Annotated in this window: 49 protein-coding genes (1 of these 49 cut by a window edge); 35 read left to right on the forward strand and 14 right to left on the reverse strand. The window is 67.6% G+C overall.

Features of this window, described 5'->3' with window-relative positions; all coding sequences use genetic code 11:
- The first annotated feature begins 322 nt into the window (after positions 1-322).
- The 15 genes from KBW95_RS11820 (at position 323) to KBW95_RS11890 (ending at position 15,844) form a co-directional block, all read left to right on the forward strand.
- Positions 323-637 carry an FmdB family zinc ribbon protein gene (locus KBW95_RS11820; RefSeq protein WP_211528334.1) on the forward strand — a complete coding sequence of 105 codons (315 nt, stop codon included), beginning with the start codon at positions 323-325 and terminating at the stop codon, positions 635-637.
- A 48-nt stretch (positions 638-685) separates the two neighbouring features.
- Positions 686-1,273 (forward strand): DUF502 domain-containing protein, encoded by a 588-nt coding sequence (locus KBW95_RS11825; protein ID WP_211526603.1) that lies wholly within the window; start codon positions 686-688, stop codon positions 1,271-1,273.
- A 79-nt stretch (positions 1,274-1,352) separates the two neighbouring features.
- Entirely contained in the window at positions 1,353-3,146 is a 1,794-nt protein-coding gene (gene aspS, locus KBW95_RS11830; RefSeq protein WP_211526602.1) for an aspartate--tRNA ligase, read from the forward strand.
- A 103-nt stretch (positions 3,147-3,249) separates the two neighbouring features.
- Positions 3,250-3,705 (forward strand): dihydroneopterin triphosphate diphosphatase, encoded by a 456-nt coding sequence (nudB, locus tag KBW95_RS11835; protein WP_211526601.1) that lies wholly within the window; start codon positions 3,250-3,252, stop codon positions 3,703-3,705.
- Positions 3,706-4,070: 365 nt separating this feature from the next.
- On the forward strand, positions 4,071-4,280 hold the full coding sequence (locus KBW95_RS11840; RefSeq protein WP_211526600.1) for a hypothetical protein: 210 nt from the start codon (positions 4,071-4,073) through the stop codon (positions 4,278-4,280).
- Between the two features lie 107 nt (positions 4,281-4,387).
- A complete protein-coding gene (locus tag KBW95_RS11845) occupies positions 4,388-5,200 on the forward strand; it encodes an endonuclease/exonuclease/phosphatase family protein (RefSeq protein ID WP_211526599.1) in 813 nt (270 codons plus the stop codon).
- A gap of 11 nt (positions 5,201-5,211) precedes the next feature.
- The gene (gene clsB, locus KBW95_RS11850; protein WP_211526598.1) at positions 5,212-6,372 is read left to right on the forward strand and encodes a cardiolipin synthase ClsB; all 1,161 of its coding nucleotides are present in this window, start codon (positions 5,212-5,214) and stop codon (positions 6,370-6,372) included.
- Positions 6,373-6,383: 11 nt separating this feature from the next.
- A complete protein-coding gene (locus tag KBW95_RS11855) occupies positions 6,384-6,764 on the forward strand; it encodes an RNA-binding S4 domain-containing protein (RefSeq protein WP_211526605.1) in 381 nt (126 codons plus the stop codon).
- Positions 6,765-7,221: 457 nt separating this feature from the next.
- Positions 7,222-7,839 (forward strand): TetR/AcrR family transcriptional regulator, encoded by a 618-nt coding sequence (locus KBW95_RS11860; protein ID WP_211526597.1) that lies wholly within the window; start codon positions 7,222-7,224, stop codon positions 7,837-7,839.
- Between the two features lie 42 nt (positions 7,840-7,881).
- Positions 7,882-9,672: an acyl-CoA dehydrogenase C-terminal domain-containing protein gene (locus KBW95_RS11865; protein WP_211526596.1), complete on the forward strand. Its 1,791-nt coding sequence runs from the start codon at positions 7,882-7,884 to the stop codon at positions 9,670-9,672.
- A gap of 127 nt (positions 9,673-9,799) precedes the next feature.
- On the forward strand, positions 9,800-12,196 hold the full coding sequence (locus tag KBW95_RS11870; RefSeq protein WP_211526595.1) for a 3-hydroxyacyl-CoA dehydrogenase/enoyl-CoA hydratase family protein: 2,397 nt from the start codon (positions 9,800-9,802) through the stop codon (positions 12,194-12,196).
- Positions 12,197-12,223: 27 nt separating this feature from the next.
- Positions 12,224-13,420 (forward strand): acetyl-CoA C-acyltransferase, encoded by a 1,197-nt coding sequence (locus tag KBW95_RS11875; protein WP_211526594.1) that lies wholly within the window; start codon positions 12,224-12,226, stop codon positions 13,418-13,420.
- Positions 13,421-13,614: 194 nt separating this feature from the next.
- Complete coding sequence (locus tag KBW95_RS11880) at positions 13,615-14,394, forward strand: enoyl-CoA hydratase (protein ID WP_211526593.1); 780 nt, start codon at positions 13,615-13,617, stop codon at positions 14,392-14,394.
- Between the two features lie 23 nt (positions 14,395-14,417).
- The gene (locus KBW95_RS11885) at positions 14,418-15,221 is read left to right on the forward strand and encodes a DUF4262 domain-containing protein (protein WP_211526592.1); all 804 of its coding nucleotides are present in this window, start codon (positions 14,418-14,420) and stop codon (positions 15,219-15,221) included.
- A 185-nt stretch (positions 15,222-15,406) separates the two neighbouring features.
- Positions 15,407-15,844, forward strand: a complete 438-nt coding sequence (locus tag KBW95_RS11890; RefSeq protein ID WP_211528335.1) for a hypothetical protein — start codon at positions 15,407-15,409, stop codon at positions 15,842-15,844.
- 33 nt (positions 15,845-15,877) lie between these two features.
- On the opposite strand, the gene KBW95_RS11895 is transcribed toward KBW95_RS11890, so the two are convergent.
- On the reverse strand, positions 15,878-16,387 hold the full coding sequence (locus KBW95_RS11895) for a HEAT repeat domain-containing protein (protein ID WP_211526590.1): 510 nt from the start codon (positions 16,385-16,387) through the stop codon (positions 15,878-15,880).
- Between the two features lie 12 nt (positions 16,388-16,399).
- Complete coding sequence (locus KBW95_RS11900) at positions 16,400-20,242, reverse strand: hypothetical protein (protein WP_211528336.1); 3,843 nt, start codon at positions 20,240-20,242, stop codon at positions 16,400-16,402.
- Positions 20,243-20,526: 284 nt separating this feature from the next.
- On the opposite strand from KBW95_RS11900, the gene KBW95_RS11905 reads away from it, so the two are divergent.
- The 3 genes from KBW95_RS11905 to KBW95_RS11915 are packed head-to-tail and all read left to right on the forward strand — an operon-like array spanning position 20,527 to position 22,548.
- Complete coding sequence (locus KBW95_RS11905; protein ID WP_211526604.1) at positions 20,527-21,681, forward strand: MFS transporter; 1,155 nt, start codon at positions 20,527-20,529, stop codon at positions 21,679-21,681.
- 26 nt (positions 21,682-21,707) lie between these two features.
- A complete protein-coding gene (locus KBW95_RS11910; RefSeq protein ID WP_211526588.1) occupies positions 21,708-22,121 on the forward strand; it encodes a secondary thiamine-phosphate synthase enzyme YjbQ in 414 nt (137 codons plus the stop codon).
- A gap of 31 nt (positions 22,122-22,152) precedes the next feature.
- Positions 22,153-22,548: an OsmC family protein gene (locus tag KBW95_RS11915; protein ID WP_211526587.1), complete on the forward strand. Its 396-nt coding sequence runs from the start codon at positions 22,153-22,155 to the stop codon at positions 22,546-22,548.
- 4 nt (positions 22,549-22,552) lie between these two features.
- On the opposite strand, the gene KBW95_RS11920 is transcribed toward KBW95_RS11915, so the two are convergent.
- Positions 22,553-23,770: an MFS transporter gene (locus KBW95_RS11920; RefSeq protein WP_211526586.1), complete on the reverse strand. Its 1,218-nt coding sequence runs from the start codon at positions 23,768-23,770 to the stop codon at positions 22,553-22,555.
- Between the two features lie 134 nt (positions 23,771-23,904).
- On the opposite strand from KBW95_RS11920, the gene KBW95_RS11925 reads away from it, so the two are divergent.
- Complete coding sequence (locus tag KBW95_RS11925) at positions 23,905-24,246, forward strand: DUF4326 domain-containing protein (protein WP_211526585.1); 342 nt, start codon at positions 23,905-23,907, stop codon at positions 24,244-24,246.
- 1 nt (position 24,247) lies between these two features.
- On the opposite strand, the gene KBW95_RS11930 is transcribed toward KBW95_RS11925, so the two are convergent.
- Entirely contained in the window at positions 24,248-24,871 is a 624-nt protein-coding gene (locus tag KBW95_RS11930; protein ID WP_211526584.1) for a head GIN domain-containing protein, read from the reverse strand.
- Between the two features lie 267 nt (positions 24,872-25,138).
- Here KBW95_RS11930 and KBW95_RS11935 point away from each other — a divergent pair, with 267 nt between their 5' ends.
- From KBW95_RS11935 to KBW95_RS11955, 5 genes are all read left to right on the forward strand, one after another.
- Entirely contained in the window at positions 25,139-25,609 is a 471-nt protein-coding gene (locus KBW95_RS11935) for a GyrI-like domain-containing protein (protein WP_211526583.1), read from the forward strand.
- 226 nt (positions 25,610-25,835) lie between these two features.
- Positions 25,836-27,509: an acid phosphatase gene (locus KBW95_RS11940; RefSeq protein ID WP_211528337.1), complete on the forward strand. Its 1,674-nt coding sequence runs from the start codon at positions 25,836-25,838 to the stop codon at positions 27,507-27,509.
- 294 nt (positions 27,510-27,803) lie between these two features.
- Positions 27,804-28,031, forward strand: coding sequence for a DUF4372 domain-containing protein (locus tag KBW95_RS24870; RefSeq protein WP_373888792.1), 228 nt, complete (start codon positions 27,804-27,806; stop codon positions 28,029-28,031).
- Entirely contained in the window at positions 27,991-28,962 is a 972-nt protein-coding gene (locus KBW95_RS11950) for an IS4 family transposase (RefSeq protein ID WP_211528339.1), read from the forward strand. The genes KBW95_RS24870 and KBW95_RS11950 overlap by 41 nt, the downstream gene beginning before the upstream one ends.
- Positions 28,963-29,177: 215 nt before the next feature.
- Positions 29,178-29,981 (forward strand): DUF4142 domain-containing protein, encoded by an 804-nt coding sequence (locus tag KBW95_RS11955; RefSeq protein ID WP_211526947.1) that lies wholly within the window; start codon positions 29,178-29,180, stop codon positions 29,979-29,981.
- A gap of 42 nt (positions 29,982-30,023) precedes the next feature.
- On the opposite strand, the gene KBW95_RS11960 is transcribed toward KBW95_RS11955, so the two are convergent.
- Together KBW95_RS11960 and KBW95_RS11965 are read right to left on the reverse strand one after the other, a co-directional pair.
- The gene (locus tag KBW95_RS11960) at positions 30,024-30,569 is read right to left on the reverse strand and encodes an FMN-binding negative transcriptional regulator (protein ID WP_211526948.1); all 546 of its coding nucleotides are present in this window, start codon (positions 30,567-30,569) and stop codon (positions 30,024-30,026) included.
- Positions 30,569-31,024, reverse strand: a complete 456-nt coding sequence (locus KBW95_RS11965; protein WP_211528364.1) for an OsmC family protein — start codon at positions 31,022-31,024, stop codon at positions 30,569-30,571. The genes KBW95_RS11960 and KBW95_RS11965 overlap by 1 nt, the downstream gene beginning before the upstream one ends.
- Before the next feature lie 111 nt (positions 31,025-31,135).
- Between KBW95_RS11965 and KBW95_RS11970 the strand changes: the two genes are divergently transcribed.
- The 5 genes from KBW95_RS11970 to KBW95_RS11990 all read left to right on the forward strand — a co-directional run bounded on the left by KBW95_RS11970 (position 31,136) and on the right by KBW95_RS11990 (position 37,414).
- A complete protein-coding gene (locus KBW95_RS11970; protein WP_211528340.1) occupies positions 31,136-32,644 on the forward strand; it encodes a PLP-dependent aminotransferase family protein in 1,509 nt (502 codons plus the stop codon).
- A 14-nt stretch (positions 32,645-32,658) separates the two neighbouring features.
- Positions 32,659-33,231, forward strand: coding sequence for a DNA-3-methyladenine glycosylase I (locus KBW95_RS11975; RefSeq protein WP_211528341.1), 573 nt, complete (start codon positions 32,659-32,661; stop codon positions 33,229-33,231).
- Positions 33,231-34,874, forward strand: a complete 1,644-nt coding sequence (mnmC, locus tag KBW95_RS11980) for an FAD-dependent 5-carboxymethylaminomethyl-2-thiouridine(34) oxidoreductase MnmC (protein ID WP_211528342.1) — start codon at positions 33,231-33,233, stop codon at positions 34,872-34,874. Before KBW95_RS11975 ends, mnmC begins: the two co-directional genes overlap by 1 nt.
- A gap of 102 nt (positions 34,875-34,976) precedes the next feature.
- Positions 34,977-35,681: a sensor histidine kinase KdpD gene (locus KBW95_RS11985; protein WP_211526952.1), complete on the forward strand. Its 705-nt coding sequence runs from the start codon at positions 34,977-34,979 to the stop codon at positions 35,679-35,681.
- Entirely contained in the window at positions 35,678-37,414 is a 1,737-nt protein-coding gene (locus KBW95_RS11990; RefSeq protein ID WP_211526953.1) for a tetratricopeptide repeat-containing response regulator, read from the forward strand. Before KBW95_RS11985 ends, KBW95_RS11990 begins: the two co-directional genes overlap by 4 nt.
- Here the strand turns inward: KBW95_RS11990 and KBW95_RS11995 are convergent.
- Complete coding sequence (locus KBW95_RS11995) at positions 37,411-40,656, reverse strand: patatin-like phospholipase family protein (RefSeq protein WP_211526954.1); 3,246 nt, start codon at positions 40,654-40,656, stop codon at positions 37,411-37,413. The genes KBW95_RS11990 and KBW95_RS11995 overlap by 4 nt on opposite strands.
- Positions 40,657-40,824: 168 nt before the next feature.
- The gene (locus KBW95_RS12000; protein ID WP_211526955.1) at positions 40,825-41,487 is read right to left on the reverse strand and encodes a PhaM family polyhydroxyalkanoate granule multifunctional regulatory protein; all 663 of its coding nucleotides are present in this window, start codon (positions 41,485-41,487) and stop codon (positions 40,825-40,827) included.
- A 125-nt stretch (positions 41,488-41,612) separates the two neighbouring features.
- Between KBW95_RS12000 and KBW95_RS12005 the strand changes: the two genes are divergently transcribed.
- Together KBW95_RS12005 and KBW95_RS12010 are read left to right on the forward strand one after the other, a co-directional pair.
- A complete protein-coding gene (locus KBW95_RS12005; protein WP_211526956.1) occupies positions 41,613-42,701 on the forward strand; it encodes a DUF3108 domain-containing protein in 1,089 nt (362 codons plus the stop codon).
- 7 nt (positions 42,702-42,708) lie between these two features.
- The gene (locus KBW95_RS12010; protein ID WP_229429703.1) at positions 42,709-43,461 is read left to right on the forward strand and encodes a DUF3108 domain-containing protein; all 753 of its coding nucleotides are present in this window, start codon (positions 42,709-42,711) and stop codon (positions 43,459-43,461) included.
- A gap of 2 nt (positions 43,462-43,463) precedes the next feature.
- Here the strand turns inward: KBW95_RS12010 and KBW95_RS12015 are convergent, their stop codons facing one another.
- Genes KBW95_RS12015 through KBW95_RS12030 form a run of 4 tightly spaced genes read right to left on the reverse strand, consistent with a single transcriptional unit; the run spans position 43,464 to position 48,649 of the window.
- Complete coding sequence (locus KBW95_RS12015; protein ID WP_211528343.1) at positions 43,464-45,461, reverse strand: prolyl oligopeptidase family serine peptidase; 1,998 nt, start codon at positions 45,459-45,461, stop codon at positions 43,464-43,466.
- 11 nt (positions 45,462-45,472) lie between these two features.
- Positions 45,473-47,302 carry a hypothetical protein gene (locus KBW95_RS12020; RefSeq protein WP_211528344.1) on the reverse strand — a complete coding sequence of 610 codons (1,830 nt, stop codon included), beginning with the start codon at positions 47,300-47,302 and terminating at the stop codon, positions 45,473-45,475.
- Between the two features lie 9 nt (positions 47,303-47,311).
- The gene (locus KBW95_RS12025; protein WP_211528345.1) at positions 47,312-48,229 is read right to left on the reverse strand and encodes an ABC transporter ATP-binding protein; all 918 of its coding nucleotides are present in this window, start codon (positions 48,227-48,229) and stop codon (positions 47,312-47,314) included.
- Positions 48,230-48,238: 9 nt separating this feature from the next.
- Positions 48,239-48,649, reverse strand: a complete 411-nt coding sequence (locus KBW95_RS12030) for a GntR family transcriptional regulator (RefSeq protein ID WP_211528346.1) — start codon at positions 48,647-48,649, stop codon at positions 48,239-48,241.
- A gap of 244 nt (positions 48,650-48,893) precedes the next feature.
- Here KBW95_RS12030 and KBW95_RS12035 point away from each other — a divergent pair, with 244 nt between their 5' ends.
- From KBW95_RS12035 to KBW95_RS12045, 3 genes are read left to right on the forward strand one after another with little or no spacing between them, the layout of a single operon-like run.
- Complete coding sequence (locus tag KBW95_RS12035; protein WP_211528347.1) at positions 48,894-50,267, forward strand: hypothetical protein; 1,374 nt, start codon at positions 48,894-48,896, stop codon at positions 50,265-50,267.
- A complete protein-coding gene (locus KBW95_RS12040) occupies positions 50,260-50,988 on the forward strand; it encodes a hypothetical protein (RefSeq protein WP_211528348.1) in 729 nt (242 codons plus the stop codon). The genes KBW95_RS12035 and KBW95_RS12040 overlap by 8 nt, the downstream gene beginning before the upstream one ends.
- Positions 50,989-50,996: 8 nt before the next feature.
- On the forward strand, positions 50,997-53,819 hold the full coding sequence (locus KBW95_RS12045) for an ATP-binding protein (RefSeq protein ID WP_211528349.1): 2,823 nt from the start codon (positions 50,997-50,999) through the stop codon (positions 53,817-53,819).
- Positions 53,820-53,920: 101 nt separating this feature from the next.
- Here KBW95_RS12045 and KBW95_RS12050 read toward each other — a convergent pair whose 3' ends face one another.
- On the reverse strand, positions 53,921-54,439 hold the full coding sequence (locus tag KBW95_RS12050; RefSeq protein ID WP_211528350.1) for a hypothetical protein: 519 nt from the start codon (positions 54,437-54,439) through the stop codon (positions 53,921-53,923).
- 112 nt (positions 54,440-54,551) lie between these two features.
- Between KBW95_RS12050 and KBW95_RS12055 the strand changes: the two genes are divergently transcribed.
- A complete protein-coding gene (locus KBW95_RS12055) occupies positions 54,552-54,719 on the forward strand; it encodes a hypothetical protein (RefSeq protein ID WP_211524898.1) in 168 nt (55 codons plus the stop codon).
- Here the strand turns inward: KBW95_RS12055 and KBW95_RS12060 are convergent.
- Positions 54,716-56,746 carry the final stretch of a translocation/assembly module TamB domain-containing protein gene (locus KBW95_RS12060; RefSeq protein WP_211528351.1) on the reverse strand. The gene runs 2,421 nt beyond the window's last position, so only the last 2,031 of its 4,452 coding nucleotides appear in the window; its start codon lies off the right edge, out of view — the gene reads right to left on this strand; the stop codon is at positions 54,716-54,718. The genes KBW95_RS12055 and KBW95_RS12060 overlap by 4 nt on opposite strands.

Below are 56,746 nucleotides of genomic sequence, written 5' to 3' on the forward strand. Positions count from 1 at the left end.
GCTTGCGCGGGCTTTGAAACGAGTGTTCTTCTACGGACAGGCGGCGATGAAACACCGCGCCCGATCTTCTGTTTCTTCTTAACTGGGGAGACAACAGCGCGTGATCTTCCGCCAATCGCTGCCGCCAACATGCTTAAAAGAAAGATGGTATTAAATCACCTCGGCCGTGCTTGAGCAAATGAAAGAGTTGTTGACGATGGTGAAAAACAACACCGTTTGGCTCCCCCGTTGCGCTCCAGGCGGCTCCATGGCAGGCCAACGGGCAAAAGCTGCTGCAAAAGCTTTATAATTCAGGGTTTTGAAGATTTTTGCGGAGTATCACATGCCGATTTACGCCTACCGCTGCGAAGAATGCGGTTTCAACAAAGATGTGCTGCAAAAAGTGTCCGATCCGGTCCTGAGCACCTGTCCTTCGTGCGGCAAGCCGGCCTTCAAGAAGCAAGTCACCGCTGCCGGCTTCCAGCTCAAGGGTACCGGCTGGTACGTGACCGATTTCCGCGGCGGCACCCCGCCGGCGACCGGTACGGCTTCGGGCGCGACGCCGGCAGCCGCGCCGGCCGCGTCGGCCGACAGCGCGCCGGCTGCGGCTCCCGCAGCGGCGCCGGCCGCCGGCGGCGGCGGCAAGAGCGGCACCTGATTCGCTGCGGCCCCCAGGGCCGCGGTCCAACAAGAACAAGAGAACGCGATGCGCAAATACTTCCTTACCGGCCTGCTGGTCCTGGTGCCCCTGGCGATCACCGCCTGGGTGCTGAGCCTGATCATCAGCACCTTGGACCAGTCGCTCCTGATCGTGCCGGAGGCCTGGCAGCCGCGCACCGTGTTCGGGATGGACATCCCCGGCTTCGGCGCGATCCTGACCCTGGCCATCGTGTTCCTGACCGGCCTGCTGACCAATAACCTGGTCGGCGGCTACGTCGTGCGCCTGGGCGACCGCCTGCTCAAGCGCATCCCGGTGGTCAGCTCGCTGTACGGCAGCGTCAAGCAGGTGTCGGACACGCTGTTTTCCTCGTCGGGCAACGCGTTCCGCACCCCGGTCCTGATCCCGTACCCGCACGCGGATTCCTATACGATCGCTTTCCTGACCGGCGTGCCGGGCGGGGACGTGAAGAACCACCTGGTGGGCGACTACGTGAGCGTGTATGTGCCGACCACCCCGAACCCGACCTCGGGCTTCTTCCTGATGATGGAACGCAGCAAGGTCGTTGAATTGAACATGACGGTGGATGCGGCGCTGAAGCACATCGTCTCGATGGGCGTCGTCGCTCCCGAATAAGAAGCTCAGCAGAAAACAGGGCCATTGGCGACAGTGGCGCAACCGAAATAACTAACCTGGAACGAAAACTATGTCCACCATGCGTACTCATTACTGCGGCCTCGTCACCGAGGAACTGCTGGGCCAAACCGTCAGCCTGTGCGGCTGGGTGCACCGCCGCCGTGACCACGGCGGTGTGATCTTCATCGACCTGCGCGACCGAGAAGGCCTGGTGCAGGTGGTCTGCCATCCGGACAACGCCGACGTCTTCAAGGCCGCCGAGCACGTGCGCAACGAGTACTGCCTGCGCATCACCGGCACCGTCGTGAACCGCCTGGAAGGCACCGCCAACGCCAACCTGAAGTCGGGCAAGATCGAGATCAACACCACCGCCCTGGAAGTGCTGAACGCCTCGGTGCCGGTGCCGTTCCAGCTGGACGACGACAACCTGTCGGAAACCACCCGCCTGACCCACCGCGTGCTCGACCTGCGCCGCCAGCAGATGCAGCACAACCTGCGCCTGCGCTACAAGGTGTCGATGGAAGTGCGCAAGTACCTGGACAACCTGGGCTTCATCGACATCGAAACCCCGATGCTGACCAAGTCGACCCCGGAAGGCGCCCGCGACTACCTGGTGCCTTCGCGCGTCAACCCGGGCAACTTCTTCGCGCTGCCGCAGTCGCCGCAGCTGTTCAAGCAGCTGCTGATGGTCGCCAACTTCGACCGCTACTACCAGATCACCAAGTGCTTCCGCGACGAAGACCTGCGCGCCGACCGCCAGCCGGAATTCACCCAGATCGACTGCGAAACCTCGTTCCTGACCGAGCAGGAGATCCGTGACCTGTTCGAAGACATGATGCGCACCGTGTTCAAGAACGCGGCCGGCGTCGACCTGCCGAACCCGTTCCCGGTGATGGACTTCGCCACCGCCATGGGCTCCTACGGCTCGGACAAGCCGGACATGCGCGTCAAGCTGCAGTTCACCGAACTGACCGAGCTGATGAAGTCGGTCGAGTTCAAGGTCTTCAACAGCGCCGCCAACATGGAAGGCGGCCGCGTGGTCGGCCTGCGCGTGCCGCAGGGCGCTTCGATGCCGCGTTCGGAAATCGACGCCTACACCCAGTTCGTCGCCATCTACGGCGCCAAGGGCCTGGCCTACATCAAGGTCAACGAGAAGGCCAAGGGCCGTGACGGCCTGCAGTCGCCGATCGTCAAGAACATCTCGGACGAGGTGCTGGCCCGGATCCTCGAGCTGACCGGCGCCGAAGACGGCGACCTGATCTTCTTCGGTGCGGACAAGGCCAAGGTCGTCAACGACGCCATCGGCGCGCTGCGCGTGAAGATCGGCCACTCGGAATTCGGCAAGAAGGCCGGCCTGTTCGACGACGTCTGGGCCCCGCTGTGGGTGATCGACTTCCCGATGTTCGAGTACGACGAGGACAGCGGCCGCTGGAACGCGACCCACCACCCGTTCACCGCGCCGAAGGACGGCCACGAGGACATGCTCGAGACCAACCCGGGTGCCTGCGTCGCCAAGGCCTACGACATGGTCCTGAACGGCTGGGAACTGGGCGGCGGCTCGATCCGTATCCACCGCGAGGAAGTGCAGAGCAAGGTGTTCCGCGCCCTCAAGATCGATGCGGAAGAAGCCCAGCTCAAGTTCGGCTTTCTGCTCGACGCGCTGCAGTACGGCGCGCCGCCGCACGGTGGCCTGGCCTTCGGCCTGGATCGCCTGATCACCCTGATGACCGGCTCCGAGTCGATCCGCGACGTGATCGCCTTCCCGAAGACCCAGCGCGCCCAGTGCCTGCTGACCAACGCGCCGTCGGAAGTGGACGAGAAGCAGCTGAAAGAGCTGCACATCCGCCTGCGCAACGAGCCGAAGGTCGCGTAATGCGCCACCGGATACGCGGCTGTGTGTCGCCGCGTATCCGTAGGGTCGGCGGTTCTGCCGCCGACGCGTCCAACACGCGCCTGCACGGCCGTATTGTCTGCCCATGAGACCACACAAGATCCCCGAATCGGTCCTGATCGTCATCCACACGTCCGCGCTGGACGTGCTGCTGCTCGAACGCGCCGACCGTCCGGGGTTCTGGCAATCGGTGACGGGCTCGCTGGACGCGCCCGACGAACCGCTGCTCGCCACCGCCACCCGCGAACTGTTCGAGGAAACCGGCATCGTGGCCGACGGCGAGGCCATCCGCCTGCTGGACTGGCGGATGTCCAATATCTACGAGATCTACCCCGTCTGGCGCCACCGCTACGCGCCCGGCGTCACCCACAACACCGAGCACGTGTTCTCGGTCTGCGTGCCGCGCGACATCGCGGTCACCCTGAGCCCGCGCGAACACCTGCGCCACACCTGGCTGCCGCTGCTGGAAGCCGCCGATAAATGTTTCTCTTCCTCTAACGCGGAAGCGATTCTCGAGTTGCCCAGGCACATCGGGAAATAACCATTTGTCACAAAGTTGCCCCCATGCAGTGGGCTAGTTCTAGACAGTCTGTCAACGTATATTGCTGAATTACAGAGCGGCAACAGAAGTTTTCGATAAAAGAACGCTGGTGCTGTAAATATTTTTTTCTGTGCGTTGACGCCCATATAGCGCGTTTTTTACCCCCCAAAAGCCACATTTTTCACTCTTAGCGAGCTCTGCACGGCCGTCTTTTTCGCGATTTGATGACCAAAGGAAATTTGTTGTTTTTGGATCAGCACCGTAGATTCGTTGGTTGACACTCTGAAAGTGCTGGAATATCGTCAACACCTCACCGGCCCGTGACAATTCGTTACAAACTCAAATCGAAAGATTCAGGAGGAACAATGGACAACTTCAAACTCGAATGCGAGGAAAAGGTGAAGGAAATCAGCACCGGCGACGGCTGTATCTATGTCGACCTGCTGTGCGGACTGCGTCTGATGGGTCCGCTTCTGTCCGCAGAAGAGATCACTGCTGCAAAGCGTGCTCCCAAACGCAAGATGATGGTGACCGGCCACGAAGCCATCGTCGAACAAGCGCTCGCATTCGGTTGAGCCCCCCTTGACGCGTCTGCCGGCGCGGTACCCGCGCGCCGGCCGGACCGCTGCACGATTGGGCCCGGTCCCGGAAAACCCGCTTCCGATCCGGGTAGAATGTCCCCATGAAAATTCGTGTGGCCACCTACAATATTCATAAGGGCGTGACGTCGCTACGTGCAACGCCCCGTGTGATCGCTCTCAAGAAGGCGATCGCTGAATTCCACGCCGATATCGTTTTCCTGCAGGAGGTGCAGGGCCGGCACGACCGGTACCAGGCACGCTTCGGCAGGGAGGAGCACGGCCACCACCGCCACTGGCCCGAAACGGCCCAGTACGATTACTTCAAGGGCGAGGCGCATCACAGCGCCTACGGGATGAACGCCGTGTACGACCACGGCCATCACGGCAACGCGCTGCTCTCGGCTTTCCCGATCGAGAATTCGCACAACCACGATGTCTCCGATCACGCCTACGAGCAGCGCGGCATCCTGCACTGCGTGCTGGAGACGCCGGCCGGCAAGGTGCACTGCTATGTGGTGCACCTGGGCCTGTTCGAAGGCAGCCGCGGGCGCCAGACGGCGCAGCTGATCGAGGCCGTCAACGCTTCGTCGAACGGCGAACCGGTGATCATCGCGGGCGACTTCAACGACTGGCGCAACACGCTCAGCGACCGCCTGCGCAACGGGCTCGGCGTGGCCGAGGTGTTCGACGAACTCGGCCCGCGCTCGCCGCTGGGCGACATGGTGCGCAGCTGGGCCGGACGCCAGCCGCGCCTGGCTCCGGCGCGCACCTTCCCGGCCGCGCTGCCCTGGTTCCGGCTCGACCGGATCTATGTGCGCGGCTTCAAGGTGGACAATGCGCAGGTGATGCACGGGCCCTTGTGGGCCAAGCTGTCCGACCACGCGCCGATCGTGGCGGAACTCCAGCTGGAGTAGTGGCCCAGGCCATGCGTTCGGTCACCTACGTAGACAACAACGACGTCACCCTGCTCGAAAGCGGCACCGCGTATTTTCCGGCGCTGATCGAGGCGCTCGACGCGGCGCAGCACGACGTCCTGTTCGAGACCTATATCTTCGCCGAGGACGATACCGGCCGCGCGGTGCGCAACGCCCTGATCCGGGCCGCGCTGCGCGGTGTGAAGGTGAGGGTGCTGGTCGACTGGATCGGCACCGAGCACCGGCCCGCCACGCGCCTGGGCGCGCTGCTGGGCGACGCGGGCGTCCAGTACCGCGTGTTCAATCCCTGGTGCCGGCGCGGCATCGCGCGCTCGCACCGCAAGATCGTGGTGGTGGACCGGGAGATTGCTTTCGTCGGCGGCATCAACGTCAACGACGACTGGATCTGCGACCACCTCAAGGGCAAGCGCCTGCCGGCCCCGCGCTGGGACTTCTCGGTGCGGGTGCGCGGGCCGCTGGTGGCCCAGATCCACCGCGAGGCGCAGGCCCAGTGGATGCGGGTGGGGCACCTGAAGCTCAGGCGCCGCATCGACCTGTTCCGCGAGATGCGCAAGCAGCCGCCGCAATCCTGCGAGCGTCCTGCGCGCGCCGCCTTCGTGGTGCGCGACAACCTGCGCAACCGCGGCACCATCCAGCGCGCATATCTGCAGGCACTGGGCCGGGCGCGCCACAGCGTGCTGCTGGCCACGCCTTACTTTGCGCCGGGGCGCAAGTTCCGCAAGGCGCTGGCGCATGCGGCGCAGCGCGGGGTCGATGTGACGCTCTTGATTGGCGTCGGAGAGTTTCCGATCCAGGATGCGGTGGCGCATTCCTTCTATCCCAAGCTGCTGGACGCCGGGGTGAAAGTGGTCGAGTACCGCAAGACCCAGTTGCACGCCAAGGTGGCGGTGGTGGACGACGACTGGGCCACGGTCGGGTCCAGCAACTGCGACGGCTTGTCGCTCTTCCTCAACCAGGAAGCCAACGTGGTGGTGGACGACGCGGTGTTCGCCGCCACCATGCGCGCGCACATCGAGCGCGGGATCGCGGACGGCACGCCGGTCTGCGCCGAGGAGTTCGCCAACCTGGGCTGGTTCAGGCGCGCGAGCTATGAAATCGCCTATGTGCTGTATAAACTGGCGATGCGGGTCTTCGCGATCGGCTATGCCTAATGGAATGAATGATGGAAGAAAATAACGTACGACTCGACAAATGGCTGTGGGCAGCGCGCTTCTTCAAGACGCGCTCGCTGGCGACGGATGCCATCGACCGTGGCCGCGTGCGAATCGGCGGCGAGCCGGTCAAGCCGGCGCGGATCGTGAAGGTGAACGACAAGATCCTGATCGACAATGGTTCGGACCGATGGGAAGTGATCGTCGCGGCGATCTCGGGCTCGCGCGGACCGGCGCCGGTGGCGCGCACCTTGTACTTCGAGACCGACGAGAGCATCGCGCGGCGCGAGAACGACAAGGAGGCGCGCAGGCTGTATCCGGAGCCGAGCCTTGATATCAAAGGGCGGCCGACCAAGCGGGACCGCCGCGCGCTGTCGAAGGCGGGCGGCTGAGCAGCACCCACGCATCTTTCACCTCGTACGCCAGCACGTCGTCCCGGCGAAGGCCGGGACCCAAGTTCGCGCCGTAGCCACAAACGCATGCGTTAGCTCAACACATACAAACTTGGGTTCCGGCCTTCGCCGGAACGACGGGCGGGGGCCGCGGTCCGCCAACAGGCGCCGCAGATCAATCCGAAGCCCTGCCAACCCGCACACACGTGCTAATTTGCCACCCCAAACCCCCAAAAACGCGGTATCTTTATCCTTAAAATAACAATCTCCTGCCCCTGACCCCGTCCGGCCGGCAGGCCAGCCTCAACGGCGCCCCTCAAAGCGCCGGCTGTTTGTTTTGCATCAATAGAATTTCGCCTCTAAGTTCCCGTTTGACATTCCTCGTCTGATAGATAATAGTACGAGCGTTCGGATTTTTTTCGATTCAGGGGCAGCCATCAATACTTCAACCAAATTCATGCGCAAAGGCGAGCAGACACGGGCAGCGATCCTGGACGTGGCGCTCGAGCTCGCAAGCCGCAATGGCCTCGAAGGCCTGACCATTGGCCTGCTGGCCGACCGCATGAGCATGAGCAAGTCCGGCGTGTTCGCGCACTTCGGCTCGCGCGAAGACCTGCAGCTCGAAGTGGTCAAGCTCTACCACCACCGCTTCGAACAGGAAGTCTTCTTCCCGAGCATCAAGGAGCCGCGCGGCCTGCCGCGCCTGGTCGCCATGTTCTCGCGCTGGATCAAGCGCGTGTCGGTCGAGATCGCCTCGGGCTGCATCTACATCAGCGGCGCCGTGGAGTACGACGACCGTCCGGGCCCGATCCGCGACGAACTGGTGTCGATGGTGATGGCCTGGCAGAACGCGCTGCTGCGCTGCGTGAAGCAATCGATCGAGGTCGGGCACCTGCGCGCCGACACCGATGCCGAGCAGCTGGTGTACGAGATGTACGGCCTGATCCTGGCCCTGCACCACGACGCCCGCTTCCTGCGCGCGCCCGGCGCCGTCGAACGCGCCAAGGCCGGCTTCGATCGCCTGATCGAGAATTACCGCAATCCCAACCAACAATCAGACATCCAGGCGGCGTAACCCGCCGCCCGTCAAACATCTTTACTTCGTCAGGAGAAAACCATGGGTCAGTACGTCGCGCCAATTCGGGATATGCAGTTCGTTCTGCACGAATTCCTCAACGTCACCGACGAATTCAAGAATCTTCCCGCCTACCAGGAGATCGATGCCGACATCATCAACCAGGTGCTGGAAGAAGGCGCGAAATTCACGCAAGAAGTGCTGTTCCCGCTGAACCACTCCGGCGACCGCGAAGGCTGCCACTATGACGCGGCCACCAAGACCGTGACCACCCCGAAGGGCTTCAAGGAGGCGTACAAGCAGTACGTCGAAGGCGGCTGGGCGGCGCTGGCCTGCGATCCGGAATACGGCGGCCAGGGTCTGCCGGTCACCCTGAACAACTCGTTCTACGAGATGCTGAACTCGGCCAACCAGGCCTGGACCATGTACCCGGGCCTGTCGCACGGCGCCTACGAGTGCCTGAAGGAGCACGGCACCGACGAACAGAAGAAGTTCTACCTGCCGAAACTGGTCTCGGGCGAATGGACCGGCACCATGTGCCTGACCGAAGCGCACTGCGGCACCGACCTGGGCCTGCTGCGCACCAAGGCCGAGCCGCAGGGCGACAACACCTACAAGATCACCGGCTCCAAGATCTTCATCTCGGCCGGCGAGCACGACGTGTCGGAAAACATCGTCCACCTGGTGCTGGCGCGCCTGCCGGACGCGCCGGAAGGCTCGAAGGGCATCTCGCTGTTCCTGGTGCCGAAGTTCCTGCCGAACGCCGACGGCTCGCTGGGCGCCCGCAACGGCATCTTCTGCGGCGCCATCGAAGAAAAGATGGGCATCCACGGCAACTCGACCTGCCAGATGAACCTGGACGGCGCGGTCGGCACCCTGATCGGCCAGCCGCACAAGGGTCTGCAGGCGATGTTCGTGTTCATGAACGCCGCCCGCCTGGGCGTCGGCATGCAGTCGCTGGGCCTGACCGAAGTCGCTTACCAGAACGCCCTGGCCTACGCCAAGGACCGCATCCAGATGCGCAGCCTGTCGGGCCCGAAAGCACCGGACAAGCCGGCCGACCCGATCATCGTGCACCCGGACGTGCGCCGCATGCTGCTGACCGCCAAGGCCTACGCCGAAGGGGCGCGCGCCTTCTCGTCCTACATGGCGCTGCAGATCGACCGCGAACTGAACCACCCGGACGAAGAAGTGCGCAAGGAAGCCGCCGACGAAGTCGCGCTGCTGACCCCGGTCATCAAGGCCTTCATCACCGACAACGGCTGGATCGCCACCTCGGAAGCGATGCAGGTGTACGGCGGCCACGGCTACATCAGCGAGTGGGGCATGGAGCAGTATGTCCGCGACGCGCGCATCAACATGATCTACGAAGGCACCAACACCGTGCAGTCGCTGGACCTGCTGGGCCGCAAGATCCTGATGGACAACGGCGCCAAGCTGCGCAAGTTCGGCGAGAAGATCAAGGCCTTCGTGGAAGAGAATGGCCTGGACGAATCGCTGTCCGAGTTCATCACCCCGCTGGGCGAACTGGGCGAGAAGACCACCAAGCTGACCATGGAAATCGGCATGAAGGCCTTCCAGAACCCGGACGAAGTGGGCGCCGCCGCCGTGCCTTACCTGCGCGTCGTGGGCCACCTGGTGTTCAGCTACTTCTTCGCCCAGATGGCGAAGATCGCGCTGGCCAAGAAGGATTCCGGCGACAAGTTCTACGAAGCCAAGCTGCACACCGCACGCTTCTACTTCGCCCGCCTGTATCCGGAAACCGCGATGCTGATCCGCCAGGCACGTTCGGGCTCGGCGAACCTGCTGGCCATGGACGCAGATCTGTTCTAAACCCGTCACGCTAAAACACCGTCGTCCCGGCGAAGGCCGGGACCCAAGTTTCGTGCCGTAGCCACGCACGTAGCACTTGGGTCCCCGCCTGCGCGGGGATGACGGGCTAACTCTTAGGAATACTTACATGTCCAATTTCATCGTCAAGAAAGTCGCCGTGCTGGGCGCCGGCGTGATGGGCGCGCAGATTGCTGCGCACTGCGTGAACGCCAAGGTCCCGGTCGTGCTGTTCGACCTGCCTGCCAAGGAAGGTCCGAAGAACGGCATCGTCCTGCGCGCCATCGACAACCTCAAGAAGCTGTCGCCGGCCCCGCTGGGCAACAAGGATGACGCAGCCCTGATCGAAGTCGCCAACTACGAGGACAACCTCGACGTGCTGGCCGGCTGCGACCTGATCATCGAAGCCATCGCCGAGCGCATGGACTGGAAGCACGACCTGTACAAGAAGGTCGCGCCGCACATCGCCGCCAACGCCATCTTCGCCTCGAACACCTCGGGCCTGTCGATCAACAAGCTGGCCGAAGGCTTCGACGACGAGCTGAAGGCGCGCTTCTGCGGCGTGCACTTCTTCAACCCGCCGCGCTACATGCACCTGGTCGAGCTGATCCCGACCGCGGCCACCCGCCCGGAAATCCTCGACCAGCTCGAGACCTTCCTCACCTCGACCCTGGGCAAGGGCGTGGTGCGTGCGAAAGACACCCCGAACTTCATCGCCAACCGCGTCGGCATCTTCGGCATGCTGGCCACCATCCACGAAGCCGAGAAGTTCGGCCTGAGCGTGGACGTGGTCGACGACCTGACCGGCGCCAAGCTGGGCCGCGCCAAGTCGGGCACCTTCCGCACCGCCGACGTCGTGGGCCTGGACACCATGGGCCACGTGATCAAGACCATGCAGGACAACCTGCAGGACGATCCTTTCTTCAGCGTGTACAAGACCCCTGACGTGCTGGCCAAGCTGATCGAGAAGGGCGCCCTGGGCCAGAAGAGCGGCGGCGGCTTCTACAAGAAGGTCGGCAAGGAGATCCAGCGCCTGGACTTCGCCACCGGCGAATACGTTGCCGGCGGCGCCAAGGCCGCCGACATCGTCGCCCGCATCCTGAAGGAAAAGGACCCGGTCAAGAAATTCAAGGCCATGCGCGAATCCACCAACCCGCAGGCGCAGTTCCTGTGGGCGATCTTCCGCGACGCCTTCCACTACATCGCCATCCACCTCGACAGCATCGCCGACAACGCGCGCGACGTCGACTTCGCGATGCGCTGGGGCTTCGGCTGGAGCGTCGGTCCGTTCGAGACCTGGCAGTCGGCCGGCTGGACCCAGATCGCTCAGTGGGTCAAGGAAGACATCGAGGCAGGCAAGGCCCTGACCTCCGCACCGCTGCCCGCATGGGTCTTCGAAGGCCAGGTGGCCGAGAAGGGCGTGCACACCGCCGAAGGTTCGTACTCGGCTTCGAAGAAGGCCTACGTGCCGGTGTCGGATCTGCCGGTGTACAAGCGCCAGCAGTTCCGCGCCCCGGTCCTGGGCTCGACCACCGTCGATCCGAAAACCTTCGGCACCACCGTGTTCGAGGACGACTCGGTGCGCCTGTGGCACGCGGACGACGAAGTGCTGGTCATCTCGCTCAAGACCAAGATGCACGTCATCGGCGAAGGCGTGGTGAAGGGCCTGCAGCGCGGCATGGCGGAAGCGGAGAAGGGCTACAAGGGCCTGGTGATCTGGAACACCGACGCGGCCGAAGGCGGCGCCTTCTCGGCCGGCGCCGACCTGCAGTCGGCCATGCCGGCCTTCATGATGGGCGGCGCCAAGGCGATGGACCCGATGGTCCGCGACCTGCAGAACGTCTTCATGCAGATGAAGTACTCGAACATCCCGGTGGTCGCCGCCGTGGCGGGCCTGGCGCTGGGCGGCGGCTGCGAGATGATGCTGCACGCATCGAAGCGCGTGGCCTCGATCGAGTCCTACATCGGCCTGGTCGAAGTGGGCGTGGGCCTGGTCCCGGCCGGCGGCGGCCTGAAGGAAGCGGCAGTGCGCGCCTTCACCGAAGCCAAGGGCAACGACATCCTGCAATTCCTGAAGACCGGCTTCACCAACGCGGCCACCGCGCAGGTGTCGAAGTCGGCCCTGGAAGCGAAGGCCATGGGCTACCTGAAGGAGGACGACGTTATCGTCTTCAACCCGTACGAACTGCTGCACGTGGCGAAGGTCACCGCGCGCTCGATGTTCGACGCCGGCTACCGCGCCCCGGCGCGCCGCCCGATCACCGTCACCGGCCGCTACGGCTGGGCGACGATCCGCGGCCAGCTGGTCAACATGCGTGACGGCGGCTTCATCTCGGCCCACGACTTCAAGCTGGGCGACATGATCGCCGAGATCGTGAGCGGCGGCGACGTCGACCAGGGCAGCGTGGTTTCCGAGCAGTGGCTGCTGGACATGGAGCGCAAGGCCTTCATCGAGCTGCTGGGCAACCCGAAGACCCAGGAACGCATCATGGGCATGATGCAGACCGGCAAGCCGGTTCGTAACTAAGCCGCGGACAAACAGGACGACACAATCATGAGCAAACAACTTCAAGACGCATACATCGTCGCAGCGACCCGCACCCCGATCGGCAAGGCGCCCCGCGGCTTCTTCAACAAGACCCGTCCGGACGACCTGCTGGTGCACGCCATCCGCGGCGCCATGGCCGCCGTCCCGAACCTGGACCCGGCCCTGATCGTCGACGCCATCGTCGGCTGCTCGTTCCCGGAAGCGGAGCAGGGCTTCAACGTGGCGCGTAACGCCGTGGTGCTGGCAGGCCTGCCGAACACCGTCGGCGGCGTGACCGTCAACCGCTACTGCGCCTCGGGCATCACCGCCCTGGCCATGGCGGCCGACCGCATCCGCGTGGGCGAAGCCGACGTGATGATCGCCGGCGGCGTCGAGTCGATGTCGATGGTCCCGATGATGGGCCACCACCCCTCCATCAACATGGAGACCTTCAGGGACGAGAACGTGGGCCTGGCCTACGGCATGGGCCTGACCGCCGAGAAGGTGGCCGAGCAGTGGAAGGTGTCGCGCGAAGACCAGGACGCCTTCGGCCTGGAATCGCACCGCCGCGCCATCGCCGCCCAGCAGGCCGGCCTGTTCAAGGACGAGATCACCCCGGTCGAAATCGTGACCCGAACCCCTGACCTGGCCACCGGCGAGATCAAGGTCAAGCGCCGCACCGTGGACCTGGACGAAGGCCCGCGCGCCGACGCCAGCCTTGAGGGCATGGCCAAGCTGAAGCCGGTGTTCGCCGCCAAGGGCTCGGTGACCGCCGCGACCTCGTCGCAGATGTCGGACGGCGCGGGCGCGCTGATCGTCGTCAGCGAAAAGATCCTGAAGGAACACAACCTGACCCCGCTGGCCAAGTTCTCCTCCTTCGCCGTGCGCGGCGTGCCGCCGGAGATCATGGGCATCGGCCCGAAGGTCGCGATTCCCGCAGCGCTGGCGGCAGCCGGCATCACCCAGGACCAGCTGGACTGGATCGAGCTGAACGAAGCCTTCGCCGCCCAGGCGCTGGCCGTGATCCGCGACCTGAACCTGGACACCAGCAAGGTCAACCCGATGGGCGGCGCGATCGCCCTGGGCCACCCGCTGGGCGCGACCGGTGCGATCCGCGCCGCGACCGTGGTGCACGCACTGCGCCGCAACAAGCTGAAGTACGGCATGGTGACGATGTGCGTCGGCGCCGGCATGGGCGCGGCTGGTATCATCGAGCGCGTTTAATTACCCGATAGTGGCCGCACCAGCGTGTGCGATGATGCGGCCGCAAACTATCACCGCGTGGGCGCTCGCTCGAGAGACCACCGGACTCTCTCGCCCCGCCCACCCTACATCGTGGACATGCCGCGACTCGTAGGGTGGGCGGGTCTCCCGCCCACGCGTTCATCCAGCTTAAGAAGAACCGGAGACCCTGAAACATGGACATGCTGATCAACAAGGCCAACGGCCTGCTGACCATCGAATTCAACCGCCTGGAACGCAAGAACGCGATCACCGCCGTGATGTACCAGGCCATGGCCGACGCCCTGGTCGAAGCCGAGAGCGACACCGCCGTACGCGCCATCCTCATCGCCGGCAAGCCGGAAATCTTCACCGCCGGGAACGACCTGGACGACTTCATGAAGAACTCGGCCCCGATTCCTGGCGTGCCTGCGGAAAACCGCCCGGTGTTCCAGTTCATGCGCGCGCTGTCCGGCTCGACCAAGCCGGTGGTGGCGGCCGTCGCCGGCGCCGCGATCGGCATCGGCACCACCCTGCTGATGCATTGCGATATCGTGTACGCGGCCGACAACGCCAAGTTCTCGATGCCGTTCTCGCAGCTGGGCCTGTGCCCGGAATTCGCCTCCTCTCTGCTGCTGCCGCAACTGGCCGGCTATACCCGTGCGGCCGAGAAGCTGCTGCTGGGCGAAGCCTTCGGCGCGCAAGAGGCCCTGGAGATGGGTCTGGTGGCGCGCGTGCTGCCAGCCGCCGAACTGCGCGCCTTCGCCGAACAGCAGGCCGCCAAGCTGGTGGCCCTGCCGGCGGCGTCGATCCGCACCACCAAGTCGCTGATGAAGCGCGCACGCACTCAGCCGATCAACGAGGCAATCGCCGCCGAGAACAAGCTGTTTGCCGCCATGCTGCTGGCGCCGGAAGCGAAAGAGGCCTTTACCGCCTTCTTCGAGAAGCGCAAGCCGGACTTCAGCAAGTTCGACTGAGCCCTCAGTCCAGGGAGACGGTGATGACGGCACATACCCATTCGTTCGCGCATTGGCCGTTCGGCGACGCCGTCGATACCGTCACCTACTGCACCGCCGGTGTCGCCGAGCGGCGGCTGCCGGTATTGCGGGTGTCGCACGATGCCGACGGCGATTGGCAGTTCCTCGATGCGACCACCGAATATCCGGGAGAACCGGTCCTGCTGTGCCTCGGCTGCGTCTTCGAGCACGATCCCTCCCTGGCCGAGATCAGCGACCTGCCGCTCGGCTGGAGCGCCTTTCGTCCGGAAGTCGGCGCGGAGTGGGAACGCTGGGAGAAAGAGGCCGAGGATGAGGAGTGTGGCGGCCACGATTGCAACGGCGAGGAGGCCGAGCGCAGGGCGCTGGCGGACATCGAGCAATATGGCTTGCATATCATCCACGTGGAGGAGGAGGGCGATCAGCCGCCATTTTCCTACTCGATCGGCATCGAACGCACACTTGGCATGCCTGAGCTCATCATGGTTGGCCTCAGGCATGAGGTGGCCCACATGTCGATCCACGAATGCTATGCGCAGATGAAGGCGGGAGCGGATATCCGGCCCGGCGCGCGGGTCCGTGAACTGCTCGGGGGCGGCTTCGAATGCCTGATCGCGGAAGTCAGCCCGGAGAGTATCAAGCAGTACATGGGGTGGGCGCGGTGGCTCCACCAGGGAGACGCGTTCCGCGCCTGGCAGATCGTCTTCCCCAGCACGGCTGGCGTGTTTCCATGGGAAGCGGAAGCTGGCGATTGGTTCCGCCAGTGGCAGCCGCTCCTGGCCGCTGGCCCGATCGAGGAAAGCCGCTGAGGGAGTGCCGGGAAGCGCAGGCTCGTCCTGTTGATGTGGGCTGGGCAACGCTAGCGGAGCAAGCTGGCCTTCCAGTCCATCCGCTAGGCGATGCGTGTGGAAACCCGGTTCGTTCGATCGCCCCGCTCGTCCGATGGCACGGCTCGTCCGATGGTACGGGTCCGTCCGCTATAATCGCCGCACTCATGCGAAACGAGACGACGAAGCGCCGACTGCGCGTATTGCTTGGCTTCCTGGTCGCGCCCGGCCTTCCAGGGCTCCTGGTCACCCTTGTCCTCGGGATCCTGGGGAGCGACTTGACGCTCGTGTCGGGGATGCTGACCTTCCTTGCCTACATCCTTGCCCTGGTCATCGGCGTGCCGGCCTACATGTACGCCAAGGCACGCGGCCTGGCGGCCCTGAAGAAAGCCACCCGGCTGGCGGCCAATATCGGCCTCGCTGCCTATGTGCTGATCGCCGGCTTCGTCACCCTGAGCGGAGCGCTGGCTTCGCCCTTCAATGCAGTCATGACTTTCCTTGCATCCCTCCTTATCGTGGTGGTTCCTGTCTTATACGGCGCGTGCGCTCTCTGGCTGTTCCGGCGGATCGCCCTGCGCGATCCGGCGCCTCGCTTCGGCCCCTGAGCAGCCTGAAAGTCGCTGCCCGCCCATGCCCGCTCACGGGACAGAACCGGGCGGCAGCGATTCGGACAGCACGCTGATCACTGCCCTGCTGCCACGGTGGGGCAGGTCGGCCGGGTTGGCCGCCCGGTAGGCCGCCACGGCAGCTGCCGCTTCCGGGCCGCCGATGGTGAGCAGGGCGCTCACGGCTTCCGCGGCAAGCAGGGGCTCGGTGCCTTTCAGGTTCAGCATCTCGGCAAGCTTGTCGATGCCGGCCTCGTTCTTCTGCCGTCCCGCCGCGCGCATCGCACGGATCGCCACATCGCTGTTCGAATCGTTCAACAGCAGCGGCACGGTTTCCTGCGCCTGCTGGTGGTCCATCCATCCCAGCAGCGCCACCGCGTTGTTGCGCACCTTGGGCCTGAGGCCGGGGTAGGTGCCCAGCGCCGCTTCGCACACGACGGTGACCGCCTCGTTGCCCCAGGACTGGATGGTCTGGCCCGCGGTCGGCGGGATCTCGATGGCGCTCAGGATCTTCAGCACGCGCACTTCGTTTTCGGTAGGCATGGCCGGGTCTCCCTAGTTTTGCAGGTCCGCCGTCAGGCATTGGGCGACGGCGGTGGGTACGGCCGTCTGGAACAGCGAAGCGGTCGGCAGCGATGCGGTCTTGCCGTCTTCGAAATTGGTGGCGCCGGTGCGCGCCGGGTCGACCTGGCCCGCATGGATCGCCATGCCGTTCGAGGTGTCCCAGAAAGGATACATGAGAAAGTCCTCGTCGCCGTCCTGGCATTCACGGTTGAAGAAGGTGCCCGGACCTTCGCCCGCGCCGTCGCACTGGTGGCGCAGGCAGAGGGCGTGGCCGATCTCGTGCGCCACCACTTGCTGCCAGTCCACCGGGCCGAGCGGTCCGCCTTCGTCGCCGATGAAGATCGGCCCGCCGCCGAAATAGGCATAGGCAGTGGAGATGTCGACATCGCGCACGAAGAAGAAGTTGAGGGCGCCGGCCACCCCAGGGGCGCCCGTGAACAGGCCCATGTCGGTCGCCGTGTTGAGGCCGGGCCAGACATTGGCGCTGGTGTCGGACACGGTCAGGGTGCCCACCGGCTGCACCAGCCGGAAGACGATGCGCGCCTGTCCCCAGGGGATGCTGACGGAATTCACCGCGCCCTCGACGAACAGGCCGGCGATGTCCGCCGCCGAGCGCGTGGTGCCGACGCCGGCGCTGGTGCCGACCACGCGGAATGCCGCGCAGCGCACCACGATGGTGTCGCTGATGCGCGCCACGCGTTCGTCGCGGCTGCGGCCGCCATCCGGGTTCTGGATCACGATGCGGCGCACGCCGCGCAGTCCGCCCAGGAAGCCGCCGGGGATCTGGAGATTGATGGAGGTGCGCGTCACGCCGAGGACCGGCAGGTTGAAGGCGGCCGCCGGCGACACCGAGCGGTCTTCGGCGATCACCTGCAGGCCCGGACGGAAGGCCAGGCCGGTCAGGGTCACGTTCTGGTTCTCGACCCAGCGCGTGCCCGGCGCGATGTCGTCGAGCTTGGGCAAGACGCGCAGCATCGCGCGGTTGCTGCGCCTGTCGGTGACGCCGCTGGGACGGATCACCACGGGGTGGTAGCCGCCTTCCGAGTCCAGCGGGACGACGAAGGAAGCGCTGGTGCTGCCGGCGACCGGCCCGAGATTCACGCCGTCGAAATACACGCGGTCGATCGCCGGGTCGAAATGCATGCCGGTGATCTGCACCGTTTGCCCCGGCTCGGCATCGTACAGGTCGAGCGTGAGGATGTGCGGGTTGTTGAAGGCCTGCTGCCATTGTGCGGCGGTGATCGGCAGGAACTGGGAGGCGTCTTCGACGACGCCGGGACCGGGATCGCCCTTGGGACCATCGGCGCCTTCGGCCCCGCCGCCGCCATTCGCGCCGCGCCGCTCGGGCATCTCGTCGCACCAGGTTTCGCAGTCCGCCGTGCCGGCGGGGCCGCCGACGCCGCCCACGCCGGGATTGCCTTTGGGCCCGCCTTCGCCGCCTTCGCCCGGATTCAGGCTGATCGGGGGAGGGGCGGCCGCCATCACGGCAATGCCGGGCGGCGTGGTGAGGACCGTGATCTTGCCTCCTTCGCCGCCGCGCCCGCCCTTGCCGCCGCGTCCGCCGTCGCCGCCCTGGCCGCCCCGGCCGCCGAAGCCCACGTCGCGGCAGCAGCCGCCGAAGAAGGTGCCGTCGGCCCGCAAGCCCTGGGCGCCGTCGCCCCCGCGTCCGCCGTCCTGTCCGCGTCCGCCGTCGCCGCCTTTCTGGCCGTTGAGGTCGATCTGCGGCAGGTTGTTGGTGGCGTCGAGCAGGTACATTGTGACGATCGGGGCGCCGGTCACCGCATCGGCGCCGCCGTTGCGCGAGGGGTGAGGGAAGGCGTCGCCATCCCCGCCATCCTGCCCGTTCTCGCCGGCGGCCGAGCCGTTGGCGCCGCTGGGGGCGGGATTGGGCCAGTAGGCATTGGCCGGCGGCAGCGCCGGCAGCTCCCAGGAGATCTTGCTGGCGCCGTCGTGCAGGATACGGTGCACGATCACGACCAGTTCGCGCACCTCCTTGCCGATCACGACTTGCTGTCCCCGTATATCCCATGACGAAGCCATGATGACGGCGGTGTCGTGCAGCACGTCATTGGGCTGGTAGTACAGGATGGTGTTGGACAGGACTTCGGCAAACGCATAGTGCGTCAGCGGCGGAATGCCGGTGGGCGGCTGCACCACCGGGGCCACGTAGGCGCCGGTGCGCAGGATGCGCATGGGGTCGAGCCGGAAGCGTCCCAGGTCGTTGATGCTGCAGACGCCGGCGGCCGCCATGAAGCTGCGCGCGCGGTCCAGCCACATGCGGATGTTTTCCGGCTCCATGATGGCGTCCGGCACCGTCGTGCCCAGCCCGGGGTTGCGCACCGCCAGCCCGCGCAGGATGCTTTCGATCTGCTCCTTGACGGTGGGGACCAGGTAGCCGAAGCCGTGCACCAGGCGCTCGTCCGGCAGCCGCATGTGGACGATGCCGGTCAGTGCGCCGCCGGACAGGTTGGTCAGGCTGAGCTGGTACTGGCCGCCGGCGGCCAGGTCCTCCGGACGGATCGCGAGGCTCACGCGCGCGGCGCCGCTCACCTTGCGCTTCTCGCTGCCCTGCGGTCCCTGGATCAGCAGCTCGCCCTCGTTGCCGGAGCCAAGGTCGACCATGAATTCCGCCTCGCCGGCCGAACGCACGGCGACATTGCGGGCGTAGGTCGCGCCTTGGGCCAGGCGGACTTCGGCCCGGTCCTCGCCGCCGATGCGCCTGGCGCCGAGCTGGGTGCGCGCGGCGTTGATCGCCTCGCCGAACAGGCGGCTGTGGACGGGCATCGAACGTTTGCCTTTTTGCTCCAGCATGCGGTGGAACAGGGCCTCGGGTTCCGCCGCGGCCAGCTCCTCGAGCGAATGGATGCCGAGTTCGGGCAGCACGCGGGCGATGCCCGCGTAGCGCAGCGGCAGGCCGTCGAAGCGGCGGTCGGGCGGGTCGGGATCGACGACCGGCGCCGGGGCGAGCACCAGCACCGGGATGTCGCCCAGGTCGAACAGGTCGAGGAGGTCGTTGACGTCGGTGTCGTAGCAGGAGCGGGCGTCGTCGTCGAACACGTCCCAGTGGATGGCGCCGTGGGGAATGCGGTCCAGTTCGATGACGCCTTTGCTGAGCTTGGCCTTGCCCTCGAAAACGATTTTTCCGCTGAGCAGGTCGGTGCCGCGCACCTTGAGTTCGCGGGCGCGCGTTCCCCTGACCGCCAGCCGCACGGTGGCGCTGCCGCGCAGAGGCGAACCGTCGAGCCGCACGGCCGCGCGCGTGACGTCGCCTTCGCGCACCTGCAGGCGCATGACATTGCGCCCGGCGCCGGAGGAGGCGGTCCTGAGCTCGTAGTCGCCCGGCGGCAGGCCGCCGCGGCGGAAACGCCGGGTGGCGGGATCGATGGGGATGGCGATGTTGCCGTCCGGTCCGGAGAGGACGGCGGATCCGGTCTTGACCTGCTTCCCGTCCGGATCCTCGAGGCGGATGTCGACCGCGCCCTTGCCGGGACCGAACTCCAGGCGCGGCAAGTCCTTCAAGCCGGCCCGCAGCTGCGCGATCAGGCCTTCCGAGACCTCGCGCGTGGGCACGACGGCATGCACAGGCACCTGTCCCGGCGCGGCGACCGTCACCTCGCTCAGCGGTTCGGGCGCGTCGTAGATGGATGGCCGCAGCGGCGCGCCTGGCGTGGCCAGGGCGCGCACATACCGTTTGCCGGGACCGAGAGGACCGCGTCCCGGCGGCTGCCCGCTTGCGCCGCCCTCGTTGCCGCCGCCTTTGCCGCCATCCCCGCGGCCGCCGCCACCACCCTGGTCGTCGCAGCCGCAACACCGTTTGTCGGGATCATGAGCCATTGTTTCCTCCTGGTGAGCCTGCTGCGCCTGCCGCAAGAACCTGCGGGGTCCTTGCTAATGGAGTCGGGCGCGGGCCCGAAGTTGCGGCGGCCGGTGGCGCCCTTGAGTTGGCGCAAAAGATGGAACCGCGGGCCGGCTGGTCAGGCTGGCGTGACGCGGCGAGCGCCGCTTAGGTCCACTGTAGTACACTGGTCCGGCATTTCAATCAGATTCTCGCCATGTCCACACCGCCTCGCGCACCCGCCGCCGCGCCCGGGTCCTCCCTTGCGCCGCCGGCCACGGTGATGCAGATCCTGTTCTCCGTCGCCTTCGTCCACCTGCTGAACGACTGCGTACAAGCCGTCCTGCCCTCGATCTATCCGCTGCTCAAGCAGGAGTTCGCGCTCAGCTTCACCCAGATCGGCCTGATCACGCTGACCTTCCAGTGCACCGCTTCGCTGCTCCAGCCCTGGATCGGCCTGTATACCGACAAGCGCCCGATTCCCTTCCTGCTGCCGGTCGGCATGTGCGTGACGATGGCCGGCGTCGCCCTGCTGGCCACGGCCGGCAGTTTCGCCATGCTGCTCGTTGCCGCCGGCATGATCGGCGTCGGTTCCTCGACCTTCCACCCCGAAGCCTCGCGCGTGGCGCGCCTGGCCTCGGGCGGCCGCTTCGGCTTCGCCCAGTCGCTGTTCCAGGTGGGCGGCAACCTCGGTTCGGCCTTCGGTCCGCTGCTGGCGGCCGCGATCATCGTCGGCCATGGGCAGGGCCGGATCGCCTGGCTGATGCTGGTCGTGCTGCTGGCGGTGGCGGTGCTGGTGGGCGTGAGCCGCTGGTATGCGGGCCACCTGCGCAACGCGCCGCCCAAGGCGTCCGCGCACGCCGGCCCGGCGCTGTCGCGCGGACGCGTGGTGTGGGCGATGACGGTGCTGGCCCTGCTGGTGTTCTCGAAGTACATCTACATGTCCAGCCTGTCGAGCTACTACACCTTCTACCTGATCGAGAAATTCCATGTGTCGGTCGATACGGCCCAGCTCTACCTGTTCCTGTTCCTCGCGGCCGTCGCGGCGGGCACCTTCGCGGGCGGGCCGATCGGCGACCGCATCGGCCGCAAGCGCGTGATCTGGTTCTCGATCCTGGGCGCGGCCCCGTTCACCCTGGCGCTGCCCTATGCGGACCTGTTCTGGACCGCGGTGCTGTCGGTGGTGATCGGCCTGGTGATGTCGTCCGCCTTCTCGGCCATCGTGGTGTTCGCGCAGGAACTGGTGCCGGGCAAGCCGGGCATGATCGCCGGCCTGTTCTTCGGCCTGATGTTCGGCATCAGCGGCATCGGCGCCGCGGCCATGGGCGCGATCGCGGACACCGCCGGCATCGAGCAGGTGTACCGCTTCGCGTCCTACCTGCCGCTGCTGGGCATCCTGGCGGTGCTGCTGCCGCGCATGGAATCGATGCGGCGCTGATGCCGCTGTCTTGTGGAGAGCGTTTCATGGCACACCAGACCATCCTCGAATTCCCGACACCAGGCCGCGGCACGCGCGACATCACCGGCGAGGTCGCGCGCTTCGTCGCGCAATCGGGAGTACAGACCGGGATCGCGCACGTCTTCGTCCAGCACACCAGCTGTTCGCTGACGATCACCGAGAACGCCGACCCCGACGTGCGGCGCGACCTGGAAACCATCATCGCGCGCCTGGCGCCCGACGGCGACCGCGCTTACCGCCACGACACCGAAGGTCCGGACGATATGGCGGCGCACGGGCGCACCATGCTCACCGATACCGGCTTGAGCGTTCCGATCGGAGCAGGGCGCCTGCTGCTCGGCACCTGGCAGGGTATTTATCTGTGGGAGCACCGCACGGCGCCGCACCGGCGCAAGGTGGTCGTCACCATCCTCGGCTGACGGCGCCGACATACTCCACGAGGAGGCAGGCATGCGCATTACCGCTGTTGTCGACAACGCCGCCGCGGCGCACACGGTTGCCGTGGACACCAACGGCACGCACCAGCCGCTCGCCATCCCGGGCAAGCCGGGCGGCGGCTCCGCCGTCAACGGCGGAGAATTCCTGATGCTGGCGCTGGCCACCTGCTATTGCAACGACCTGTATCGCGAGGCGCGAAGGCTAGGCATCCAGCTCGACGGCGTGCAGGTCGAGGCGAGCGCGGATTTCCCCGGCGTCGGCCTGGCCGCCACCAATATCCGTTATCGAGCCAGCGTGCAATCGCCGGCATCAGCGCAGGACGTGGCCAGGCTGCTGGCGGAGACCGATGCGGTCGCCGAAGTCCACAACACCATCCGCGCCGGATGCACGGTGACGCTGGGGAGCTAAGCTGTCAGGCGCCGGGGCCGTGCGCGCTGGAGGGCAGCGTTACCGCCTGCGCGGCCGGCTGGCGGACCGCCGACAGGTAGAGCAGCAGCGAAGCGACCGCGAAGCCGCACAGCACCAGCGGCAGCACCAGCGGACCGGACGGCCCGGTCAACAGGGTAGCGCCGACCAGCGGCCCGATGGCCTTCGACAACAGCGAGGGCACGGCCATCGCGCCGGTGATGGCGCCGTAGTTGCGGGCGCCGAACAGGGCGCGCGGCAGGGTGCCGCGGATGATCGTCAGCACGCCGTTGCTCATCCCGTACAGCACGCAGAACAGCACCACACCCCAGGCCTGCGTGCCGGCCAGGGCCAGCGCCAGCAGCCCGCCGGGCAGGGTGGAAAACACGAAGCGGCCGATCACCTGCGGCGTGGCGCCGCGCGCCAGGGTGCGTTCGCCGATGCGCCCCGCCACCTGCATCGGACCGACCAGCGCGGCCAGCAGCACGGCGGTGCTGGCGGCATGGCCGAGCGATTGCAGCAGCGGGATCAGGTGCACCGCCAGGGCCGAGAAGATGAAGACGTTGGCGGAGAAGGCCAGCGCCAGCTTCCAGAAAGCCGGATGGCGCACCGCTTCGCCCAGGGTGTGGCTGTCGCGCGGCGCATGGGCGGGCGTGGGCGGATGCGGGGCGTCGCGCCCGAGCCACAGGTGCAGCGGCAGGCAGGCGGCCAGCTGCAGGCCGGCGTAGGCAAGATAGGTGTCGCGCCAGCCCAGGCGCGAGGAGATTGCCAGGGTCAGCGGCCAGAAGATGGTGCTGGCGAAGCCGGCGAACAGGGTCAATGTCGAGATCCCGCGCGGCGCGCCGAGATCGAGCTTGCGGTTGATGGTGGCGAAGGCTGCCTCGTACAGGGTCAGCGACATGGCCAGGCCGATGACGCTCCAGGCGCCCCAGTAGCCGGCGACGCTGGTGCAGCGCGACAGCCAGGCGAGGCCGAGGGCGCTGACGATGGAGCCCGCCGCCATCACGCCGCGCCCTCCGTGGCGGTCGACCAGGGCGCCCACCGGGGTGGCCGCGACGCCGGCCACCAGCAGGCTCCAGGAGAAGGCGGCGAAGGCGGCTTCCTTGCCGATGCCGAGGTCGCGCTGGATCGCCGGCGCCAGGACGGCAAAGGCGTAGTACAAGGCGCCCCACGAGGAAATCTGCGTGAAGGCGAGGATGCCGATGGTCCTGCGTGCTGGCGACAACGTGTTCTCCTGAAGATGGCGCACGCCGGCAGCATGGGCGTACAGCCTTTACTCTACCGCAGGCGGCGCGATGCTGCTGGGCGCCGCCAGCTCAGGTAAAGTAGCGCCGGCAAGAAGCCAACCAAGGAGACGGGATGAAGCCGCATCGGGTGCAGCTGAGCAGGAAGAAGGGATGGCGCATGCCGGAGAATACGATCTCGGTCGCGCGTCCCGGCAAATGGGGCAATCCGTTTTCGGTGATGCCGGACCTGGCGCCGGGTACGCCGGTCGATTCGCGCGGCGGCAAGCGCTATGTGGCCATGCCGAGCGTGGCGGAGGCGGTGGCCGCCTACCGCCGCTGGGTGACCGAGGATCCGGCGGGCCAGGCCCTGCTGGCCGAAGCCAGGACCGCGCTGCGCGGCCACAACCTGGCCTGCTGGTGCCCGCTCGACGGACCCTGTCACGCAGGGGTGTTGCTGGAACTGGTCAACGACTAGTTCACTTGGCTGCGACCACGCTGCCGATGCCTGCCACCACCTTGTTCAGCTGGCGCGGGTTGCCGTAGTAGGTGAGGCTGCCCATGCCCTGCACGCTGGCGTTGAGGCGGTTCTTGGCGTGCACCTCGACCGAGCCGATGCCTTCGAAGCTGACATCGGCGTCCTGGGCCACCAGGTTGCGGGCGTTGACTTCGCCGACGCCCTGGGCCTGCAGGCGCAGGCTGCGCACTTCGCCGCTCATCTGCAGGCTGCCGGCGCCGCGGTAGTTGACGTCGAAGTGCTCGCCCTTGACGTTGTTCAGCTTGATCAGGCCGGCGCCTTCGCCGCGGAAGCTCGCGATCTCGGGCAGGGTCACGATGACGCGGTCGTCGTCGCTGATCTGGATGTTCGACTTTTCCTTGAAGCTCAGGCGCAGCTCGCCGTTGACCACCTCGCTCGTCACGCGGTCCATGTATTTCTGGTCGCCCTGCACCCGCACCGAATAGTTCTTGCCCACTTCGACCACCAGGCTGACGGGGCCGCGCACGTCGATCGCCTTGAACGGCGTGACGCTGCGCGACTGTTCGCCGGCGGCTGCCGACAGGGAGGCGAGGGAAAGAAGGGCGGCGATCACTACGCGTTTCATGGCTGTCTCCGGTTGGTTGATGAGGCCATTGTAGGGAGCCCCTTGCAAGCCGGGGCCGGTTTGCGACGAACTGCAAGAAACGGGGGCTGGACTGCGGACCGATTTGTTCTGCTTCAACAGCTTCATATTCCGCGCGGAAAGAAAATGAGCGCTGTTCGCAAGGGTTTGAATCATTATCGCGACAATTTACGCGCACGATTGCGTCCATGCCAATATTGTCTAAGAGTTAAGGATATAATTCTTGAGTCCTTTTGCATAGCCGATATCATGCACATCTCAACCGTTACACTACCTGAAATGAAGCTCGCCGGCCTGCCGTTCGCAGGTCCGTTCTCGGTCTTGGAAACGGACATGCCGGAGGTCTGGAAGACCTTCCTCGAACGCGAGCGCGAGCTGGGCGAGACCAATGGATTGCGCTACGGCGTGAATCTGCAAGAAAAGGACGGGGTGCATATCGAGTGCATCGCGGCCGAGGTCGCCGATCTGAACAACTTGCCGCCGGGCATGATCGGGATCCGCATCCCGGCGCGGCGCTACGCGATGCTGACCCACCGCGGTCCGATGGCGCGCGTGCAGGCCACCTATGTGACCGGCTTCGCGGCCATCGAGCAGCTGGGCATGGTGCAGGATACGGAGGGCTTCCGCCTGGAGCGCTACGACCGGCGCTATACGCCGACCCTGCACGACGGCGCGCGGCCCGACAACGCCTACGACATCCTGATCCCGCTCTACGCTTGAGGAATCAAGCGTTAAGAATTGGTGCCGGTATATTTCCCGACCGCCGGCGCCGGTAGGGCGGCTTGCGCCGCCGTGCCCCTTCCCTGAGAGCAGGTGCATTGTGCCGTTCAAATGTGACAGGCGTTTGACGGATCAGCTCCTTTCTTCTTGTTTCCTTTTGTAAAGTACGCGGATAATCGCTGCTTTGGCGGCCGCCTTGCTCATGGCCGCAGCAAGAGGAGAAACCATGCACGACCACAAGAAGGAGCAGGGGGCGCAGGACGCCGCTGCCCAGCCGGACAATCCCGCGCGCAGGCGCATCTTCCAGGCTGCGGCCGCCGCCGGGCTGGGTTCGGCCCTGCCTGCCGTGGCCCAGGCCGCGCCCGCGCGCGCCGCCGCGCCGGCCGTCAAGGGTTCGCTCGACGCCAAGCTGAAGGCGCAGGTCAAGAACGTGGTCGTGATCTACCTGGAGAACCGCAGCTTCAACAACCTGTTCGCCGATTTCCCCGGCCTGGCCTCGCCTTTGCCGGCCTTGCCGGCGGAGGCCGCGCTGCAGCGCGACCGTGACGGTTCGGTGCTGCCTTCGCTGCCGAAGATCTGGGGCGGCATGGTGCCGGGCCGCCAGAACATCGGCGGCAAGGACTACCTGATCAAGGAAGAGCAGCTGGCCAATCTGCCGAACGCGCCCTTCAAGCTCAGCGATGGCGAGGGCAATCCCCTGCCCGAGAGCATCGTCACGCGCGACCTGGTGCACCAGTTCTACCAGAACCAGATGCAGATCAACGGCGGCAAGAACGACGGCTTCGCGGCCTGGTCGGACGCCGGCGCGATGGTGATGGGCTATTACGGCGAGACGCAGAAGAACCTGGGCCTGTGGCAGATCGCGCGCGAGTTCACCCTGTGCGACAACTTCTTCATGGCGGCTTTCGGCGGTTCCTACCTGAACCACCAGTTCCTGATCAGCGGCCGCACGCCGGAATACTTCAACGCCGCGTCGACCCCGGCCAAGTCCAAGATCGCCGTGCTGGAAGACGGCCCGGCCGGTTATCGCCTGGCGATCGCGCCGGATGCGCCCAAGTCGGCGCTGGAGGGTAAACCAAAGTACGTGCACGCCGGTCCGATCACGCCGGACGGCTATGCTGTCAACACCATGGCGCCGCCTTACCAGCCGAGCTGGGTGCGCCCGGCGCAGGGCGGCGATCCGCTGCACGCCGACCCACAGGACCCGGCGGTGCTGCCGCCGCAGACCTACAAGACGATCGGCGACCTGCTTTCCGAGCGCGGCGTGAGCTGGACCTGGTATGGCGGCGGGCAGCAGGCCGCGCTGGATGGCCGCGGTGCGGGGCAGAAGCCGAACTTCCAGTATCACCACCAGCCCTTCAACTATTTTCGGCAGTTCGCGCCGGGCACCAAAGCGCGCCAGCAGCACCTGCGCGACGGCGGCCTGGGCGACAGCCCGATCTCGAACAAATTCCTGGCCGACGTGGTGGCGGGCACGCTGCCGGCCGTGGCCTTCTACAAGCCGCAAGGCAACCTGAACCTGCATGCGGGCTACTCGGACGTCGAGTCGGGCGACCAGCACGTGGCCAACGTGATCGAGCACCTGAAGAAATCGCCGCAATGGAAGGACATGGTGGTGGTGATCACCTTCGATGAGAACGGCGGCTGGTGGGACCACGTGGCGCCGCCCAAGGGCGACCGCTGGGGGCCGGGCTCGCGGGTGCCGGCGATCATCGTGTCGCCGCATGCCAAGCGCGGGGCGGTGGATCATAACTTCTACGATACGACCTCGATCTTGCGTTTCATTACGCGCTTGCACGGGCTGCCGCTGCTGGAGGGACTGGCGGCGCGCAATGCGGCGTTCGCGGAGCGTGGGGCGAGACCGCCGGGGGATTTGACGGGGGCGTTGCGGTTTCGCTGAACGCTTGGGGTAATGGTGAAAGCCAGTCCTGTACGGACTGGCTTTTTTACTTTTATGGCTGCTCGGCGAACTTGGGGCCCGGCCTTCGCCGGGACGACGTTGTTTGGGTGTGCAAAGCGCAAACTGCTGAAGACTTCGGACACGTACGTGTAAACGTCATCCCCGCGAAGGCGCACTGCTGTCCGGGATAATTTGTTGATGAGCTACGGGGAGGCGTACGAAGAGGGGTTGCGGGTAAAGGTTTTGGGTTGTAAAACCCGAGTTTCGACGCTCATGAAACCAAAACCCGCAACCATGTCTACGATAACCACTTTCCACGCTGTTTTAAAGGGGTTGCCACGTGCCGTGTTCAATCGGTGCGTTGAGCAACATCATGCCGATAAGTATTGCAAGACCTTTTATGCTTGGGACCAATTGCTGGCAATGGTGTATGCGCAGCTGAGCAGCGCGTCGAGCCTGCGCGCACTGGAACTGGGCTTTAATGCATCACGACCGATTGCAGACCTGCCCTATTCACCGTAGCACCCTTGGCGATGCAAACAGGGATCGCTCCAGTGCCGTGTTCGAGGAAATTGCTGCGTGGTTGATGAGCAAAGTGTCGCGCAAGCTGCGCCACGATGCGAAAGAGCTGATGTGCTTGCTCGATTCGACGTCAATCACGCTCAAGGGGCGCGACTTCGATTCCTGGACACTGAACAATCGCAACCGCAACACGCAAGGCATCAAGCTGCATGCCCTGTTCGGTACCGCATCGCAGGCACCGCTCTGGCACGATTTCAGCGCGCCCAACGTCAACGATGTCACCCAAGCCAAACAAGTGCCGTTGCAACGCGATACCTTGTATGTGTTCGACAAAGGCTACTGCGATTACAACTGGTGGGCGCAGATCGATGCGGCAGGGGCACGCTTCGTGACGCGATTGAAAAGCAATGCCAGCCTGGTGTCGGAAATGGACTTCGCCATTTCCAGTGAGACCGAGGGAATCGTCCTGCGTGACGAGGTCGTCAGTTTCAAGAACAAGTACCCAGGCGGCAAGCGCGTCAACCAGTATGGAAAACCCCTGCGTCGTGTCACGATCATTCGACCTGACAAGTCCACGCCCCTTATCCTGATCACCAACGATTTCGAAAGTAGTGCCCTTGAGATCGGGCAGTATTACAAGGAACGCTGGGAAATCGAGCTGTTTTTCAAGTGGATCAAGCAGCACCTGAAGATCAAAGCATTCCTGGGGCGCACCTACAACGCCGTACGTATCCAGGTCGCGACAGCCCTGATCGCTTACCTGCTGGTTGCCTTGTACAAGCAGACACTTCGGCTTGAACACACGCTCTGGCATTGCCTGGGCCTGATCCGGGCAACCTTGTTCGAGCCTCCCGTCATCGATCTGCCCGTTCGAACGCGCCCGCGGCGAATCCGAACGTTGGCATCAGGACAGCTGGAAACACTTCAATGAAGAGATATCGAATTATCCCGGACACCAGTGCGCGAAGGCGGGGATCCAAGTTGTGCACGCACACCACAAACCCCTTGCACGCAGGCTACCGCGCGCTCCACACACCCACCCGGCGATACACTCACCTGCGGCCCGATCTTGCGTAGTTGACAACCAGAACGAAGCAGCCGGGCCTGCGCACCAGCCCCACTCATTTCAGGAACAGGAGAACAATCATGCAAAAGAAACAGGTCCTCAAAAGCCTGCTGGCGGTATCGGCAGTGGCAGCCATGCTCGGTTCCTTCGGCGTGCAGGCGCAGAACAGCGCCCAGAGCGCCCAGCAGATGAGCCAGCACGGCTCGCAAGGCAATCCGAACCTGACCGGCAAGGCGGCCAATGACGGCACCGTCGGGAACACCAACAGCCAGGGTATGGAAGACCGCAGCGGCCAGGTCGGCAGCTCGAGCACCGCCACCACCCAGTCGGGCGCCACCGCTCCCGCCACCGCTGCCGCCGCAGCCGGCGCCAAGGCGGACGCAGCGGCCAAGCTGACCAAGGCCGACAAGAAGGCCCTGACCGACATGGCCCTGTCCAACATGGCTGAGATCGAAACCGCGAAGCTGGCGCTGAGCAAGAGCCAGAACCAGGAAGTGAAGGCCTTCGCCCAGCAGATGATCGACGACCACACCAAGGCCCAGACGGAAGTCCAGAGCCTGGCCCAGACCAAGGGCGTGACCCTGCCGACCGAACTCGACGCCAAGCACAAGGCCAAGGCGGCCATGCTCGAAAAACTCAGCGGAGACGCCTTCGACCGCGCCTACACCAAGCAGTCGGGCCGGGCCGACCACAAGGCCACCCACGCCAAGCTGAAGAAGAGCATGAGCGCGGTCAAGGATCCGGACGTCAAGGCGCTGGCCACCAAGATGACCCCGGTCGTCGAGCAGCACCTGAAATCGGCCGAGGAAATGATCTCGACGCAGGGCCGCACCGCTACCGGCCATTCCGGCGCCACCGGCAAGACCGACAGCGGCAACAAGTAATTCCTGCGCCGCGCGCCTTTCGGTGCGCGGCGTTTTCCTTGCTCAGCGTGCCGCCGGCGCGCTTCCCTTCCATTTCCCTTCGATCCGCTCGATCGCGATCTCGATGCCGACGATGGCCTTGAGCATGCCGTCGATGAAAGCGCGCGGCGCATCATCGACGCTCCACGGCTGCGGCAGCACGCTTTCCTGGCGGTCGGTCTGGCGTGCGACCTGGGCCAGCAGCCAGGCCGGGTCCTCGATGGCGCGCAGGCGCCCGTGCACGTGCACCACGTGGTAGTTCCAGGTCGGCACCACGCGGCCCTGCGTTTCCACCTTTTCGACCGGGTCCGGCGTGATGTAGCCGGCAGGGCCGCGGAAGGCGACCAGCACCTGCTGGCCGTCGCGGCGCCACACCGGATTGGCGCGCGCCACGTGGGCCCGCAGGACGCCATGCGGGCCGTGCGCGTCGTCGGCGACGAACTCGAAGGGCAGGTGGTCGGCATCCGGCAAGCCCTCGTCCAGGGTGACCAGCATGCCGAGCGAATGGGTGGCCATCAGCTCGTGCATGGCCTCGATGCGGTCCTGCCGGTGGCGGGCGGCGATGTACATCAGCGCGCCTCCACGACCACCTCGCATTTCAGCGAGTTGGCCACATAGCACTGCGCGTGCGCGAGATGGTGGATGTGCGCAAGTTCTTCCGCATCGGGCTGCGGCCCGGCGAAGCCGATGCGCGGGCGCAGGGCGATGCGCACCAGCGCGGCGCGTCCGTCCGCGTCCTTGTCCAGCAGGCCGATTGCCTGGTCTTCGTAGCTGTCGATCACGTGGCCGCGCCTGGCCGCGATCGACAGGAAGAACAGCATGTGACAGCTCGAGGCCGCCGCGACCACGGCTTCCTCCGGATCGACGGCGGCCGGGTCCGACATCGGCAGCGGCACCGACAGCGGCGAGGACGAGGCCGGCACCGTCAGGCCGCCATCGAAGGACCAGGCGTGGGCGCGGCTGTAGCGCTGGTCGAGAAAGGGCTGGCCGGCGCGCTGCCAGGCCACCCGGGCGCTGAATTCCATCGACTTCATCGAACCTCCTGTGTGAAAACAAGCCTATGGTAGGACCTCCACTTGGCTTGCTCAAAGTGCCAATTCCAGCGAAGATGGGCGTACCAATCTTCTGCGCATAGCATGCATATCCACGACCTCATCGCCAGCGCGCCGCTCGACCGTGGCGGCGCGGTTCCGCTGTTTCGCCAGCTGTACAGCCGGCTCAAGGACGCCATCCTGCGCGGCGCCCTGGCGCCGGGCGCCCGCCTGCCGGCCACGCGCGACCTGTGCCGCCTGCTGGGCGTGTCGCGCCAGACCGTGCTGGCCGCCTACGAGCAGCTGACTGCCGAGGGCTACCTGCGCGGAGGCGTGGGGCAGGGGACGTTCGTGGACGCAGCATTGCCGCTCGCGCGCCAGGAGAAGCCGGCGCCGGGCCTGCTGCGGCCGCTGCCCGAACGCGGCGCCGCGATCGCGGCGGCGATGGCGCGGGTGCGCAGCCACGACGGCCCGGTGCGCGCCTTCCGCCCCAGCATGCCGGGGCTGGACCTGTTTCCCTTCGACGTCTGGCGCAAGCTCGAGATGCGCCAGCTGCGCCGCCCCGGCCCGCACCTGGGCTACAGCGAGCCCTCCGGCCACGCTCCCTTGCGCGAGCTGCTGTGCGCCTACCTGCGCGCGTCGCGCGGCGTCGAGTGCACGCCTGGCCAGGTCGTGATCACCTCCGGCTCGCAGCAAGCCCTGTTCCTGCTGGCGCAGCTGCTGCTGGCGCCGGGCGACGGCGTGTGGGTGGAGTCGCCCGGCTACCAGGGCGCGTACGCGCCGCTGGCGGTGGCCGGCGCGCGCCTGTGCACGGTGCCGGTGACCGCGGAAGGCATGGACGTGGCCTACGCGGCGCAGCATTATCCGGACGCGCGCATGGTGTTCGCGACGCCTTCGCACCAGCTGCCCCTCGGCACGACCATGAGCCTGGCGCGCCGCCTCGACCTGCTGCGCTGGGCCACGGATAACAAGGCCTGGATCATCGAGGACGACTACGACAGCGAATACCGCTACACCGGGCCGCCGCTGGCATCGCTCCAGGGCCTGGACCGCGCCGGCTGCGTGGTTTATGTAGGCACCTTCTCGAAGGTGCTGTTCCCCGGCCTGCGCCTCGGCTACGTGGTTGCGCCACCGGCGCTGGCGGAACCGCTGGCGCGCGCCAAGGCGGTGGTGGACCGCCACAGCGCCATCGTGCCGCAGGCGGTGCTGGCCGACTTCATCGCCGAAGGCCATTTCGCGCGCCATATCCGGCGCACGCGCGACGCCTATGGCGAGCGCCGCGAAACCCTGCTCGACGCGCTCGAAGACCGCCTTGGCGACAGGCTGCGCTGCGGGCCGTCCGACGCGGGCCTCGACGTCTGCGCGCACTTCAAGCCCGGCCGCGACGGCCGGCTGCCCGACGAAGCGCGGGTCGCGCAGGCGGCGCTGGCCGCGGGCATCGAACTGCGGCCACTGGATTACTACGCCAACGGCGCCGCAGGGCCGGAATGCGCGGTGACGCCCGGCCTGGTGCTGGGATTTTCCGCGGTCGGGCCGGCCGACATCCGGCGTGGCGTCGATGAGCTGGCGCAGGTGTTCCGGGCCGAGGAAGCGGCCAGCTCCAAAGCCGCCTGATTTATACTTCCGCGATGACCACGATCCGCTGCTCCTGGGCCAATCCGGCCAATCCGCGCTACCTCGCCTACCACGACCGCGAGTGGGGTGTGCCCTGCCACGACGAGACCACGCTGTTCGAGATGCTCAACCTCGAGGGCGCGCAGGCCGGCCTGTCGTGGGAGACCATCCTGAACAAGCGCGACAGCTACCGCGCGGCCTTCGACGGCTGGGACGCGGGCAAGATCGCGGCCTACGGCGAGGACAAGGTGGCCGAGCTGCTGGCCAACCCCGGCATCGTGCGCAACCGCCTCAAGGTGGCGGCGGCGATCAGCAATGCCAGGGCCTACCTGGCGATGCGCGAGCAGGGCCACACGCTCGACAGCTACCTGTGGGGCTTCGTCGGCGGCCAGCCGATCGTCAACGACTTCGCCGACGGCCAGCGTCCCGCACGCACCGAACTGTCGGACCGCATTTCGAAAGACCTGGGCAAGCGCGGCTTCAAGTTCGTCGGCTCGACCATCATCTACGCCTACATGCAGGGCATCGGCATGGTGGACGACCACGATCCGCGCTGCTTCTGCAGGACCAATCGGAACAAGCGCTGATGCACGACCACTGGCGCGGCCGCGAGCGCTATACCGTTTTCGACTCCGACTATGGCGACGGCGCCGCCGTGCGCGCGCTGTTCGATGCATGGCGCGCCGATCCCCAGCGCCCGGCCAGGCTGCACGTGGTGGCGCTGGCCGATGGACTGATGCCGGGCTTTCATCGCATACCGCAGGACGAAGCGGGCCTGAGCCTGGACTTGCTGGCGGCGCCGCTGGATGCGGCCCTGGCCCAGCTGTCGGCGAGCCTGGATGCCATCCGCCTGCACCGCGTCAGCGCGCCCGGCGCCGCCTTCGCGCGTCCGCTGGCGCGCCTCGCCGCGCTCGGCGCGCGCCTTGCGACGTCCGGCCTGGATGAGGAGCAGCGGCGCGCGCTCCAGCAGCAGGGCTTCGTGTTCGACGGCGACCAGGCCGTGTTCGCGAGCCGCAAGCCGCGCCTGCCGGCAACGCCCACGCCCGAGCGCCGCGCGCTGGTGATCGGCGCCGGGCTGGCGGGGTCGAGCGCCGCCTGGCGCCTGTGCGCGCGCGGCTGGCAGGTGACGCTGCTGGAGCGCCATCCGCGCCCGGCGATGGAAGCCTCGGGCAACCTGGCCGGCATCTTCATGCCGCTGCTCTCGCGCGACGACAACATCCCCACGCGCCTGACCCGCGCCGCCTACCTGTACGCGCTGCGCCAGTGGGAACAGCTGGGCGGCGTCGGCCGCGCGATCGAAGGCCAGGCCTGCGGCGTGCTGCAGCTGGCGCGCGATCCCGGGCACGCGGCCGTGTCGCGCGCGCTCGCGGCCGAAGGGACGCTGCCGCCCGCATTCGCGCGCTGGCTGGAACCCGGACCGGCCGAAGCCCTGCTCGGACTGCCGGCGCCGGATGGCGGCTGGCTGTTCCCGCAGGGCGGGTGGGCAAGGCCGGGCAGCGTCTGCGAGACCATGCTGGCCGCCTGCGGCGCGGGTTTGCAACAGCGTTTCGGCGTGGGCAGCGTCAGTCTGGAACGCGCCGGCGAGGAATGGATCGCGCGCAGGAAGGACGGTGCGGAGCTGGGCCGGGCGCCCACGGTGGTGCTGGCCAACGGCGCCGGCGCGCTCCAGCTGCCGCAGGCGGCCGCGCTGCCGATCTCCCTGCTGCGCGGGCAGGTGAGCCACCTCGACGCCGGCCAGGCGCCGGCGCTGCCGCTGGTGCTGTGCCGCGAGGCCTACCTGACGCCCGCCGCGAACGGCATCGTCTGCGCGGGCGCGACCTACGATCTCGACAGCGACCCGCAGCTGCGCGCAGCCAGCCACGAAGAGAACCTGGCGCGCATGCGCGCCCTGGTGTCCGACCCGCAGGCGGCGCTGGATGCGCCGCTCCTGGGCCGCGTCGGCTTCCGCTGCGTGGCGCCGGACCGCCTGCCGCTGGTCGGCCGGCTGCCGGATTTCGCCTCCGCCGGCAGCACCGAGCGCCTGCGCGACGTGCCGCGCCACCCCGGCCTGCATGCGCTGCTGGGCTATGCCTCGCGCGGCCTGATCTGGGCGCCGCTGGCGGCCGAATTGCTCGCCGCCCAGCTGGAAGGCGAGCCGCTGCCGCTCGAGATGAACCTGGTCGACGCGCTCGATCCGGCGCGCTTCGTGCTGCGCGCCCGCCGCAGCAGCCGTGTACCCCTTATCGACTGATCAATATTCTGTTGCTTTGTCGCAATAGAAAACTCCGTCTAGGAAATTGTCAACTTTACGCAGGTATAATTTACTGCTGGTAACTTTTCTCGGGCTGCAGGGATGGAAGAAACACAACATTCAAACGAGCTGTTCATGTTTCTCGCGTCCACCGCGCACGACATGAAGAATTCGATCAGTGTCCTGTCCGGCACGCTCGAACGCCTGCTCGACGCGGCCTCGCCCGATACCGAAAAGGCCTACCCGCAAATGGCGCAGATGCTGTACCAGACGCGCCGCCTGAACGACAACCTGATGCAGCTGCTGGCCTTGTACAAGCGGGTCGGCAAGCCGGAATATCCCTTCGACGTGCAGCCGCTCGAGGTCGGCCAGCTGGTCGAGCAGGTGGTGGCGCTGGAGCGCGTGCTGCTGGAATCGCGCGGCATCGCGCTCGAACTCGACGTCGATCCCGAGCTGATCTGGCACTTCGACGAGGACCTGATCGTCGGCGTGGTCTCGCACGCCATCAACAACGCCGTGCACTACACGCGCGACCGCATCCGCCTGGCGCTGCGCGAGGTCGACGGCATGCTCGAGATCCGCGTCGAGGACAATGGCGCCGGTTTCCCCAAGGCGCTGCTGGACGCCGGCGGCGCGCCCGCCAGCGATGCCAGCGGCGTGAACTTCCTGACCAACAGCGCCGGCCTGGGCCTGTACTTCTCCGGCGAGGTGGCGAAGATGCACCGCCACCGCGAGCGCCACGGCCGCGTCGCCCTCGAGAACGGCGGCCGGCTTGGCGGCGGCTGCTTCATCCTGACCCTGCCATGAGCGCCATTCTCACTTCCTCCGCGGCGGCCCCCGTCATGGACCAGGTCGACTGGGCCGCCAAGAACTACCTCGTGGTCGACGACTTCGTCGGCGTGCGCCAGCTGCTGCGCGAGAGCCTGCGCAGCCTGGGCGCCCGGAACATCGACCAGGCTTCCAGCGGCGGCGAGGCCATGGGCCTGCTGAACAAGCTGCGCTACGACGTGGTGCTGTGCGACTACAACCTGGGCGAGGGCAAGAACGGCCAGCAGGTGCTGGAGGAAGTCCGCATCCGCAACCTGCTGCTGCCCTCGAGCGTGTTCCTGATGGTCTCGGCCGAGAAGAGCGTCGAGTCGGTGATGGGCGCGGCCGAGCACCAGCCGGACGCCTACCTGGTCAAGCCGATCACCGAAGGCGTGCTGCTCACGCGCCTGAACCGCGTGTGGCGCAAGAAGCAGGTGTTCCGCCTGATCGACCAGGCCTATGCCGAGAAGGACTATTTGCGCGCCGCGCGCCTGTGCGACGAGCAGATCGCCGCCAGCCGCGTGCACGAGATCGAACTGCTGCGCATGAAGGCGCGCCTGATGGAAAAGAGCGGCGAGCCGGGCAAGGCGCGCGAAGCCTACGAGCGCGTGCTGGCCCAGCGCGAGTACCAGTGGGCGCGCGCCGGCCTGGCCAAGATCCGCCTGGCGGACGGCGAATTCGAGCAGGCGCGCCAGATGTTCCAGACCGTGATCGCCGAGAACCGCTACTACATCGACGCCTACGACCAGCTGGCCGCCTGCTACAAGGGCCTGGGCATGCACGAGGAAGCGGCCGCGATCCTGGAACGCGCGGCCAAGCTGTCGCCGAATTCAGTGCCGCGCCAGCGCAAGCTGGGCCAGGCCTGCCTGCGCCTGGGGAACGTGCCGCTGGCCGAGAAGGCCTTCCGCAAGTGCATCGCGATCGGGGAGTACTCGATCCTCAAGACCCCGGACGCCTACCTGGGCCTGGCCCGCGTCTGCGGCCTGAAGAACGACCCGAAAGAGGCGCTGCAGCTGCTGCTCGCGGCCCAGCGCGAGTTCGGCGCCGACCAGGAAGACCTGCAGCTGCGCGCCAAGATCACCGAGGGCCTGGTCTACCACGAGAGCGGCGACTACCGCCGCGCGCGCAAGGCCGGCGACGAGCTGGAAGAGCTGTTGCAGAACAATCCGGCCCGGCCCGACACCGCCACCTGCCTGGAGATGGCGACCCTGCTGTTCGCGGTCGGCGTCAAGGACGCGCCGGTCGAGCTGCTGTGCTACGTGGTGCGCAACAACCACGACAACACCACGCTGCTGGACGAAGTGCAGCAGATCTTTGAAAAAGCGCGCATGGGCGAGGAGGGCGAGGCCCTGGTGCGCGGTGCGCGCAAGGAAGCGGTCGACCTGATGAACCAGGGCGTGCTGCTGTGGAAGACCGGCAAGCTGCCGGAAGCGGTGGAATGGATGCGCAATGCGCGCAAGGCGCTGCCGAACAATGTACGCATCCTGTTCAACGCGGTGCAGATCCTGATCTCGCACATGCAGCAGCGCGGCTACGATCCCGACCTCGACGCCGAGGCGCACGACATCCTGGAGCGGGTCGACTACCTGCAGCCGGGACAGCAGCGCTTCGCGCAGCTGATGGAGCAGCTCACGCAGCTGCTGCCCAAGCCGGCGGAACCCGAGGCGCCCGCTGCGCAAGACAGCGCCGCGGCGCCGGCTGCGGAAGAAAGCGCAAGCGAAGCGCCGGCCTAGCGGCAGGACTCGCGCACCCGGCCCGCGTGCACGCCGGCGCCGCGGGCTTCCACACCCGCCCCGTGCCGGCGCAGCAGCTGCGCGCACAAGACCTCGATATCGTGGCTGCCGTCGCCGCGCCGTGCCGCATGCGCCGCGTCGCGCAGCGCGCAATCCGCCACGTGCTCCCCGAGCGCGCGGTAGCTCTCGAACTGGGCGTCGTCGAACCACTGGTCCGCCGTGCTCTGGTGCGGATAGTCCGGATGCAGGCGCCGGTAGTTGAGCAGGTCGGCGTTCTCGTTGCCGACGATGGCGGGCTTGATGTACAGGAGCACGCCATCCACCCCGCCGCAGTCGGCCTGGCCGTAGCGGATCACGCCCGCCGCGCAGCTGGCGCCGCACAAGCCGCTGTCCTTCCTCAGGTCGAGGCGCGAGACGTCGAGGTCGATGCGCACGTGCAGGTCGGTGGCGCAGCGGCGGATCGTGTTGCCCAGGTCCTCGAAGGCCAGCTCGCGGTCGCTCGCCACGTCGACCGCCACCACCAGGCGGCAGCGGCGCCGCACCAGTTCGTAGATGCCGAGGTTGTCGAAGTGGCCGCCGTCGGACAGGTGGACGTAGCGGGCGTTGGTGTTGGTCATCCCGAACAGCTCGGCCAGGAGGCTGAACAGGCCGATCGGCGGCGAAGAGCTGGTCCAGGTGGAGCGGCGCGGGTTCGGGCACCAGCGCCCGAGCCGCACATTGAACATCGTCATCAGGAAGTTCAGCGGCGGCGAGGAATGCGCACCCATGTTGGGACTGGCCGCGGCGCCCGACAGCGCCACCGCCATCCCGAGCCGCACGCCGGCGTCGTCGTCCGTGCCCACGCCGGAACGCGAGGCGTACTGGCTGGTGGGACGGTAGCAGCCGCGCGCGGCTTCGCCATGTTGCGCCTGGGCGCCGTCCGGCAGCGGCGGCAGTTCGAAGCCGCACCAGCGCGGCGTGAATGCGAACGAGGCCGCGCGCCGGGTGCGCCAGGCCAGTTCCTCGCCGCTCACCAGGCTGAGCGAGGTGTTGATGATGGGGTAGGGCCGCTGGGTCCTCAGCTCCGCCAGCAGCAGGTCGTCGCCGGGATCGAAGCCGGTGAAGGGATGCGGGCGGCGCGCGCGGTTGCTGGCGCCGAAGTAGGCGCGCACCACGCGGTTGCGGTACAACATGTAGAGCGAGAACTTGTTGATGTCGACCCGCCAGCCGAGCAGCAGGGCGGCGCCGAGGAAGGCGGCGAAGGCCAGGGCCAGGGTGTCGCCGCCGGTCGCCAGGGTGGCGCGCGCGTGGGCGGCGTATACGCACGCCAGTTGGGCATGCGGGCAATCCACGCTGGGGTAGGCCACCACGGCCTGCACCAGGGCGCTCAGCAGGGCGAAGATCCCGACCGTGAACACATAGGGCGCCAGGCGCGCCGCCAGCTCCAGGCGCGAGGGTCCCAGGGCGCGCATGCCGGTACTGGTTCCAGTCCATGAGCCGCTGCCGGCCTTCAGGCCGAAGGCCGTCATCGCCAGCCAGCCGAGCAGGGTGCCGAAGTTGGACCAGGGCTCGTAGGTCAGCCAGGCCCAGTGCAGCAGCGGGGCGAAGAAGAAGCTGACGCCGAAGGCCGCCAGCCAGGTGAGCGCGAAGATCGTGGTCCAGGCGCCCTGGCGGCTCCACCATTCGCGGCTGGCGTCGCTGTACAGGCGGCCGATCAGGCCGATCATCAGGGTCGTGGTGCCCGCGAACAGGGCCATCATCAGCGGCATGCCGAAGCTGGTCAGGGCGATGGCGTTGTTCAGTACCGGATGGGTGGCCGGTTCGGGCAGCAGGGCGAGGCCGCCGAGCAGCAGCAGGGTGCCGAGGGTGAGGGCGCCCATCGCGCACAGGAAGTGCGACAGGCCTTCGCCCAGCTCGGCGCGGGTGAGGTCGCGCAGCGGCCGCTCGCTGCCCAGGCCCGCGTCCAGCGCCAGCCCGGCCGCCGCCAGCGGCAGCAGGGTCGCCAGGCCCCACAGCGCCTGCACCAGCGGCTCCAGCGCGGCGCCGGAGAACAGCGGCACCCCGGGCGCGAAGCTGCGCCCCGCCTCCAGCAGCAGCAGCGCCACCACGCAGGCGCCCGCCGCGCACAGCGTGTAGCCGGCGCGCCGGTAGGCGCTGGCGCGGTCGTGCGCCAGGTACCAGCCGCAGGCCCAGACGATGAAGTAGACCAGGCCCGGCGCCAGCAGCCATCCCCAGCGCTCGCGCAGGGCCGCGGGCAGCATGCCGTGCCAGGCGTGCAGCTCGCCGCCGTGCGGCCACAGGCCCACGCTGCCGAGGAAGCCGGCCAGCAGCAGCGGCAGGTTGATGCACCACAGGACCGCGCCCTGCGACAGGGGGAAGCGGCGCAGCCCGCGCGAGCTTTCGGGCTTGCTGGAGATCGACAGCGCGATGCAGAACACCGCGCCCAGGAACAGCAGCACCGCGAGGATCCAGGCGACATCGGCCAGGTGCGCCCACGGCCCTTCCGGCGCGACCACGCGGTGCACCGCCCAGACGCAGGCGCGCGGCAGCAGCAGCAGGGCGCACAGCCAGGCCACCAGCATGGCCAGGTTGAGGCCCGTATTGCGCACATAGGTGCCGATCAGGGTCCAGGTGTCGGCGCTGAACATGCCGCCGCGCGGCGACAGGTAATTGCTGTACTGGCGCAGGAAGCGCACCGCCGGCGCCTCGGCGCTGCCGGCGCTGGGGGCCAGCATGGCCTCGACCGCGGCCATGTCGCCCGCATGCGCATGGATGCAGCGCGACAGCCAGCCGCCGATGAAGCCGCCCCCCGAAACCGTGGACAGGTAGTCGACCCGGCGCAGCAGCTGGCGGGCGGCCAGGGCCTGCAGCACCCCCAGGCCGAAAGTGGCGCTGCGCACCCCGCCGCCGGACAGGGCCAGCCCCACCAGCTGGCTCCCGTGGGCGCGGCCCAGCAGCTGGCTGGTATCGGGCGGGCAGGGAGAAGACGAGGCTTGCCGGGCGCCCGGACGGAGCAGATCGAGTTCGTCTTCGAAAACCTGGCCGAACACGGCGCCGGCGCAGCCGTCGAGGCAGCGCAGGGTGGCGGCGTCGAGTCCGTCCCCGGGCAGCAGGCCGTGGCGCCGGCGCAGGCGCGCGATGGCGTCGCCCAGCTCGGCCAGCGACGCCGCCTCGGCGGGAGGACGGCAGCCGGCCGCGTCGAGCTTGCGGCGCAAGTCGGCCACCTGGGCCGGTGTGAGGCTGGAAAAATCAGCGGGTTTCATGCGCGCTCCGGCAAGATCCTGCTGAAAAGCCGGGCTGCGATGGAGGAGGCGCGGCGGGGCGCGGCCGGGCGCAGCAGGGCGGACCGGTCCGCCCGGATAGTTCAGCACGGCTGGCGCGCGGGCGCCACCGTTCAGGTCAAGCGAGGGATCGGGCGCGCATGCGCCGGCTCAAGGCTTGTCGGCCTTATTGCGTGCAGAGCGTGCGCCCCGGCCCGGTGCGGAATCGCCGTTGGGCGCGCCATCGGCGCCTGCGCCGCTTCCATTGCCGGATTGCGGCGCGCCGCCCGAGACGTCGAGCGGCGAGCCGCCTTCCTTGCCGGCGCCGCCATCGGCGGGCATGGCGCTCGCCACGGCTTGGCGGAATTGGTCTTGGAGCAAGTTCCACCACGCGACCGCTGCCGGCATGGCCGCGCCCGGGGGCTGTTCTTGCTGGGGCGCTTGCGCTTGTTGCTGCGGTGGCGGTGCGGAAGGGGCGGGGGCAGCCTGCGCCGCCTGGCTGAAGAACTGGGCGAAAGGCGCCATCGTGTCGCCATTGCCGGCCTTGCCCATGGCCTGGGCCATGCTTTCGCTCATCGACTTCAGGGTGGCGAGGGTGCCGCGCTGTACCTCCAGCGCCTGGATCGTGCCGCGAAGCATGCCGATATTCAGGTTCAGCCAGGATTCGACCGCCCTCAGGTCGGCGATCTTCTTGTCCAGCTCATCGGTCGACAGGGTGCTGCCCGACATGCCCGGCACGGTCACGCCGGGGATGTTCATGCTGCCCCAGAGATTCTTGACGAATTCCAGCGTATCGGTCATTCCGGCCACGTTGGGCATGGGAGGCTTGAGCATGGTGGTCTCCGTAGGTTGGTCTGCCTAGCGTAGCAGATAACTAACAGTCCGGCCACGGCCGGCGTCTCGTCCCACCGTGCACGCCAGCGGAAGCGGGGGCGCCTCCGGCACGCTACACTAGCGGCATGAGTTCTTCGTTCTTCCGCCAACGGCGCCGGGCCCTGGTGCTCGGCACCCTGGTCGTGCTGCTGCACTGGATGGCCTTGCGCCTGCTGGAAGTGCACCTGGACCCGTCGCGCCAGTTCGCCGCCGGCAGCGGCGGCCCGACTTCCATGCTGGCCCAGCTGCTGCCTTCGGCGCCGTCCGCCGCGCCGCCCGCACCCGCGCCGCCGCCCGTTCCGAAACTGGCCCCGCCGCCCTTGCCGGAGATCCCTCCGCTGCCGGCCGAACTCGGCATGCCCGCGCCGCAAGCGGGCGACACCCCGGACACGCCGCCGGCGCCCGCCGAGGCGGCTCCCGCACGAGAGACCGCTCCGGCGCCGGCCGCAGCGCCGCCAGCAGGCACACCGGCGCCGGCGCCAGGCCCCGAGCCGCGGCGCTACGCGGTCGACATGCCGCCGTCCAGCGATATCCGGCTCGACGTCGCGCGCGTGGATGCCGACGGCACCCGCTGGTCGGGCGAAGCCGTGCTGTCGTGGCAGCTCGGCCAGGAGGCCTACCGCATCAATATCGAAGCCGGGATCCGCGTGGTGTTCGCGCGCGTGAACCTGGTGGTGCTCACCAGCGAGGGCAGGCTGGGCGCGGCCGGCTTCATGCCGGTCAGGATGACGGAAAAGCGGCGCGGGCGCTCCCTCACTGCCACCCACTTCGACTGGGAAGGGAACAAGATCAGCTTTTCGGCGTCCCAGGCGACCTATCCGCTGGCGCCGGGCGCCCAGGACAAGGCCAGCATTCCGCTGCAGCTGGCGGCGATCGCGCGCGGCGACCCCAAACAGCTCGATGGCGACATCGATATCCTGGTGGGGGAGGACCGCGACGCCAGCGTGTTCCGCTTCCAGGTGGCGGGGCAGGAAGAGATCGACACCAGGCTGGGCCGCCTGCAGACCTGGCGCCTGACCCGTCCCCCCAAACCGGGCTCGTACAAGTCGCGCCTGGATATCTGGCTGGCGCCGGCCCACGGCTGGCTGCCCGTACAAATTCGCAATACTGAAGCGAGCGGTGCGGTGACGACGCAAACCGTGAATAATATCGTTTCGCACCGACCAGGAACCTGATATGCACATGCACACGATTCGACGCGCCACCGCCATGCTGTTGCTGGCGTCCAGCCTCGGCGCCGGCGCCCAGGATGCGGCGCCTTCCCATCCGGCGCTCAAGCGTCCGTTCGAGCTGCCGCCCTCGGCCGACCTGAGCTACGACCTGAGCGCGCGCCAGCGCGGCTTCTCGCTCAAGGGCGATGCCTTGATCACCTGGCGCGCGGGCGGCGGCAAATACAGCGTGAAGGCCGAGTCGCGCGTGCCGGTGCTGGGCACCATCACCGAGGACCGCAGCGAAGGCACGGTCGACGCCTTCGGGCTGGCGCCGGGCGAGTTCTGGGAAAAGCGCCTGCGCAAGGACCCGACCACCACCACCTTCGAGCGCGACAGCAAGACCTTGCGCTTCTCGGAAAGCCAGAAGACCTATGCGCTCAAGGGCGGCGAGCAGGACCGCGTGTCGGTCACCTGGCAGCTGGCCGCCGTGGCGCGCGCCGCCGGCGACAAGTTCAAGCCCGGTACCTCCTGGCCCTTCTTCGTGGCCGGCCGCCGCGATGCCGAGACCTGGACCTTCAAGGTGGTCAGGCGCGAGAAGCTGCGCACCGGCCTGGGCGAACTGGAGACGGTCATGCTGACGCGCGAGCCGCTCGACGACGGCCGCGACCAGACCCTGTCGGTCTGGCTGGCGCCGGCGCGCGACTGGTATCCGGTCAAGCTGCGCTTCACCGAAGGCGAGAAGGAAAACATCGAGCAGACCATCCGCGCCATCGACAAGCGCTGACGCTATTTCAACGCTCCGTCCGCGCGCATGGTGCTGGCCAGGTAGCGCGCCACGGCCTGTTCCGGAGCCGCCGGCGCCGGTCCGCCCAGGTAGCGGTGCAGCATGGCCAGCAGCAGGTGCAGCTGGGCCTTGCGCGCCACCGGGTTGCGCGCGTGGTGGCCTTCGTCCGGATCGACCAGCAGGCTGACCGGCTTGCCCAGGCCCTGCAGGCGCGCCACGTAATCCACCACCGCTTCGATCTCGATCAGTTCGTCCTTGCCGCCGGCGATCAGCGCCAGCGGCGCGCCCAGCTTGCCGGCATGGGTCAATGGGGCGTCGCGCCGGATCGGCGCCATCTGCGCCGCATTGGCCGGATCGATGCCGAGCTCGCGCAGCTTGGGCGCGAAGGGCGTCTCGCCCGGCTTCGCGGGCGCGGCGGCCGTCAGCTGCAGGGTGCGGGCGAAATCCGGCGTCGCCTGGCCCGCCATCCCGAAGCGGAACATGCCGGGGGTGTGGGTCAGCGCCAGCAGGGTCGCATAGCCGCCGAAAGACGCACCCATGATGCCCTGGCGCCTGGGGTCGCCGACGCCCTGGGCCAGCAGCCATTGCACGCCTTCGATGATGTCGGCCTGGGCGCGGCCGTTGCCGAAGCTCGCGCCCGGCGCCAGCATGTACTTTTCCCCATAGCCGGTCGAGGCGCGGAAGTTCGGCTGGAACACCGCGTAGCCGCGGTTGGCGAGCAGCTGCGCCAGAGCGCTGTAGTCGGCGCCGACATGGTTCCACGGCCCGCCATGGACAACGGTCAGCATCGGCAGCGAGCGGGCGGGCAATCCGGCGGGCAGGCTCAGGTAGCCGTGCACCAGGGCGCCGTCCGAGGCGCGGTATTGAATGGCGATCTTGTCCACCAGCTGGCGTTCCGGCAGCGGCCGGGCGCGCTGGCGCACGTCCTCGAGGACGGCGCGCAGCTTGCCCCCTTCGATGTCGTACAGCCAGTAGCGCGCCTGGCTCAGGCGCGCGCCGCGCTCGGCCACCAGGCAGGCGGACGGCGCGCAGGATTCCACCGTCACGCCGCCCGCAGGAAAGCGCCGGGCGATGCCGGCCGCGATGCGCCGTCCGGCGGCGTCCAGGCCGGCGATGCGGCGGTAGGGCAGTTCGTACTCGGCCAGCAAGGGCTGCCCATCGGGACCGGGAATGACGCCGGCCAGGTCGGCGATGCCGTCCGGGTCCTGGTGCAGGGTGCGGCGCGCGCCCGTGGCCAGCGTGAGTTCGACCAGCGCTTCGCGGTCGCCGGCGTGGGGCGTGAGCAGCAGCAGGCGCTGGCCATCCGGCGTCAGGGCCGCCAGGCGGCAGGGGCGGAAAGGCAGGCAGCGCGCCGCTTCGCGCCATCCGCCGGCGTGGCGTTGCAGGATGCGCTGATGAAAGCCGGCGCCGGTGGTGCGCAGCACGGCCGGCTGCCCGTCCGCGCCCAGCAGGAAGTCGCCGACCGGCTCGGCGCCGCTGTACAGCACCTGGCGCGTGCCATCCAGGCCGATGCGCACCAGGCGCTGCGACTTGCCGCGCTCGATGAGCAGGGCGTGCCGGGGCCGGACCGGGTCGGGGCCGGCGAAGCTGATCTCCTCGGGCTTGTCGAACACCGCGATGCGGCTGCTGGCGCCGCTGCGCGGATCGACCGCCGCCACGCCGCCGGACTGGGCGACGAACAGGATGCCGCTGTCCGGCGACCATTGCACGCGCGCCTGCCCGTCCAGCGCCAGCAGGCGGCTGGTGGCGCCGCTGGCCAGGTCCAGCACGCGCAGCTCGGCGCTGCCGCGGTCCGTTTCGATATACGTGAGCTGCCTGCCGTCCGGGGACAGGCGCACCTGGCGCAGGCGCTCTTCCTGCTCGAAGGCGGATTCGGCGAGTTGCGGCGCGCGCGGCAGCGCCGCATTGCGCGCCAGGAGGTCCTGCAAGTTCCCGGCTTGGGTGCAGGGGATGGCCAGGAATGTGGCGAGGCACAGGCCGACGTGGGGAGGTAGTCGCATGCGGCCTCCTGTCAGGCGGCGGCCGCCGCGAAGGCGCGCGGCGCCTCGGCGGTGACCATGCGTGGGCGGCGCGGCTGCAGCACCCATTGGCAAGCCAGGCAGGCCGGCCCCAGGACCAAGGCGGCGGCGGTCCAGGCCAGCCGGCGCCCGCGGCCCTGGCCGGACCCCAGCCACCAGGCGCAGGCGGCCGACAGCAGGGCGGCCAGCAGCGCGGCGCCGAGGACAGTGGCCGGGCGGCCGGGCGCCTGCGGGCCGGGGGCGTCCGGGATCGTCCCCGTGCCGAGCAGGCGCTCGGGCAGCGCCAGCACGGCCTGGGTCAGCGGCGACAGCCACCAGGCCTTGTGCTCGAACAGCGCGTGGAAGTCGTGCGCCAGCGGGCGCGTGGCCAGCGCCTGGGCGCGTCCCGACGCATCCACGAACACCAGGTGCTGGGCCGAGCCGGTCATGCCGTTGCTCATGCGGCGTCCATAGTTGAACGAGAGCAGGGTGCCGTCGAGCAGGCGGGCGATATCGACCCGGTGCAGGTCGCTGAAGGGACCGGGCAAGTCGACGCTGTACAGCTGTTCCAGCGGCGCGAGCGGATCGATCGGCTGGCGGTAGGCGATCAGGCGCTGGTTGGTCAGTGCGAACTGCAGCATGCCGACCGGCGCGGCGGGACCGGACAGGACTTCCTGGCCGGCCAGCTGGATCAGGGGATGGGCGCGTCCCGACTCCTTGTCGTGCACCAGCAGGGCCTGGCGGGTCAGGATGGTTTTGTCCGCCAGCACCGGCACCGATGCGAACGGCCGGCGGTCGCCCATGCCGCCCACGCCATACCAGCCGCGCGGCGCGTCGGTATAGGTGTCGCGTCCTTCGAACAGCATGCGGTCGTGGCTGAAGCTCCAGATGATGCCGCGCTCCGGGTCGGCCCATTGCAGGGTTTCCAGGTTGGATGCGTCGTGGCGCCTTGGGTGGGCGTCGAGGGCGGGCGACACGGCGCCGACGTCGGTCAGCGCCACCTGGCGGCGCCAGTGCGCGGCGCGCGGATCGGTGGCGGCGGCCAGCCCACGGGCGATGGCGGTGCGGCCATCGGCGCGCGCCAGCTCGGTGTAGCCGCCGCCCGGCGGCTGCGGACGATTGAGGGGATGCTCGCCCACCAGCATCTGGCCGTACTGGAAGACGAGCGAGCCGCCCCACAGCAGGACGAAATAAAAGCCCAGCTGCAGCGGCAGCGCGGCCGACAGCTGGCCGGCCAGCGTGGCCGGAGGCGCGCTGCGGTCGGGCTTGAAGGCGCTGTAGGCGAGCGCGGTGAACAGCGCCACGCAAGCCAGCGCAGGCGCCAGCAGCTGCGCCATCGGCGCCAGGTGGGCCATCAGCAGGGCCGGGACCACCAGCACCACCCAGGCGCTGCGCCGTCCGCACAGCATCAGGTAGGTGCCCGCCAGCCAGCCGGTCAGCGCGACCAGCACCAGGTAGATCACACCCAGGTAGTGGCGCGCATCCACCGTGCGTCCGGTGAGCTGGTCGGTGCCGGCCATGGCCAGCAGCACCGGCAGGCCGATGGCGGCCGCTACCAGGACCAGGGCGGCCAGCGCCAGGGCGGCGAAGATGCGGCCGCGCGGCAGCGGGCGGTGCAGCAGCCACACCCAGCGGCTGGGCTGGCGGTAGGTGCCGAACTGGTAGGCGGCGAAGGCGAAGGCGCCCACGAAATACAGGATCGGGAACAGCAGCTGCTCGCGCCAGCGCAGCAGCAGCGGTTCGGTCATGCGCGAGGCCAGCAGCAGGAGCAGCAGGTGGGCGCCGGCGGCGATGAGGGCGGCGCTGCGGAAGCGGCGGCACTCGCTCAGGAACAGTTCTTTCATGCGGGCCTCTCAGGCGGCTGCGGACAGGGAAGGGGAACCGGCATGGCCTCGCGCGAGGAAGCCATTCACGGCGCGGTCGAGGCTGACCGCCATGCGCTGGGCGCTGCGCGCGCCCATCAGGCGCAGGCGGGCGCCGAAGTCATCGCCCTGGTCGAACACGACCAGGTGGGTCAGGCCCTCGATGACGCGCAGTTCGAGCACGCCGGGCAGGTGGGCGGCCTCCGGCTGGCGGAACGGGAAGTCGGCGATCCACAGGGCGACCTTGTCGCAGAACTCGTCCGGCGGAGACATGTGGCGCAGGACGCCGCGTTCCAGGATGACGAGGTTGTCGGCGACGCGCTCGATCTCGTCCATCTGGTGCGAGCAGTAGACCACGGTCGCGCCGTCGTCCAGGCTGGTCTGGAGCAGGGCGTCCAGGACGGCGCGCTTGGCCACCACGTCCAGGCCGAGCGTGGGCTCGTCGAGGATCAGCAGTTCCGGCCCCTGCGCCAGCGCCAGCGCCAGGCTGACTCCGGCGCGCTCGCCGCGCGACAGCTCGGCGATCTTCTGGCGCTCGGCCACATTGAAGTTGGCCAGCACCTGGCGGTAGCGCTCCTCGCTCCACTGGGGGTAGAGGCGGCGCTGCATGCCGGCCAGCTCGGCCACCCGCATCCAGCCCGGCAGGGTGTGCTCTTCGTTGACGAAGCCGATGCGGGCGCGCATGGCCGGGGTGAGGGCGCGGCAATCGCTGCCGAGCACCTGGGCGCTGCCGGCGTCGAAGGCGGCAAAGCCCAGCAGCACCCGGAACAGGGTGGACTTGCCGGCGCCGTTGGCGCCGACGATGGCGTGCACGCCGCCGCGCGGCAGCCGCAGGCTCAGGTGGTCGAGGGCCAGCTTGCCCTTGTAGGACAGGCACAGGCCTTCGGTATGGATCACGTAATCGTTCATCGCGGCTCCTCAGGCGACCTGGCGCGGCAGGCAGTCGGCCAGCTCGGCCGCGACACGGTCCAGCACCTCGGGGCCGCTGTAGCCGAGGCCGATCACATCCGCGGTGAAGCGGCCGACGGCGTCGTCCAGGCGGCGCGCGCGCTCGGCGTCGGACAGCAGCTGGCGCGGCGGCAGCACGAACAGGCCGAGGCCGGCGCGCGACTCGACCCAGCCCTCGGCCGCCAGCTCGCCGTAGGCCTTGGCCACCGTGTTCGGGTTGATCGACAGCTGCTGGGCCAGGCCGCGCACGCTGGGCAGGACGGCGCCGACGGGCAGTTCGCCGGTGGCGATCAGGCGCCGCACGCCGTCGACGATCTGGCGGTTGATCGGGCGGGCATCGCCGGTGGCGATGCTTAACATCAATGGGGTGCGGCGGCTCATGGCCTCTCCTATCTGTACTATTACGGGTAGTACAGTAGCACCCGCTTGCCAGGCAGTCAATACATCCTGCATGTCCCGGTGAAGCTTGCCATCATTGAAATGTTGTCAACGTGTTTTCCTGTGTCATTCCTGCCATTGACAGGCTTCCAAAGCCTGCCAAACTGCAAATTGCCTGGGCTTAACTGTTATACTGACGCCCCCGCGGAGCAGGTCTGGCCGCGCAAGAAGACTGGTATTCCACACGATGATCGACCACCTTGGCGGCGCGGTTCTGGCCGCAGACTCCTTTACGACAGCGCAGGAAGACGATCCGCTGCAGGCCCACTTCCATGAAGGCGTGGCCCCCGACGAGATCGAGCAGGTGTTCCACCTCAAGCGCGCACAGCCGATGCTGTCGGCGTTCACGGCGCTGTTCCACGGCACCCAGGACGGCGTCATGGTGCGCCTGCTGGTGCTGCGCGAGTTGGCCGGGGATACCGCCAGCTCGGCCTTCTCGCGCGCGGACATCAACCAGAAGCTGGCCTACCTGATCCCGGAAAGCCTGGAGACGGTGCTGAACCGCCTGCGCACCCACGGCTTGCTGGCCTGGGACGCCCCGGCGGCCGTGTACCGCATCACGCCGCTGGCGCGCAACGTGCTGTCCGCCCTCGATACGCTGCTGGCCCTGGGCAAGCCCGAGGACGACGACGCCGAGATGGGCTTCCTGCTGTCGCAGGTGGCCGGCGCCCAGGCCGTGGGCGGCGTCACGGTGGACCAGCTCAAGCACCTGCTGGGCCGCCTGGTGGAACTGACCGAGGAGTTCCGCGACGCGATCGCTTCCGGTTCCGAATTCCGCCTGCGCACCTCGCAGGCCAAGTGGCACATGGCCTGCGACTGGGTGGAGAAGGGCTCGGCCATCCTGCGCGCCATCACCACCGACGAGCGCGCCGACTCCGCCACCCATAAAGCGGCCCAGGCCATCGGCCGCGCCCAGTCGGCGCTGCTGAACATGCAGGGCATGTTCTCGCGCGCCCTGAACCAGATCGAGCGCCAGCGCGTGCACCTGGGCCAGTCCGGCCTGTCGACCACCGACGTCAAGCGCTGGCTGCTGGCCCACGAGGACCTGGCCAGCCTGGCCGAAGGCGCGATCGACCGCCCGGTGGTGCCGCTGTTCACCACCCCGGCCGAGATGATCGACGTGGCCGAGACCGAGCTGCTGGCTGAGCGCGTCACCTCGACCGGTCCGAAAGGCCTGCCGAGCGGCCAGGATGCGCCGACCACGATCAACGACAACCCGGCCGGTCAGCTGGAGCTGAACGACTGGATCAACAAGCTGGCCGACTTCGCCAACCTGGGCAACTTCCCCGAGTTTTCCGAGAGCGGCCCGAAGAAAGTCCAGCTGCACGAGTCGCTGCTGCCGGCCAGTTTCGCCGTGGCGTCCTACCGCGCTTCGCTGCTGCCGCTGCTGGGCGACGCCGCCGAGGCCAGCCTGCAGGGCCCAACCGCCGAACTGGCGCGCCTGCCGCTGAACTTCGAACCGGTGGACGAGATGATCCCGCTGGATGACCCGGAAGTGGCCGCCATGTCGGTCGCCACCCTCTCCTTGAATTCTTCCGAAAGCAGTACGCCCAATGAATGACGATGCACAAATCCTGATCGCGCGCCTGCTGACGCACCAGACCCTGCGCCGCGACGACAAGATGGTCAAGCGCGCCCTGTCGGACGAGCAGTTCCGCATCGAGGTCGACAAGCGCCTGCTGGAATCGGGCCTGAAGCTGCTCGACAACGTCTACGCCGACCACGTGACCATCGCCCTGCACCGCAACGTGGAGCCGAAGATCTTCGGCGCCAAGGACATCTGGCAGAACAACAACTTCGGCCTGACTCGCGACGGCGTGGCCCTGCTGGTCGTGCTGTGGGCGCAGATCATCCTCCCGAAGCGCGAGCGCCAGGAAACCCACACCACGGTGGACGACGACCAGACCGACATGTTCGACAAGGAAGCGCCGATCCCGCGCGCCGAGGACACCTCGATCGGCATCTCCTACACCGCGCTGCTGTCGGACTTCGGCGACAAGCTGGGCAAGAAGACGCGCATGGACATGAACCTGGGCGTGCTGGCCAAGCTGGGCTTCATCGAGCGCCGCGGCGACGTGATCCTGGAAGGCCCGCTGCTGGACCTCCTGATGGACACCGACGTGCTCAAGGAGCGCATCATCAACGGCGCGCTGGCCGAGGTGTTCAAGCGCGCCCCGCTGGCCGCCGCCCCGCGCCGTGCGCCGGTCGACGCCGAAGCGGCCAACGATCCGGTCGTCGAGAACCCTCGGGCCGACGAAGCAGCAACCGATACCCCGAATTGAGATAGCCGATGTTCCACATTAAATCACTCGAACTGGTCCACTGGGATTACTGGCAGCGGATCAAGAACATCCCGCTGGACGCCAAGATCATCACCATCGCGGGCCAGAACGGCTCGGGCAAGACCACTTTGCTGGATGCGCTGCGCACCCTGTTCGGCCTGGACTGCTCGATGGGGCGCACCTACAAGCACTATGCGCGCCACTCGGGCCAGCAAAGCGCCTGGATCCGCGCCGTGGTCGACAACGCGCCGGTCGGCCGCCAGCTGTCGAACCGTCCGTTCCGCCATTCGGGCTTCTTCTCGGACGACGAGGTGACGCTGTTCTGCCAGGTGCAGAAGAACGGCGGCGACTGGAAGCGCCAGTACCTGATGCGCCCGGGTAACGTCGAGATCGAGGAAGTCACCGAAGCCACCGACTGGCTCGGCGTGGAAAACTATCGCAAGCGCCTGGCATCGGCCGGCCTGTCGCCGGCCATGTCGAAAGTGCTGGCGCTGGAGCAGGGCGAGACCGACAAGCTGTGCGAATACGCGCCGCGCCAGCTGCTGGACCTCGTGTTCCAGGTCTTCGGCGACAAGGAAGTGCTGGACGCCTACGACGAAGCCAAGCGCCACCAGCGCGACACCGAGACGGAACTGAAGCGCTTCGAGGCCGAGCTGGAAACCTCGCGCATCAACCTCGAGGGCCTGCGCCTGCGCGTCGCCAACTACCACCAGTGGGAAGACCTGCACAAGGAAAAGCGCGACCTGAAGGAAGAAGTGCTGCCTGCGCTGGAATACCACGAGGCGCGCGAGAAGGCCGCGAGCATGAGCCGCAACCTGCGCGAAGCGCGCAAGCCGCTCGTACAGGCCGACAGCATGCTGACCGAGAAGCGCAACCAGCTCGCGGCCCAGCAGCGCGCCCTGACCGAGGCCCAGAAGCTGGAAACCCAGCTGGAGCAGGAAGGCACGGAACTGGCGAGCCGCCTGAACCAGGTCAACGCCCGCCTCAAGCCGATGGAAAGCGTGCTGGAACAGCGCGACCGCCTGCAGAAGCTGGCGGCGGACGCCGGCGCCGACATCGCCGAAGTCGCCAAGCAGCTGGAAGAAAAGGAAGCGGAACTGGCGCGCCAGAAGGGTAAGCGCGACGCCATCTCGGCCAAGATCGCCGGCGAAATGGCGACCATCTCGGCCTTGCAGGGCAAGAGCGCCATGCCGGAGCCGGAAGCCCAGCGCCTGATGCGCCGCGCCCTGCGCGACGAAGGCATCGCCCACGCCATGCTGTCGGACATCGTCGAAGTGACCGATCCGAAGTGGCAGGGCGCCGTCGAGGGCGTGCTGGGCGGCTACGCCTCGGTGGTGCTGCTCGAGAAAGCCAAGGATGCCCCGGCGGCCTACCGCCTGGCGGAGAAGGAACGCTATCGCCACTTCATCGTGCCGGACTGCGTCGAAGCGCCGGTCGTGAAGGACGACAGCCTGCTGTCGGTGGTGAACTTCTCCAGCAAGGCGCCGGGCTGGCTGATCGACCAGCTGGCGCGCATCGAGCGCGTGGATTCGGTGGACGAGGGCTTCAAGACCCGCGCCGAGGAATGGATCACGCCGGACGCCTACCACCGCGAACGCCGCGGCGGCCGCTCGCTGTTCGTCGAGCCTTCGCGCTACCGTTTCGGCGCGGCGGGCAAGACCCAGCGCCTGGAAGCGATCCAGAAACTGCTGCCGAACCTGGAAGCGCAGGAAGACGCGCTGACCCTGGCCATCTCCAAGCTGGCCGCGGAAGTGGGTGGCCTGAAGGCGCGCCTGGCGGGCGTGGACGCGGCCAAGGAACTGACCGCGCGCCAGGCCGAGTTCGAGGAAGCCGCGCGCTCGGTGGCGCCGCTGTGCACCGAGCGCCTGGAAGTGGGCGCGCGCCTGGGCGAGCTGCAGACCCTGAGCAAGAACGCGACGGTGGCGCGCACCCGCGCCGACACCGTGTGGCAGAACGCGCGCATGGCGCTGTCGGAAGCGGAAGCGGGCATGCGCCTGAACCACCGCCGCCAGCTGGAACAGCGCACCGAGCATGCCAAGGCGCTGCTGGACATGCGCCGCAGCTGGCGCCACGTGCCGGCCAACTGGAAGAACGCCAACTGGCGCGGCGACCTGGTGGCCAAGCACCAGAACGCGCACCAGGTCAACCTGCGCCTGCAGTCGCTGGAACACGCGCTGGCGCGCGACGACTGGGAACTCGATCCGACCGTGATCGACCAGTACCAGCGCCTGAACGACCAGCTGCAGAACCGCCAGACCGAGACCGAGGAGCGCCGCTACCAGAACAACCGCGCGATCGAGGCCACGAGCAATGCGCGCGGGGCCTACATCGAGCGCTTGCGCTACACGATCAAGACCTATACCAAGAACATCAAGGAACTGGGCGAACTGGCCGGCATCGACGTGCAGGCCGACCCGGTGCGCCTGGAGAACGACGACGTCCAGCTGGCCCAGGCCGGCCTGCACGTGCGCTTCAAGTTCGACGGCAAGGACCAGATCGGCATGAACGACGGCGAGGCATCGGGCGGCCAGCAGGTGATGAAGTCGCTGGTGCTCCTGATTGGTTTGCTGAAGTCCGAGGAAGGCTCGGGCGGCTTCGTGTTCATCGACGAACCGTTCGCGCACCTGGACATCCGCAACATCCAGCTGGTGGGCGAGTTCCTGAAGAATACCGATGCGCAGTACCTGATGACCACGCCGCTGACGCACAATACGGACGTCTACGATCCTTCGGAGCTGACGCTCATTACGAGCAAGAAGAAGAAGGATGTGCAGTGGGCGCAGCCGATCTTCGTGCTGCAGCGGAGGAAAGAGGCGGCGAAGGCTGCCTGAATGAGAAGGGACCCGTGAGGGTCCCTTTTTTTTTATGCGTGGTGTGCTGAGGAACTTGGGTCCCCGCCAAGGGGGCCCAAGTTTGCAAGAGCGGTGTTAACTCACACCATATCGATCTCTTTACGCATCCTGCGCCGCCAGCGCAGCAATCCCGCCGAATAGCACCCGAAATACCCCGCCGTCAGCCCCACGCACAGCATGGTCAGCGGCGAATCCGTCAGCCTCTCCGGCGTCACGCCCTTGCCCTGGTTCGAATAGATCTCGACACCAATATAGAGAATCCGCGCCACGAAGATCATGGCCATCACGATCCCCAGCCGCGCATTCGGCGTGAAGTAATACCCCTGCGGCGTATCCTCGAAGCGCGACAGCTTCAGCCCCCACACGCCATACCCGATCCCGCCCGCAGCCCCTACCAGCAGCGCCGCCAGGTTGTAGGGGTTGTCCAGCAGCTGGGCCGCCGGCACCAGGATCATCGCCCCGAACACCAGGATGCCGGTGTAATGGCGCGACACGATCGAGCGCTGGCGCGCCATGCGGTCCTTGATGCGGCGGTAGATGCGCCAGACGAGCAGGGGCGTCAGGACGAGCAGGGCCAGGGTGGTGATCGTGAGTTCCATGGTGCTTCAGAAGAGGTACGTTGATGAGGAATCCGGCATTGTAAGGCAAGCGCCGGGCCGGGGCCCATCATGGTAAGGTGATCTTCCCGCTAGATTCGAGGAGATCCCGGCCATGTACACAGTTGTTCCCGTGCAAGCCCACCGCGCACCCGACCCGGTGCCGATCGAAGAACCGGCGCCCGAACCCTTCGACGCGCCGCATCCGCACCACCAGCCCGGCCACCATACCCCGCAAAACGAAGAGCCGATACCCGATCACAAACCAAGCATCCTGCATTAGTCAAAGGCCCAGGAATACAGGATGTCCAGGGCGGTATTGGTGCCGGTCTGGAACTGCAGGGTAATGCGCGGATTGAGCTTGTAGCGCAGGCGCACCAGGCTCGTGGCCGTGGTCGCGCCCTGCTCGAAGCTCAGGTAGGCGCGCGAGGAAATGCGTTTGCCCACCGTCACCACCGTTCCTTCCAGGCCATTCGCTTGGCCATTGGCCTGCTTCAGGCCCAGCTCGTCCACGTTGAGCGAATTCTTCAGCTTCGAGGTAATCCCGCCGCTGCCGCCCTTGCCGCCGAGCAGGGCGCCGGCCGCGGCGGCCAGCACGTCCTTCTCGTTGCCGCTGGTGCCTTCCATGCCGTGGCCCAGCACCAGCCAGGACAGCTTTTCGCTGTCCGGCACGTTCGGCGTCGACACCAGCCGCGCCTGCGGCGCCTGGGCGGTGCCGCGCACCTGCACGCCGGCTTCCACATTGGTCTCGGACAGCTGCTCGCCCTCGGGGCGCTTGCGCACCGCCAGGATGTCGAGCGCCGGGTTGTCGTAGGCGCCGCTGAAGGTGATCACGGCGCGCTCGATCGCCAGGCGCTGGCCGTAGGCGGCATAGGTGCCGTCCACGGCGCGGATGGTGCCGTTCACGCGAGGCGGGCGCGCGCCGGTCTTGCGCACCCGCGCATTGCCGGCGAGGGTGGCGTCGATGCCCATGCCGCGCAGGCGGAACTCGTCGCCCAGGTCGACCCGCAGGTCGACCGCGAGCGGCATCTCCTTTTCTTCGTTGGACGGCACGATCCTGGTGCCGCGGCCCAGCACGATCACGTCGTCGGACATGGTCGGGCGGCCTTGCGGCGCCAGTTCGATCAGGGCGCGGTCGGCCTTGAAGCGTCCTTCGAGTTCGAAGCGGCTGGCGTCGCGCACCAGCGAGGCCTGGCCGCTCACCACCACCGTACGGTCGGGGCGCGACAGGGCTTCCAGCTTGTCCGCCGTCAGGCGCAGGTCGGCGGCCGCCAGGCCGCTCGAGAAGCGCAGGAAGCCTTCGGCCGAGGCACTGCCTTGGCGGCCCTGGAAGGCCAGGCGCTGCAGCTCCAGGCGGTCGCCCGCGAGCTGGGCGCGCAGCTGGCCGTTCTGCAGGCGTACGCCTTGCTCGGCCCAGCGCACCGCCAGGTTGTCGCCGCTGACATTGCCGTTCAGGCTGGGCGTGCCGATGGTGCCGCCGCCCGTCAGGGCCAGGCGCAGCGCGCCGTCCAGTTCCAGTCCCGGCTGCCCCGCCAGCGGCGCCAGCCAGGCGATCGAGGCCATGTCGGCATTGGCCGACATGCGCAGCGGGCTGTCGCGGTCCAGGCGGCCGCGCAGCAGCTGCGCGTTGGCTTCGACATTGGCCTTGCCGGTGCGGGCGCCATCCAGGTCGAGACGCACGCGCAGCTTGCTGCCGACCACGTTGGCGCTGGCCTCGAACTGGCGCAGGCCGAGCGGTACCGGCGTGTCGCCACCCACGATGGCGTCGCCGCGTTCGCGGAACACGCGCACATTGCCGTTCAGCGCGGGCGCGCCGCCGGCCACGGCCGGAGCGCGCAGGTCGAGCGCCCATTGGGCGCCCAGGGTCAGGTCGCCGCGTGCGTTCTCGCGCAGCGCCGGCGAGAACTGGGCCAGCCAGGTGAGCGGCACGTTGTCGGCGTGGCCGCGGCTGGTCCAGCGCGGGCCGTTCTTGGTAAGAAGGTCGACCGTGACGCTGCCGGATGGCAGCTTGATCACGGCGCCATTGAAGGCGATGCGTTCCGGCTTGGCCAGGCCCATGATGCCGGAGCCGGGCGCGCCGCCGATGCGCAGGGGCACCGGCGCAGTCAGGTTCATGGCGTAGCGGCCGCGGTTCTGCAGGGCCGCCAGGGTGCCGTTCCAGGTGTCGCCGGCCAGGGCGCCGCGCACCTCGGTGTTGGCGTCGAAGGTTTCGCCGCGCGCCGCCAGGCGAACGGTATGGGCGCCACGCGTGCCTTCGGATTGCAGGCTCAATGCCGCGACGCGGGTTTCACCGCTCGCATAGTCCAGGAC

Source organism: Massilia sp. ZL223 (assembly GCF_018119395.1).
GTDB lineage: Bacteria > Pseudomonadota > Gammaproteobacteria > Burkholderiales > Burkholderiaceae_D > Telluria.

What these genes read in the sequence shown, in the direction of transcription:
- KBW95_RS11820 (WP_211528334.1), top strand. Translation starts at nt 323, where the DNA reads ATGCCGATTTACGCCTACCGCTGCGAAGAATGCGGTTTCAACAAAGAT.
- KBW95_RS11825 (WP_211526603.1), top strand. Translation starts at nt 686, where the DNA reads ATGCGCAAATACTTCCTTACCGGCCTGCTGGTCCTGGTGCCCCTGGCG.
- aspS (WP_211526602.1), top strand. Translation starts at nt 1,353, where the DNA reads ATGCGTACTCATTACTGCGGCCTCGTCACCGAGGAACTGCTGGGCCAA.
- nudB (WP_211526601.1), top strand. Translation starts at nt 3,250, where the DNA reads ATGAGACCACACAAGATCCCCGAATCGGTCCTGATCGTCATCCACACG.
- KBW95_RS11840 (WP_211526600.1), top strand. Translation starts at nt 4,071, where the DNA reads ATGGACAACTTCAAACTCGAATGCGAGGAAAAGGTGAAGGAAATCAGC.
- KBW95_RS11845 (WP_211526599.1), top strand. Translation starts at nt 4,388, where the DNA reads ATGAAAATTCGTGTGGCCACCTACAATATTCATAAGGGCGTGACGTCG.
- clsB (WP_211526598.1), top strand. Translation starts at nt 5,212, where the DNA reads ATGCGTTCGGTCACCTACGTAGACAACAACGACGTCACCCTGCTCGAA.
- KBW95_RS11855 (WP_211526605.1), top strand. Translation starts at nt 6,384, where the DNA reads ATGGAAGAAAATAACGTACGACTCGACAAATGGCTGTGGGCAGCGCGC.
- KBW95_RS11860 (WP_211526597.1), top strand. Translation starts at nt 7,222, where the DNA reads ATGCGCAAAGGCGAGCAGACACGGGCAGCGATCCTGGACGTGGCGCTC.
- KBW95_RS11865 (WP_211526596.1), top strand. Translation starts at nt 7,882, where the DNA reads ATGGGTCAGTACGTCGCGCCAATTCGGGATATGCAGTTCGTTCTGCAC.
- KBW95_RS11870 (WP_211526595.1), top strand. Translation starts at nt 9,800, where the DNA reads ATGTCCAATTTCATCGTCAAGAAAGTCGCCGTGCTGGGCGCCGGCGTG.
- KBW95_RS11875 (WP_211526594.1), top strand. Translation starts at nt 12,224, where the DNA reads ATGAGCAAACAACTTCAAGACGCATACATCGTCGCAGCGACCCGCACC.
- KBW95_RS11880 (WP_211526593.1), top strand. Translation starts at nt 13,615, where the DNA reads ATGGACATGCTGATCAACAAGGCCAACGGCCTGCTGACCATCGAATTC.
- KBW95_RS11885 (WP_211526592.1), top strand. Translation starts at nt 14,418, where the DNA reads ATGACGGCACATACCCATTCGTTCGCGCATTGGCCGTTCGGCGACGCC.
- KBW95_RS11890 (WP_211528335.1), top strand. Translation starts at nt 15,407, where the DNA reads ATGCGAAACGAGACGACGAAGCGCCGACTGCGCGTATTGCTTGGCTTC.
- KBW95_RS11895 (WP_211526590.1), bottom strand. Translation starts at nt 16,387, where the DNA reads ATGCCTACCGAAAACGAAGTGCGCGTGCTGAAGATCCTGAGCGCCATC.
- KBW95_RS11900 (WP_211528336.1), bottom strand. Translation starts at nt 20,242, where the DNA reads ATGGCTCATGATCCCGACAAACGGTGTTGCGGCTGCGACGACCAGGGT.
- KBW95_RS11905 (WP_211526604.1), top strand. Translation starts at nt 20,527, where the DNA reads ATGCAGATCCTGTTCTCCGTCGCCTTCGTCCACCTGCTGAACGACTGC.
- KBW95_RS11910 (WP_211526588.1), top strand. Translation starts at nt 21,708, where the DNA reads ATGGCACACCAGACCATCCTCGAATTCCCGACACCAGGCCGCGGCACG.
- KBW95_RS11915 (WP_211526587.1), top strand. Translation starts at nt 22,153, where the DNA reads ATGCGCATTACCGCTGTTGTCGACAACGCCGCCGCGGCGCACACGGTT.
- KBW95_RS11925 (WP_211526585.1), top strand. Translation starts at nt 23,905, where the DNA reads ATGAAGCCGCATCGGGTGCAGCTGAGCAGGAAGAAGGGATGGCGCATG.
- KBW95_RS11930 (WP_211526584.1), bottom strand. Translation starts at nt 24,871, where the DNA reads ATGAAACGCGTAGTGATCGCCGCCCTTCTTTCCCTCGCCTCCCTGTCG.
- KBW95_RS11935 (WP_211526583.1), top strand. Translation starts at nt 25,139, where the DNA reads ATGCACATCTCAACCGTTACACTACCTGAAATGAAGCTCGCCGGCCTG.
- KBW95_RS11940 (WP_211528337.1), top strand. Translation starts at nt 25,836, where the DNA reads ATGCACGACCACAAGAAGGAGCAGGGGGCGCAGGACGCCGCTGCCCAG.
- KBW95_RS24870 (WP_373888792.1), top strand. Translation starts at nt 27,804, where the DNA reads ATGTCTACGATAACCACTTTCCACGCTGTTTTAAAGGGGTTGCCACGT.
- KBW95_RS11950 (WP_211528339.1), top strand. Translation starts at nt 27,991, where the DNA reads ATGCATCACGACCGATTGCAGACCTGCCCTATTCACCGTAGCACCCTT.
- KBW95_RS11955 (WP_211526947.1), top strand. Translation starts at nt 29,178, where the DNA reads ATGCAAAAGAAACAGGTCCTCAAAAGCCTGCTGGCGGTATCGGCAGTG.
- KBW95_RS11960 (WP_211526948.1), bottom strand. Translation starts at nt 30,569, where the DNA reads ATGTACATCGCCGCCCGCCACCGGCAGGACCGCATCGAGGCCATGCAC.
- KBW95_RS11965 (WP_211528364.1), bottom strand. Translation starts at nt 31,024, where the DNA reads ATGGAATTCAGCGCCCGGGTGGCCTGGCAGCGCGCCGGCCAGCCCTTT.
- KBW95_RS11970 (WP_211528340.1), top strand. Translation starts at nt 31,136, where the DNA reads ATGCATATCCACGACCTCATCGCCAGCGCGCCGCTCGACCGTGGCGGC.
- KBW95_RS11975 (WP_211528341.1), top strand. Translation starts at nt 32,659, where the DNA reads ATGACCACGATCCGCTGCTCCTGGGCCAATCCGGCCAATCCGCGCTAC.
- mnmC (WP_211528342.1), top strand. Translation starts at nt 33,231, where the DNA reads ATGCACGACCACTGGCGCGGCCGCGAGCGCTATACCGTTTTCGACTCC.
- KBW95_RS11985 (WP_211526952.1), top strand. Translation starts at nt 34,977, where the DNA reads ATGGAAGAAACACAACATTCAAACGAGCTGTTCATGTTTCTCGCGTCC.
- KBW95_RS11990 (WP_211526953.1), top strand. Translation starts at nt 35,678, where the DNA reads ATGAGCGCCATTCTCACTTCCTCCGCGGCGGCCCCCGTCATGGACCAG.
- KBW95_RS11995 (WP_211526954.1), bottom strand. Translation starts at nt 40,656, where the DNA reads ATGAAACCCGCTGATTTTTCCAGCCTCACACCGGCCCAGGTGGCCGAC.
- KBW95_RS12000 (WP_211526955.1), bottom strand. Translation starts at nt 41,487, where the DNA reads ATGCTCAAGCCTCCCATGCCCAACGTGGCCGGAATGACCGATACGCTG.
- KBW95_RS12005 (WP_211526956.1), top strand. Translation starts at nt 41,613, where the DNA reads ATGAGTTCTTCGTTCTTCCGCCAACGGCGCCGGGCCCTGGTGCTCGGC.
- KBW95_RS12010 (WP_229429703.1), top strand. Translation starts at nt 42,709, where the DNA reads ATGCACACGATTCGACGCGCCACCGCCATGCTGTTGCTGGCGTCCAGC.
- KBW95_RS12015 (WP_211528343.1), bottom strand. Translation starts at nt 45,461, where the DNA reads ATGCGACTACCTCCCCACGTCGGCCTGTGCCTCGCCACATTCCTGGCC.
- KBW95_RS12020 (WP_211528344.1), bottom strand. Translation starts at nt 47,302, where the DNA reads ATGAAAGAACTGTTCCTGAGCGAGTGCCGCCGCTTCCGCAGCGCCGCC.
- KBW95_RS12025 (WP_211528345.1), bottom strand. Translation starts at nt 48,229, where the DNA reads ATGAACGATTACGTGATCCATACCGAAGGCCTGTGCCTGTCCTACAAG.
- KBW95_RS12030 (WP_211528346.1), bottom strand. Translation starts at nt 48,649, where the DNA reads ATGAGCCGCCGCACCCCATTGATGTTAAGCATCGCCACCGGCGATGCC.
- KBW95_RS12035 (WP_211528347.1), top strand. Translation starts at nt 48,894, where the DNA reads ATGATCGACCACCTTGGCGGCGCGGTTCTGGCCGCAGACTCCTTTACG.
- KBW95_RS12040 (WP_211528348.1), top strand. Translation starts at nt 50,260, where the DNA reads ATGAATGACGATGCACAAATCCTGATCGCGCGCCTGCTGACGCACCAG.
- KBW95_RS12045 (WP_211528349.1), top strand. Translation starts at nt 50,997, where the DNA reads ATGTTCCACATTAAATCACTCGAACTGGTCCACTGGGATTACTGGCAG.
- KBW95_RS12050 (WP_211528350.1), bottom strand. Translation starts at nt 54,439, where the DNA reads ATGGAACTCACGATCACCACCCTGGCCCTGCTCGTCCTGACGCCCCTG.
- KBW95_RS12055 (WP_211524898.1), top strand. Translation starts at nt 54,552, where the DNA reads ATGTACACAGTTGTTCCCGTGCAAGCCCACCGCGCACCCGACCCGGTG.